Raw genomic sequence first — 42354 nt, forward strand, 5'->3', positions numbered from 1 at the left:
CGGGGCTGAAGCCGCCGACCTACGAATACCGCGCCCCGTAGGTCAGCTTCAGCTCCGACAATGCTGGCTCCGGCACTGGCCCATGTCGGGGCTGAAGCCGCCGACCTACGAATACCGCGCCCCGTAGGTCGGCAGCTTCAGCTCCGACAATGTTGGCTCCGGCACTGGCCCATGTCGGGGCTGAAGCCGCCGACCTACGAATACCGCGCCCCGTAGGTCGACAGCTTCAGCTACGACAATGCTGGCTCCGGCACTGGCCCATGTCGGGGCTGAAGCCGCCGAGCTACAAACAGCGCGCCCCGTAGGTCGGTACTCGCAGAGTCCGACGTTGATACTCACCAGCGCTGCTGGCTGAGTTCATCAAACAGCTGCGCGTAAATGCGGTGCCTGCGCACGCTGATGGTGCCGGGGTGCTCGGCGGTTTCGACCTGCGCCAGCACAGCGCATCCGGGCTCGTGCAAATGCGTGCAGTTGTAGAACTTGCAGCCCCCCAAATGCTGGCGCAAATCGGGCATGCAGTCAGCCAAGCGGGTGGGCTCAATGTGGTGCAAGCCAAATTCCTGAAAGCCAGGAGAATCGATCAAGGCCGTCCGAGCAGCGCCATCTTCAGCAGACCCATCCAGCGCGGGCACCCAGTACCAACGCGTGCTGGTCGTGGTGTGCTTGCCCGAGTTGAGCGCCAGCGAAATCTCACCCGTCTCGACCAGCGCATCGGGCACCAAGCGGTTGATCAGCGTGCTTTTGCCACTGCCCGACGGCCCCAGCACCAAAGTGGTCAGGCCCTGCAAATGCTTGCACAAGGCGGCCACGCCGTCGTCGGCTACTGGGCTGCGCGGGCTCAGGCTGATGGGCATGACGCTGTAGCCCATGGCGCGGTAAGGGGCCAGGCGCTCCCAAGCTTGGGCAAAGGGCTGAGCCAAATCACTCTTGTTGAGCGCGATGATGGGCGTGATGCGTTCGGCTTCGGCCGCCACCAAGGCGCGTGAGAGTTGGCTTTCTGAATATTCGGGGTCGGCGGCGATCAAGATCAGCACGCGGTCCAGATTGGCTGCAAAGGATTTGGTGCGGATTTCGTCTTGCCGGTAAAACAGGTTGCGGCGGTCTTGCAGTTTTTCGATGCTGCCTTCGTCGCCTGCGATTTGCCACAGCACCTGGTCGCCGACCACCACCTGGTTTTTCTTGCCCCGGGGGTGGCAAATCAGGCGTCGGCCTTCGGGCGTCTCCACCAAACAATGGCGGCCATAGGTGGCGACCACCAAGCCCGGCTCCAGATCGTGGGCCTGGGGCAAGGCCGGTCGTGTTTTGGGTTTGTTCATTCAGGCTTTTGCCGCTAACAAGGCGTCGGTCTGGGTGGCCGCCTCAAAATCGAGTCGGCTCAGGCCGCGCACATCGTGCGTGCTCCAGCGCACCACACAACGTTTGTAGGTCAACACCAGCTCGGGGTGGTGGTTGAGCTTTTCAGACAACCAGCCCACGCTGTTGACGAACAGCAGTGCGTGTGTGTGCTCGGCAAACTCAAAGGTCTTTTCAATGGCAATGTTGTCGCCATCGCCCGACAAGCCCCAACCCGAAATTTGGCTCAGTGCCATGATGATCTCGGTGGGCTTGAGAGCCCTCACTTCTGGGGTGCTCATGCGGTTTTCATCCTCAGCAAACGCTCGCTGGCCGGGGGGTGCGAGTAATAAAACTTCACATACCAAGGATCGGGCGTGAGGGTCGAGGCGTTGTCCTGGTACAGCTTGAGCAGGGCCGAAGACAAGTCTGCGCCCGGGGATTGCGAAACGGCATAGGCATCGGCCTCGAACTCTTGCTGGCGCGATCGCCAAGAAGACACGGGCGCAAAAAACAAAGTGAACACGGGCGTCACCAACATGAACAAAACCAGCGCCAGCGCATCGTTGCTGCCCGACAAATTGGGCATCACGCCCAAGCCTGTGTAAAACCAAACCTGCTGCGCCAACCAGCCCAGCAGCGCCAGACCGGCCAACGTCATGGCAAAACTGGTCACCATCATTTTCACGATGTGTTTGTGCTTGAAGTGGCCCAGCTCATGGGCCAGCACCGCTTCCATTTCAGCCGGGCTCAATTGCTTGAGCAAGGTGTCAAAAAACACCACTCGCTTGCTCGCCCCAAAGCCTGTGAAAAAAGCATTGGAGTGCGCCGAGCGGCGGCTGCCGTCCATCACAAAAAAACCTTTGGCGGTGAAGCCTGCGCGTTGCATCAGGCCCTGCACGCGGGCCTTGAGCGACTCGTCTTCCAAAGGCGTGAATTTGTTGAACAGCGGCATGATCACGTTGGGCGCAATGGCCATCAAAAACAACTGCCAGCCCACCAACACCCCCCAGGCCCACAGCCACCACCAGGAGCCCCCGGCTTGCATGAGCCACAGCACCACCCACAATAGCGGCAGGCCCAGCACCAAACCCAGCGCCAGGCCTTTGGCCATGTCGCCCAGCCACAAAGCGGGTGTGATCTTGTTGAAGCCAAAACGCTGCTCAACGCCAAAGGTTTGCATGAGCGACAGGGGCAATCCGATCAGACCGCCGACCAGCGTGAAGCCCAGCACCAGCGCGATTTGCTGCGCCATGCCCGGGCCCATCCAGCCCAACAGTACCTGGTTCAGCGCATCCAGGCCGCCCAGCAAGGTCCAGCCCAGCAAAACGGCGGCATCCAGCGCGATGTCGATTTGCGACAGACGCGCTTTGGCCAGGGTGTAATCGGCCGCTTTTTGGTGATCTGCCAAGTTCATGGTGTCGGCATAGGCTTGTGGCACCGCGCTTCGGTGGCGTGCCACATGCCGCACTTGGCGGGCATTGAGCCAAAATTTAAGCGCCACATGCGCCAGCAAAGCGAGCACCAGCGTCAAGGTCAAAGTCAGGGAAGGGTTCATCGGCGTATTGTAGAAGCGGCCTTGTCTGGCTGATGTTGGCAAGGGCTTGAGTCCACAGGGCCTTGGCATCATCCATGCATGCGCGCATGCCCATCGTTGGGCGATGAAGCTCGTGCGCATCAGCGACAATCCCCGCATGTCTGATGTGAACACCACCCCCCAAGAAGCGGCACAGCTGCCCAAGTCTGACCAAAACCTGGTCTGGATCGATTGTGAAATGACGGGCCTCGACCCCGAAAAAGAACGTCTGCTGGAGATCGCCGTGATCGTGACCGGGCCACACCTCACGCCCCGCATCGAAGGGCCTGTGCTGGTGATTCACCAAAGCGACGAGCTGCTCAACCAAATGGACAAGTGGAACAAGGGCACCCACGGCAAAAGCGGCTTGATCGACAAGGTCAAAGCCTCCACCACGAGCGAAGCCGATGCCGAAGAACAGATCCTGGCCTTTCTGAAAAAGTACCTGCCCAAGAGCGCCTCCCCCCTGTGCGGCAACACCATCAGTCAGGACCGTCGTTTTCTGGTCAAGTTCATGCCCAAGCTGGAAGCGTTTTTCCACTACCGCAATTTGGATGTGAGCACGCTCAAGGAACTGTCTCGCCGCTGGAAGCCCGAGGTGTATGCCAATTTCAAGAAGCAACAAAAGCACACCGCGCTGGCCGATGTGCACGAATCCATCGACGAATTGGCGCATTACCGCGAGCATTTCATCCGACTGTGATTTTTTTCAGGGAAAACCCTAGCGATTTGTACGCAGACGTGCCATAATCGCGGGCTTGCTGCATTTCAGGTGCAGCATTTCTTACATCTCCCTTCATGCCTTGACCCAAAGATAGGGTCACTCACAGCGGCCAGGCTCCACGCCCAGCGCCCCTCGCGAGCACCGTTTGATGGTTGATGTTTTTTCAACCTTGCGGTGCTAAGACCCTATGCAACAGTTTCCTGTTGGCGGTCGTTGTTCCGTGCGAGTTTTTTGATACACACATGACCGACACTTTGAACACAGTGCAGGACGACTTGTCGCCTGCCGAAATCACATCCATGGCCACCGAGTCGACTGCACAAGCTGCAGCAAGCAACTTGGCCCTTGAAATCATGGCCGCCGCAGCGGCCGAAATCACCCCCGAGCCAGCCGCTGAACTCACCCCTGAAGCAGCCGAAGAAGTGGAAGCCGTCGCCGACGTGCCCAATGGATTCATCGAACTGGGCCTGGCCCCCGAGCTGGTGCAGGCCGTGGCCGATCTGGGCTACACCCAGCCCACCGCCGTGCAATTGCGCGCCATTCCCCTGGCCCTGCCCACAGCCGGTGGCTCCAAGGACGGCAAGTCCAATGGCTACACCGACCTGATGGTCTCCAGCCAGACCGGCAGCGGCAAAACCGCCGCCTTCTTGCTGCCCGTGCTGCACACCCTGATCCAGCAAATGGCCGAACAAGAAGCGGCTGAACGCGCCGAATTCGAACAAGCCTGCGCCGACGCTGCCGCCAAGGGCGAGCCCGCCCCCAAGCGTGCCAAGCGCAAAGACCCCACCAACCCCCGCAACTTCAAGGCCCCCACGCCTGGTGCCCTGATCGTGTGCCCCACGCGTGAATTGGCCCAACAGGTGGCGCAAGACGCCATCGAATTGGTCAAGCACACACGCGGTCTGCGCGTGGCCAACGTGGTCGGCGGCATTCCTTACCAATTGCAGATTGCCAAGTTGCAAAACGCCAACCTGGTCGTGGCCACCCCCGGCCGTTTGCTCGACCTGCAGCGCTCCATGCAAATCAAGCTGGACCAAGTGCAATTTTTGGTGGTCGACGAAGCCGACCGCATGCTGGACCTGGGCTTCTCGGACGACCTGGCCGACATCAACGACCTGACCAGCCAGCGCCGCCAGACCATGATGTTCAGCGCCACCTTTGCGCCGCGCATTCAGCAACTGGCCATGCGCGTGATGCACGACGGTGGTTCTTCGGTCCAGAAAATCCAGATCGACAACCCGCAGGAAAAGCACAACAACATCAAGCAGGTGCTGTTTTGGGCCGACAACGCCCAACACAAGCGCCAGATGCTTGACCACTGGTTGCGTGACGCCACGATCGACCAGGCCATCGTGTTCTCCAGCACCCAAATCGAGTGCGACGGCTTGGCCGCTGACCTGCAACAAGACGGCTTCTCGGCTGTGGCCCTGCACGGTGCCTTGAGCCAAGGCATGCGCAACCGCCGCCTGATGGCGCTGCGCAATGGCCAGGTGCAAATCTTGGTGGCAACCGACGTGGCCGCTCGCGGCATCGACGTGCCCACTATCACCCACGTCTTCAACTTCGGCTTGCCGATGAAGGCCGAGGACTACACCCACCGCATTGGCCGCACAGGCCGCGCTGGTCGTGATGGCCTGGCCGTGACCTTTGCCGAAATCCGTGACCGCCGCAAGATCGGTGACATCGAGTCCTACACACGCCAGCCTTTCAAGGCCGAAGTGATTCCAGGCCTGGAGCCCAAAGTGCGCATGCCCGAAGCCCGCAAGCCCATGGGCCGTGGCGGTGACCGCTTTGGCGGCGAGCGCAACTACGCCAATGCAGGCGGTGGTTTCCGTGGCGGCCGTCCCGCCCCCGGTGGCCGCGACTTCGGTGGCAACCGTGATCGCGATGGCGGTGGCTTTGACAACCGCGCCCCGCGTGGCAACTTCCGCGACGAGCAGCCCCGGTTTGAGCAGCGCAGCGAACCCCGCTTCGATGCCCGCAAAGACGGTGGCCGTTTTGACGCCCCCCGTGGTGAACACCGCGGCGGTGACCGCTTTGAGCAGCGCGGCGCACCTGCCCACCCTTGGGACAAAGGCGACAGCCGCCCTGCCCCACGCCAAGACGCCCGCCAGGACGGTCCACGTCAAGGTGGCCGCTGGGAAGACCGTGGCGGTGACAACCGCAACGCCACCCGCCCAGCCCCTCGCGGCGCAGCCGGTGACAAGTTCGCCCGTGGCCCCAAGCAGTTCGGTGCCAGCAACTTCAAACCCCACGCTGCAGGCGAAGGCCCTGCGGGCAAGCGCGGTGGCACACGCGTGCTGAAAATCACACGCGGCTGAGATGGGGCGGGCTGGGCTTTAAACAGCCCCGTTCGTTGACAATCTGCTTCAGTCAAAAGGCCTTGCGCTCACGCGCAAGGCCTTTTTTTTGTGTGCATCCCCAAGGGGCGAAGAGATCAGAGGGGTCACACCTCGGGCACTGCAAGTGCCGCCCCAGACAAGACGTCTGCGCTGATGTGAAACTCGATAGTCAGAGCGCCCGTCAGATCAGTGGGTATGCACAAAAGCACTGACCAGCATCACCATGCCCATGCCCAGCGCCAGCCACATGACTTGTGCCGCCGTCTCGCGGGCCGTCAGGCGTTTTTGCAGTTGAGGAATCAAGTCAGCCAAGGCCACATAAACGAAACTGCTGCTGGCCACCACCAAAAAATAAGGCAGTCCATCGTGCAAGGCATCCACCAGCACATAACCCACTGCGCCACCCAAGGCCGTGATGGCACCGGCCATCGACACTTTGAGCACCGCGGCCTGACGGTTGCCACTGCCTTCACGCAACACCACCAGATCACCCACGTGGTGCGGCACTTCGTGGGCCAGCACGGCCAGCGCCGCCAGCCAGCCTAAATGCATGTCTGCCATGAAAGCAGAGGCAATCAAGATGCCATCGCCAAAACAATGCACGCTGTCGCCTGCCAACACCGCCCACTGACCGACGGGGCCTCGGCTTGGGGTGTGGGTGTGGTGGGCATGACTGGGGTGATCTTCTTCAGCATGAAGGTGCCCTGCTGAGTGGTGTCCATGCTGATGGTTGTGTTCATGCCCGTGGTGCCACAACTCGGCCTTGTCGAGCAAAAAGAAGAACACCAAGCCCAAGAGCAAGGTCATGAACAAGGCATGCGCTTCGATGCCACTTTCAAAAGCCTCGGGCAGCAGATGCAAAAAAGCTGTTGCCAGCAAAGCGCCTGCAGCCAGGCTGAGCATGTGCTGCGTATAGCGGCTGATAACCCCAAAGCTCAACCAAGCCGCCAGCCAGACGCTGCCAATGCCCGCAACCAAAGTACCCAACAAAATCGCCAATAAAGTCATCTTTTTCCTAAGAGTGCACCGAGCACCCATCAAACAAACCGCCCCGAAGGGCGGCTGTTGCTTTTTCAAAATCAGGCCACGCCCTGGCGTTTGAGCCAAGTCAGCAATCGCTGCCAACCGTCCTCCGCTGCCGCTTTGCGATAGCTGGGACGGTAGTCGGCATGGAATGCATGCGGTGCATCAGGATAAACCACAAATTCACTGGTTTTGGCTGCGGCACTGCCTTGGGCCAAGGCTGCTTTCATCTTATCCACCGTGTCAAGCGCAATACCGGTATCGGCAGCCCCATAAAGCCCCAGCACCGGTGCCTTGATCTTGTCCACCAGATCGAGCGGATGACTGGGCGTTTGGGCAGTTGCAGCCCCCACCAAGCGGCCATACCAAGCCACGCTGGCTTTGAGTTTGGGCTGGTGCGCAGCATACAACCACGCAATGCGCCCGCCCCAGCAAAAACCGGTAATGGCCAGTTTTTGGGTATCGCCGCCGTTTGCGCCCGCCCAGGCCATCGTCGCGTCCAAATCAGCCATCACCTGGGCATCGGGCACTTTGGAAATCACCTCCGCTTGCAGTTTGGCAATTTCGCCATATGAGCTGGGGTCGCCCTGACGCACAAACAACTCGGGGGCAATCGCCATGTAGCCTGCCTGCGCCAGGCGGCGTGTGACATCGGCAATGTATTCATGCACGCCAAAAATTTCGGAAATCACCAGCACCACCGGCAAGCCTGTTTTGCCAGCGGGGGCGCTGCGGTAAGCAGGCATCTTGAAACCATTGACATCAATGGTCACCTCGCCCGAAACCAGCCCGGCAGCCGGTGTTTTGATGGCCGTTTGCGCCATGACAGGCGCCGCAGCCGCTGCATAACCCACGCCCAAAGCCGCTTGCAAGGCCAAGCGGCGGGTGGCCCCGGAAGATTCGATGCGGCCTCCCAGCAAAGCCTGCGTGTCATTCATCAGATCATGGTTCACTGTGTGTCTCCTGTGATTTCGGTCAAAAAAGGGGCATCTTTGCACAGACCTCGCCATCTTGCTGTGCTCTGGAATTCAGCCAGTCACCACCGAATGAAAGAACAGATCTTTCCAGTGGTTCATGGGTGTTGTTGCAACAGCCACAACAATCCACTGAGGGTAAAAAAAGAACCCACAGTGGTCACCAGCAAGGCAGCAGCGCTGATCGCACCGTGTCCGTGGCGCTGACTCAAAACAGTGTAGATGCCCAGCATGGGCAAGGCCCCTGTGAGCAATGCCGCCGAGCGCAAGGCCGGATCAGCAATGGGCACCAGCCAAGCCAGTACGGCCCACATGGCCAGGGGGTGCAGGAGTAATTTGCCGACAGCGATTTGGGACACCGTGCCCTTGAGTCCATCAGCTTTAAGACCTACCAGCGCGCCGCCAATCACAAACAAGGACAAAACCGCGCTGGCCTGTGCAAACAGGTTGATCGTGCGTCCCAGCACTGCCGGCAGGGTCCAGCCCGACCAGGAAAACACAAACCCACCAACGATGCCCCAGATCATCGGGTTCTTCACCAGGTTCGTGAGCGTTTGCCGCAGCACCTGTTTCCATTGCCCACGCTGGCCGTCTACTGAATCGGCCACAGCCAACAACACCGGGATCATCAGCAGGTTTTCCACGATCATGTTCAGCGCCAGCGCCACACCGGCCACGGGACCAAAGCTCAACAAGATGATCGGATAGCCCACAAAACCACTGTTGGGGCACGACATACCCATGGCCATCATGCTGCTGTAGCTCAGGCTGTGCCCCAGCACCTTGCGGGCCCAAAACAGCCCCCCCAAAATCATCACCATCGAGCCCAGCGCATAAGCCAGCAAGTAGTCGGCATTGAGGATTTCGCCCAGACTGCGCTGCGACAAGGCATTGAACAGCAAAGCGGGCAAAGCGAGGTTGAGGGTGAACTTGCCAAACACTTGCATGTCGGCCTTGGCAAACATGCCCTGGCGGGTGAACACATAACCCAGCGCTATGACCAGGTAAATCGGGCCGGTGATGCCCAAAATTTGCAAAATGGCGTTCATGGTTCAGTCAAGTCTGTGCTGGTGCCCAGCACATGCATGGGCAATGGCTGAGGGTCTGACAACGACAAGCCAGTCCCGTATCGCTGGCGCAAGAGCAGTGGACGCAGAGGGCTTGGCGCGTAAACCGAAACAAAAAAGACGCAAAGAAGGATGAAGAAGAAGGCCATCCCCCCGGGCTTTGCGCATCACAAATCCAGCACCAAGCTTGCCGTCTGACTGCGAGAGCAGCAAATCAGCATCTGGGTGTTGGCAGCTTGCTCTTCGGGGGTGAGGTAGCTGTCCCAATGGTCGGGTGTGCCCGCCACCACGTTTGTCAGGCAAGTGCCGCAGATGCCTTCCGAGCAAGAAAACGGCACGTCATGCCCGGCGTCTTGCAGCGCTTTCAAAATGGACTGGTCTTTGCTGATCTGCAAAATTTGGCCGCTCTTTTGCAACTGCACTTCAAAACGGCCATCGGCTGCGATCGGGGTTTGGGTCAGGTCTGTGGTGTTCATGCGGTGACGACGGGGGTGTTTTCCAAGGCCAGAAAACGCTCGATGATACGGCGAGACTGCACACCACCGGAGTCGATGTTGAGCATCAAGAGTTTGCGGTCTGGCCATTGGCTGATGTTCGCTTGCTGAAGTTGCAGCATTTCCATGTCTTCGTTGAAGATGCCGCCTTGGCCCGCACGGATCTTGGCGGTCAGCTCAGCATCGTGCGGCTTGAACTGGCGTGCCATGCCCCAGTGGTACCAGTGGGAGGTCTCGGTCTCGGGGGTGATGAAGTCCACCACCACGCTGTAGGCCTTGTGTTCGGGCGCGGCGTCAAATCCGCCCTTGCCTGCCAGTGCCACGCCCACGTCGATCATGATGTGACTGGGCGGCGTGAAGCGGCAGATTTGCCAGCGGTCCACCTTGGCCTGCGGGTCCAGACCATTGGCGCTCATGGCCATTTGCCAAAACGGTGGTGCCTGAATACCCGTCATGTGGCGCTGCAAAACGACCTGGTCACCCGCCACCGTGGTGGTGCAAGGCGCCTCGTCGATCTCGGGCTGGCCGATGCTGTTGGCGTGCACATAGGTCTCGTGCGTCAGGTCCATCAGGTTGTCGATCATCAATCGGTAATCGGCCTTGACGTGGTAGAGCCCACCGCCATAGGCCCAGGTGGGGTTTTCAAAAAATTCGAACACCGGCATCTTCGATTCTTCGACCTTGGAGGGGTCACCCGGCCAGACCCAGACAAAGCCATAGCGCTCAACCACGGCAAACGCTTTGATGGCCGGAAAGCCGCGCACGCGCTGGCCGGGCATCTGCACGGTTTTGCCATCCGTGCCCATTTCCAAGCCGTGGTAGCCGCACTGCAAATGGCCTTTGCACACCTTGCCCAGCGACAAGGGCGCGCCCCGGTGCGGGCAAAAATCTTCCACCGCCGCCACACGGCCGTCCGGGCCTTTGAAGAAGGCCATTTTTTCGTTGCAAATGGTGCGGCCCAGCGGCTTGTCGCCCAGGGCTTCGAGTTCGCTCAAGGCGCAGGCCACATACCAGGTATTTTTGATGAACATCTTGTCCTCTCTTGTTCAAAACTCTTCTTCAAAGCGCTCGTTCAAAGCTTGCGGGCCACGCCCAGCAGGCTGTCCAGCAGATCTGGGTTCTCTCGCAGCGTGTCGGCATCGCTGGCGTGCACCACCCTCCCGTGGTCCAACACCACCGCGCGGTGACTGATCTTCAAAATCGCTTGCGGGTGCTGCTCCACGATGATGGCCGACAGGCCCTCTTCGCGGGTGATGCGGGCAATGGCACGCAGCAGCTCTTCCACGATGATTGGTGCCAAGCCTTCGAGGGGCTCGTCCAGCAAGAGCAAGCGCGGGTTGAGCACCAGCGCCCGGCCTACGGCCAACATCTGCTGCTCACCGCCCGACAACTGCGTGCCCAGATTGGTTTTGCGCTCGGCCAAACGCGGGAACAACTCGTACACGCGCTCGGGCGTCCAAGCGCGGCTGCCATGCCAATGGCGCCCAGGCCGTTGGACTGCGGTCAGGTTTTCCTGCACCGTGAGCGATTTGAAAATGTTGCGCTCTTGCGGCACCCAGCCAATCCCAGCGGCCGCCCGCTCGTGCGAAGGCAAGGTGTGCAGCGCTTGGCCGCCCAGAAAGATTTGCCCGCCGTGCTGACGCGTGGCCCCGGCCAAAGTGTCCATGAGCGTGGTTTTGCCAGTGCCGTTGCGGCCCAACAAGGCCAAGGTTTCGCCTTCGCCCAGCGACAGGCTGATGTCGTTCAGCACCACGGCTTCACCGTAACCGGCGCTCAATTGCTCGACTTGCAGCAATGTCGTCATAAAAAGCCCTCATCTGTAGGAGCCAGCCCTGCTGGCGATTCGGGGTTTGCGGTCCGCGGTCCATCGCTTGCAGGGCAAGCTCCTACACAAAGCAGATCAGCCATCGGCCATTGGCATTGCAGCAACGTCGTCATGCAGCAGAACCCCCTGTAGGAGCCAGCCCTGCTGGCGATTCGAGGTTTGTGGCCCGCGGTCCATCGCTTGCAGGGCAAGCTCCTACACAAAACAGATCAGCCATCGGCCCTTGGCATTTCAGCAACGTCTTCATGCAGCAGACCCCTCTGTAGGAGCCAGCCCTGCTGGCGATTCGGGGTTTGCGGTCCGCGGTCCATCGCTTGCAGGGCAAGCTCCTACACAAAACAGATCAGCCATCGGCCCTTGGCATTTCAGCAACGTCGTCATGCAGCAGCCCCCCTCTGTAGGAGCCAGCCCTGCTGGCGATTCGAGGTTTGCGGTCCGCAGCCTATCGCTTGCAGGGCAAGCTCCTACATGACAGTAGTCAGCCATGGACCACCTCCTCGCCATGCCCCAAATACACGGCCTTGACTTGCGGGTCGGCGGCGATCGCTTCGGGCGTGCCTTCGGTGAGCACCGCACCGTTGACCAACACGGTGATGCGGTCGGCAAATTCAAACACCAGGTCCATGTCGTGCTCGATCAGCAAGATCGACACTTCGGCGGGCAGCGCCGCCACGGTTTGCAAGAGCTCTTCGCGTTCGCCCGCAGGCACACCGGCCACCGGCTCGTCGAGCAGCAGCACCTTGGGCTCGCAGGCCAGCGCAATCGCCATCTCCAGCAAGCGGCGTTTGCCGTAGGCCAAATGCTCGGTGCGCTGGTGCATGACTTCAGTCAGGCGAAACAATTCAAGCAAAGCTTCGCAGCGCTCGACCACGGCGGTGTCTTGCCCCAGCTTTTGCCACCAACGCCCGCCCAAGCCGCGCTGCTGCGACACCACCATGGCCAGCGTTTGCAAAGGCGTCATGCTGGCAAACAGCTGGTTGATCTGAAAAGTGCGCACCATGCCTCGGCGCACCCGCAGGTGCGGCGCGAGCTGGCTGATGTCAACGCCGAGCAACTCAATGCGGCCCGAGGTGGGCGGCAAGACGCCGGTGAACAAATTGATGAGCGTGGTCTTGCCCGCGCCGTTGGGGCCGATCAGCGCATGGCGGGCGCCCAGACGCAGCTCCAGATTCACGTTGTCGGTGGCAGTGATGCCACCGAATTGTTTGACGAGTCCCTGGGCCTTCAAGACGACGGGTGCGTTCATCACAGCTTGATTCATAGCGCACCACCTTTCTGATCCGCAGTGCGGCCAAACCACCGCCAAGGGCGAATCAAACGCTCACGCCCGACCATGACCAGCACCACCAAAAACAGGCCGATCCAAAACGTCCAGTACTGTGGCGTGATGCCCGCGATCACGTCGTGCATGAGCTTGAACACCACCGCGCCGACCACCCCGCCATACAGCCAACCCACACCACCGATGACCAGCATCAGCATCACGTCGGCCGAACGCTCCAAAGCAAACACATCCAGCGATGCAAAGCCCGTGGTCTGCGCCATCAAGGCCCCTGCAGCGCCAGCCAATGCGGCGGCCACGGTGTAGACCACGGCCAGACGGTTGTGCACCGGAATGCCAATGGCCATGGCCCGCAGCGGGTTGTCGCGCACCGCCATGAGCGTGGCGCCCCAGGGCGAATGCACCCAGCGCCGCGCCAGCACAAACAAAATCAGCAACACCGTCAGCGAATACCAGGCCGCAGTCTGGCCATACAAATCAAATTCAAAACGGCCCAGCACCGGACCCATCATCACGCCCTGCAAACCGTCCGAGCCGCCCGTCAGCCAGTCCAGCTTGTTGGCCAGCTCCATCAAAATCAACGCCATGCCCAGCGTGACCATGAGCCGCGTCAGGTCGGTGCCGCGCAAGATGGTGAGCGAGCAGGCCGCGCCCAGCAGCGTGGCGCAAAAGGTGCCAAACAAGAGGCCGACCACGGGGTCGGGCATCACATGCTTGGCAAACAAGGCCGAGGCATAAGCTCCAAAACCCAAAAACGCCGCATGGCCCAGCGACACGATGCCGGTGTAGCCCAGCACCAGATCGAGCGACACGGCGAACAAAGCGACGATGGCGACCTCGTTGACGATCAGCGCTTGGCCCGGCACCAGCAGGGGCAAGGCAAACGCCACCAGCCAAACCAAAGGCTCCCAGCCGCGCATGCGGGCAGAGGATAAAAGTTGTTGACGAGCATCCATGGGTTTGTTCATGTCAGCGACCTCCCTTGCGCACAAACAGCCCTTGCGGACGCCAGATCAAAATCGCGATCATCAGCGAGTACACGATGAAGGAACCGAGCTTGGGCATGTAGTACTTGCCCGCCACATCGGCAATACCCAAGAGCAGCGCCGCCCACAACGGCCCGGTGATGGACGAGGTGCCGCCCACGGCCACCACGATCAAAAAGTACACCATGAACTTGAGCGGAAAGGTCGGGTCCAAGCCCAGCACTTCAGCGCCCAGCGCCCCGCCCAAGCCGGCCAGGCCCGAGCCCACGGCAAAGGTGGCGGCAAAGATCAAATTGACGCGGATGCCCAGCCCTGCGGCCACGCGGGCATCGTCCACACTGGCCCGCAAGCGGCTGCCAAAGCGGGTTTTGGCCAAGATGAATTGCAATCCCACGGTGAGCGCTGCGCACACCGCGATGATGAACAGGCGGTAGTGGCCCATGCCCAAGGCGCCGTCCCACAACTCGGTGCGGCCCCGCAGCCAATCGGGCAACTGCATGATCTGCTGCTGCGAGCCCATCAAATAGTCCACACTGGCCACCGACATGAAAGCCAGACCGATCGAAAACAAAACCTGATCGAGGTGGGGCTTCTTGTACATGTGCCGGTACAGCGTGCGCTCCAGCACCGCCCCCAGCAAAGCCGTGGCCACAAAGGCCAGCGGCAGGCACCACAAAAAAGGCAGCTCAAAGCGCTGCATCAGCACCACCGTGAGGTAGCCACCCGCCATGGCAAAAGCGCCATGCGCCAGGTTGATGAAGTTCATCAAGCCCATGGTCACGGACAGGCCCACGGCCAAGATGAAGAGCAACATGCCGTAGGCGATGCCGTCGAAAAGAATGGTCAACATGGTCGATTACCGGGGGTTCGCGGGGTCATTTCAAAAATCAGACAGGGGTGCACGAAAAACTGGATTGCCGCGCTTCGCTCGCAATGACGGGATACAGACTCCTTGTGACACGAAGAACTGGATTGCCGCGCTTCGCTCGCAATGACGGGATAGAGCCTCCTTGTGACACGAAGAACTGGATTGCCACGCTTCGCTCGCAATGACGGGTACAGACTCCTTGTGACACGAAGAACTGGATTGCCGCGCTTCGCTCGCAATGACGGGATAGAGCCGCCTTGTGACACGAAGAACTGGATTGCCGCGCTTCGCTCGCAATGACGGGATAGAGCCGCCTTGTGACATGAAGAACTGGATTGCCGCGCTTCGCTCGCAATGACGGGATAGAGCCTCCTTGTGACATGAAGAACTGGATTGACGCGCTTCGCTCGCAATGACGGGATACAGACTCCTTGTGACACGAAGAACTGGATTGACGCGCTTCGCTCGCATTGACGGGGCAAGCGATCGCAATGACGGGGAAATCGTCATTGCGAGGAGCGAAGCGACGTGGCAATCCAGTTCATGCAAACCACGAGCGCATCACTGCGCTCAACAGCCGTTTACCGACTCTTGCCCGGGTCTTTCACGTCCTTGATGGTCGCGAATTCCTGGTTGAACAACTGCCCCCCCACCTTCTCCACCTTGCGGATGTAGATGTTGTGCACCACGTCGCGGGTTTGCGCGTCGATGAACATGGGGCCACGGGGGCTCTCAAACACTTGGCCTTTCATCGCGTCGAGCAAAGCCTCGCCGCCTGCGCCTTTACTGGCCTTGGCCGCTTCGTAGATCACGCGCATGCCGTCATAACCGCCCACGGCCATGAAGTTGGGACGCAGGCCGTTGTTGGCCTTTTCAAAAGCCGCCACGAACTTCTTGTTCAGAGCCGAGTTGTGCGAGGCCGAATAGTGGTGCGAAGTCACCACGCCGTTGGCCACATCGCCCATGCTGTTCAAGATGTCGTCATCGGTGATGTCACCGGTGCCGATCAGCTTGATGCCCGCCTTGTCCATGCCGCGCTCGGCAAACTGTTTCATCAAGGCCGCGCCTGCGCCCGAGGGCACGAACACATAAACCGCGTCGGGCTTCAAGTCACGCACTTTTTGCAGGAAAGGCGCGAAGTCGGGGTTGCGCATGGGCACGCGCAGGCTGTCGAGCACCTGGCCTCCGTTGAACAACAAACGGTCTTTGAAGAACTTCTCGGCGTCGATGCCGGGGCCGTAATCGGACACCAAGGTCACCACTTTCTTGATGCCGTTGTTGGGCGCCCAGTCGGCAATGGCCACGGCCGCTTGCGGCAGCGTGAAGCTGGTGCGCACGATGAAGGGCGAGGCTTGCGTGATGGCGGAGGTGGCTGCGGCCATCACCACCATGGGGGTTTTGGACTGCGTGGCAATCGGAGCGGTCGCAAAGGCCAGCGGTGTCAAACCAAAGCCCGCCAGCACGCTGACTTTTTCATTGACCACCATCTCTTGCGCCAAGCGCTTGGTCACGTCAGCAGCGCTGGTGTCGTCTTTCACGATCAGCTCGACTTTTTTGCCCGCCACCATGTCCCCGTTTTGCGCGATGTACAGGCGGGCTGCAGCTTCGATCTGCTTACCGGTGGAGGCAAACGGACCGGTCATGGGCAAGATCAGGCCGATCTTGAATTTGTCTTGCGCCATCGCCGTGGAGGCGGTCATGGCCAGGGTCGCGCAAGCGATGGCGCTCAAAAATTGACGTTTGTGCATGCTCTGTCTCCTCGTTAAAAATCTGAATTCAGGAAGGTCTGATGAGTTGCACACCGGGCGTGCCCGATGCCGCAGGGTTCCGTAAGGCCAGCTGCATGTGTTGCCGGGCAATGCGCGAGTGTTCGCGCATGAGGGCTTCGGCCCGCCCGGCTTCACGCCGCTCAATGGCGTCCAACACCTGGCGGTGCTGGTGCTGCGCCACCACCAGGGTGTCGCGCGCTTGACTGTCATGGATGTGCACGCCCACAAAACCAGAGGCCGAGGCAAAAGGCAAGCTCGAGGCCCGTTCAATCTCACGGGCCAGCACCGCACTGTCGGCCATCTCGGACAACTGCTTGTGGAACTGACCATTGAGCTCGACGTAGGCAGAAAACGTCTCGTCGTCCAAGGCCGAGGCACGCAGCACCGCGTCAATCTGGTCCAGGCACAACCGCGCTTGCTGGATCAAGGCAGGGCGCACACCCCGCTCGGCGGCCAGGCGGGCGGCCAAGCCTTCCAGCGTGCCGCGCAGTTCAATCGCATCGGCCACTTCGCGTTCAGAAAAAGTGCGCACCGCATAGCCACCACCGGGCAGCGGCTCCAGCAAACCCTCTTGTTTGAGGTGCATCAGCGCGGCGCGAATGGGCGTGCGCGACATGCCCAGGCGATCGACCAACGCCAACTCGGCAATGCGGGCACCCGAGGGCAAATCGCCCGCCAAAATCCATTCACGCAGGCGCTGCTGGGCCTTGACGGCTTGCGAGCCGCCTGCTTCGGCCAAGTCGGTATCCACAGTGCGAACGGGTGATGTGCTCATGAGCAAGTGGGTGAGAGTTCAACGGATTAAATCACCGATACCACGATCAATGTATACAGAAAACCCTTGAAACCTTGTTTTTTGCTCAGGTTTTAAGCAATTTAAGGCGTTAATGTATCCAAAGAGACAGGCAGGCATTTGGCTTCCAAGCGATCGCCTACGCCTCAGATCGCCAGCAGGGCTGGCTCCTACAAACAACCCCTCCTGTAGGAGCTTGCCCTGCAAGCGATAGCCCACACCCCGCATCGCCAGCAGGGCTGGCTCCTACAAACATCGCCCCTGTAGGAGCTTGCCCTGCAAGCGATAGCCCACACCCCGCATCGCCAGCAGGGCTGGCTCCTACAAACATCGCCCCTGTAGGAGCTTGCCCTGCAAGCGATCACCCATGCCCCGCATCGCCAGCAGGGCTGGCTCCTACAAACATCGCCCCTGTTGGAGCTTGCCCTGCAAGCGACAATCGACGCATGGGATCCTCACACCACATGACATTGGAATTTTTAGAATTTGACTGCAGCGAAGACAGCGAAGGCGGGGTCTGCTGGGACGCGCTGGCCCAACCCGCCGCACGCCACACCCCCGCCCTGCTGCACGAGGTGACGCAGCTGCTGGCCTGGGCACACCGCTTTGGCCCGCAAGAGCCCGGCCCCATCGAAGACGGCGCGGATTGGGACTTTGACTTGCACATCCGCTGTGGCAAGGCCCCGATCACCGCCCACTGGAACAGCGCCGACCAGACGCTGGCGCTGTCGCCAAACCCATCGACAAACGACGAAATCACCCTGAGCCTGAGCATCAGCGGCACCCCCGCATTTGCCCAAGCCTTTCGCGAACACTGGAACGCGCCTTGAGCCACCCCCATCGCCCTGCCCCGGTCAGCTTTGCGCAGGCCCTCAAATTCTGGTTCTGGCTGGGCTGCGTCAGCTTTGGCGGCCCGGCAGGGCAGATCGCGCTGATGCACGAAGAGCTGGTGGTGCGCCGCCGTTGGATTTCAGAAAAGCGCTACCTGCACGCACTGCACTACTGCATGCTGCTGCCCGGCCCCGAGGCGCAACAACTGGCCACCTACACCGGCTGGCTCATGCACGGCACGCGCGGCGGCATTGCGGCCGGTGCCCTGTTTGTGCTGCCCAGTCTGGTGCTGTTGATCTTGCTCAGCTGGGCCTACACCGTGTGGGGCCAACACCCCTGGGGGCAGGCGCTTTTGTGGGGCCTCAAGCCCGCCGTGACCGCGCTGGTGTTGCAAGCCGTGCACCGCATGGCCAAACGCATACTCAAGGCCCCGTGGTTGTGGGCACTGGCAGCGGCATCGCTGCTGGGCACGCTGTGGGGCTTGTCCTTCCCTTGGGTCATCTTGGGCGCAGCGCTGTGTGGATATGGCATGGCACGCCATCGGCCTGTGGCTGCGGCGGCGCACGGTGCTGCCAGCGCGGTGCCCGATGCGCCCGCCTGGCTGGACGACGACACCCCACAACCGACTCACACCCATTACAGCCATGCCCGCCTGCTGCGCGCCCTGCTGCTGGGCGTGGGTTTGTGGGCGCTGAGCCTGGGCACCATTGCGCTGCTGCTGGGCACGGCCCACACGCTCACGCAAATGGGCGGCTTTTTCACGCAAGCGGCATTGCTGACCTTTGGCGGCGCTTATGCCGTGCTGCCCTTTGTGACGCAAGCGGCCGTCATGCAATACGGCTGGCTGAGTGCCACGCAAATGATGGACGGCCTGGCCCTGGGCGAAAGCACACCGGGGCCGCTGATCATCGTGGTGGCCTTTGTGGGCTTCATCGGCGGGCACAGCCAGGCCCTCTTGGGCAACCCTTTGCTGGGCGGCATCGCAGCGGCCTGCGTGGTGACATGGTTCACCTTCTTGCCCTCGTTCGTGTTCATCCTGGCGGGCGGCCCGCTGGTGGAAACCACACGCCACATGCCCTCATTGGCCGGGCCCCTGCAAGCCATCACGGCAGCTGTGATTGGCGTGGTGCTGCACCTGGCCGGCGTGTTTGCCTACGCCACCTGGTGGCCGCAAGGCTGGCCACAAAGCCCCGACTTCAGCGCCATCGCGCTCACGGCAGTGGCGGCGTGGCTGTTGATCGCCAAGCAGCGCCCTGTGATGCAGGTGCTGGGCCTGTGTGCGGGGGTGGGGTGGGTGCTGCAGGCTTTGACATGAAGGACTGTGATGAAAAATAACGGGTGGACATCGGCCATGGAATCCATGGCTGATCTGACAACGCTGTCCTTCGCTTCCAAGGCTTTGTTGATCTACGGCGGCTTGATGTTGCTGGCCTTGGGGCTCACCTGTTGGGTGTCACTGAGCGATGCCCGCACCCTGCGCGATGTGGGCATTTGGGTCAAGCCCATGAAGTTCATGGCCGCCACCGCCTTGTTTGTCTGGACCACCGTGTGGCTCTGCGAATGGGCCAATCCCGCTGTGGCGCAAGGCGATGCCTACAAGGGCATCTGCCTGTTGATCTTTCTCACCTCTTTGTTTGAAGTCGTCTACATCACCTTTCAGGCATCGCAGGGCGAGGCGTCGCACTACAACACCAGCGACCCGTTTCACGCCTTCATGTTTGGACTGATGGGCCTGGCGGCGGTCGGGCTGACGGCATCACAGCTCTGGCTGGCCTGGGAGATTGGGTCAGCCCGTGGCCCTCAAGGCCTGACCGTCACCGCATGGGGCGTCGTGGTGGGCTTGGTGCTCACCTTCGTGCTGTCCACCGTCAGCGGATTCATGCTGGGCGGCCACCAAGCACCCGCAGGCCAAGGCCTGCCCTGGGTCGGCTGGCACCTGCACCAAGACATTCGCCCATCGCATTTCTTGGGCGTGCACGCCCAGCAGCTCATCCCCCTGTGGGGCCTGATCGCTGAACGGTGCTTGGGCAGTTACGCCTCACAAGCCCTGGGCGCTGGGTCTGCGCTGTATGTGGTGGCGTGGGGCGTGCTGACTTGGATGAGTCTGGGGGTTTGAATGAGCCGTGGGCGCGAAAAGGTGAACGCTGCGTGGTCTTGATCGACTCTGAACTGATCGATGACGGCCAGTGCGTGGAACGCTAAGGATATTGATGAGATTCTGCTGTGCAGCGATTGCAGTCGGCTGACGCAGCAAGGCACGACAACATTAATGCCACAAAGCGGCTCTTCGTTTTGGTGGATGGGGCTACATTGAGTGGCGGCTATGAGGGGTAATGCAGTCCTAGGCAGTGAGTTACACGACAAACGCGAATTCACCGACCGTTCTTCGACTGCCTGTACTGGCGGTTTCGACCCGAAGCAGACGCTGACCTGTGCGCAAACAACCTATAAGATTCTGATCAGCGTTCAACGTTGGGCAACGAAATAATGACGAGCGCTGAACTAGGTTCCAGGGCAAGCAGCCATACTGGAGTTCGTTGTTTAGGAACATCAGCTGCCCAGGCAGAAGGATGACCGGACCAGTGGGCTGAGATACCGTTAAGCGGCCCTCGACGCAGTAGATAGTGATATAGCCGGCTACCTTGTGGGGAGGGAAGGTCACCTTCGCGCAGTTGTGTATCGTTTGTCTCAGCGTGTACTTCTTCAGGTTGTGGCCGAAGAAGGCAGAACACTGCTTTTCGGTCTTGCCCCGGTTTTAATTCAGATTCTGGCTCAAGGAACGATGGCGGTGAAGAGATACACCGCAAAGATCACCAGGTGAACGGTTCCCTGCATCACGGTCGTGCGTCCCGTACCCAAAGACAGGGATGCCACAAACAGCGAAAGCACAAGCAATACCGTCGACTTTGCATCAATGCCAAGCGAGAGCGTCCAGCCGGTCATCAAGGAAACAAGAGCAACGGCCGGGATCGTAAGTCCGATGCTGGCCAGTGCAGAGCCGAGGGCCAGATTGAGACTGGTCTGCAGGCGGTTCGCCCGCGCCGCATGATAAGCGGCAATGCTCTCGGGCAGCAGGACCACCAAAGCGATGATGATGCCCACCACGGTCTTAGGGGCCCCCATGCTCGCGACAGCCATCTCCAAAGCGGGTGACAGTGCCTTGGCCAGCAGCACGACCGCACCCAAGCAAACCAATAAGAGCGCCGCGCTTAGGCTCGCCATCTGGTTAGAGGGCGGTGGCGCGTGCACTTCCTCGTCTGCCTCAGCAACCACGGGCAAAAAGTAATCCCGATGACGAACGGTCTGGACCAATATGAAAGTGCCGTACAGCACAAGCGAGACCACGGCAATGAAGATCAGTTGGCTGCTGCTGTAGAACGGACCCAAGATGGTCGTGGTGTAGTTGGGTAACACCAGGGCGAGCACCGAGATGGCCGCTAGGGTGGCCAAGGCCGTTGACACCCCGAACAAACCAAAGGTTTGCTCGCCATGACGGCGTCCGCCGGTGAGCAGGCAAAGTCCAACCATACCGTTGAGGATAATCATCACCGAGGCAAACACCGTATCTCGAGCCAACCCGCTGGCGGCCTCGCCTCCCGCGATCATGAGCGACACGATGAGCGCGACCTCAATGCCTGTGACCGCAAGTGCCAGCACCAGCGTGCCATAGGGCTCACCCACTCGGTGAGCAACAACTTCCGTGTGAAAGACGGCCGCGAGGACGCCCGCAACAAGGCCAGAGACAAGAAGGACCTCAAACAGTCCACCCAGCCCGACTCCGTGCCCTGTGAAATTCAGGACGAGCAAAACCCAAGCAGCTATCGGGCAGGTGATCGACCAGACGGGTAATCGAGAGGGTAGCTTCATGATCGGAGTTTATACCGACCCATTTGCTTGGACCGGGGCGTGAAAAGCTTGGATTCGCCCACACCGATGTGATTCTCAGACTCCAAAGAACTCAGCTTTTTGAGACTGCTTCTGGCCGAATGCGCTGGTTGACGGCCCCACTCGTTTGCAGTCATCAGTTCAACTGGAGTGATCTCTTCTGACTTGATATAGCGCAAGGCGGTTATACCCCAAAAGCGCATGCTTTGCTCCCCTCAACTCGATGGGAGACCATCATGGAAACCTCAACCAATGTGGTTCATCACGAACCGTGGAACAAGGGCAAGATCGTCGGGCAGAAAGCGCCCTTCAAGGTGAAAGACATCTGGGCCCTACGCGTACGGCTTCAGATGGAAGGACGGGTTCGCGAGCTCGCCCTCTTCAACCTTGGTATCGACAGTAAGCTTCGCGGATGTGACCTCGTATCACTCAAAGTCCGCGACGTGACCCATGGCGATCAGGTGGCCAACCGAGCAATCGTCATGCAACACAAGACCAAGCGCCCAGTGCAATTCGAGATCACGGCTGTCACCAGAGAGGCCTTGCAAGCGTGGATCAAGCAGGCGGCATTGAAATCCGACGACTTTCTTTTTCCGAGCAGGCTCCACGACTCCCCCCACCTCGGAACCCGGCAGTACGCTCGGATTCTCGGGCACTGGGTGGATGAGCTTGGTCTGGATCGTTCCGAGTATGGGACCCATTCGATGCGAAGGACCAAAGCCACGCTGATCTATCGACGCACTAAGAACCTCCGAGCCGTGCAACTGCTGCTCGGTCACTCCAAGCTGGAATCGACCGTGAGGTACCTGGGTATCGAGGTCGACGACGCTCTTGAAATCTCCGAGCAGACTGAAATCTGAGACGGTCATTGAAGGCGGCCTTTGTTCCGACACCGGGTCGACCGCCTTCAATGGCAGCTATGTGGGTGCATTCAAAAGTGTTGCTTTCGGCCAATTGCTGTCGGTCATGAGTGACTGCTTTTGTGTGTGCAGGCGTGACATCAAATTGGCACAAAACTAGACGAGCCATTTGAATCTGCACATTTTGGCGTATTTTGATTGCTGATTGGCGCGCTTGGACAGTGTCAGTTCCTTGCCTCCCGTCTACATTTATTGCAGGAGGTTCAAGACCATGAACAAGACTGTATTGATCACCGGGGCATCCAGCGGGATCGGCAAAGCCACCGCAAAACGTTTCCAATCAGCCGGCTGGAACGTTGTCGCAACCATGCGCTCTCCCGAAGACGAACGGGAGTTGAATAACCTGGATCGCGTCCTCGTCACAAGGCTGGACGTACTGGACTTGCCCTCCATCCAGTTAGCCGTGCAAGAGGGATTAGCTCGGTTCGGCAAACTTGATGTACTGCTGAACAATGCCGGATACGGTGCGTATGGGCCGCTGGAGGTCACACCCATGGAGAAGATTCGTCGGCAGTTTGACGTCAATGTAACGGGTCTGTTGGCCACAACTCAGGCTGTATTACCGTACTTTCGTGCCCAGCGAAGCGGCACGATCATCAACATCTCGTCGATTGGAGGGAGAATAACTTTCCCCCTCGGTACGTTGTACCACGGCACCAAGTTCGCGGTGGAGGGCCTTTCCGAATCACTGCACTTTGAGTTGCTGCCTCTGGGGATTCGGGTGAAGCTCGTGGAGCCTGGCATGGTGAAAACAGACTTTTCTGGACGTTCGTTCGATTTCAACAACGAACCTGCACTGCCCGATTACCAGCCGTTAGTGCAGGCCTTCATGTCGGCACTCGGGCCCATGGCAGAAAATGCCTCTCCAGCGGAATTGATTGCCGACACCATCTTCGGCGCTGCAAGCGACAGTGCCGATCGACTTCGCTATGAAGCGGGTGCTGACGCTGTTCACCTATTGAACGCTCGTCGCCAATCAGACGATGCCACTTTTATTGGTGGTATGCGATCACAGTTTGGATTGAGTGCATGATTGGCTAAATGCACTCCACTACCTACGCTCTGGACTCCACCTGGCGCCCCCTACTCAAAGATTTGGGGGTGTCTGGTGCGAATATATTGCGGCGAGCGGGATTGCCTGAAGATTTGCTACTCCGTCCATCGGTCCGCCTAGAGGCCGAGGATTTCCACAGGTTTTGGCAAGGCATCGAGGCGGAGATTGCTGATCCGTTGCTTCCCCTAAGACTCTGCCGCGATGTGCGCAGCGAATCGTTCTCCCCGCCTCTTTTTGCTGCATTGTGCAGCCCCAACTTGCTCGTGGCTGCACAGCGCATAGCGCGTTACAAGGCCCTGGTTGCCCCTGTGCGGCTGGAGGTGCGCGAAGACGAGCAAGAGGTAGCGTTCGAGTTTGTGTGGCTGAGCGCGGGTAACAAGCCTCCTACCTCGCTGGTGGTGACGGAACTGCTCTTCGTTGTGACATTGGCGCGCATGGGTACGCGTGAGGTGGTCAATCCGCTGATGGTCACCACCACCGCATTGCCGCTGGAAACTACTCCGTATGCAGACTTTTTGGGCGTGAATTTGAAAAAAGGCAGTGCTCACTGCATCACGTTCTCCAAGGCTGATGCTTTGCGTCCTTTTCTTACCTCGAACGAAGAAATTTGGGCAGCATTCGAACCGGAATTACGAACACGATTGGCACAGCTCGATGCTTCCGTACAAGTAGGTCAACGGGTCCGATCGGTCTTGCTAGAAGCATTGCCGGGGGGAGGGGTGGGTATGGAGGCGGTGGCACGGAGGCTCGGGATGAGCCAGCGATCGCTTCAAAGACATCTTGAGCAGGAGGGCCTGACCTATACGGGATTGCTGCAAGCCACTCGGCAATCGCTGGCACAGCATTACCTCCTGAAGACTGATTTGCCAACAGCTGAGATCTCATTTCTTCTCGGGTTTGATGAGCCAAACTCATTCTTTCGAGCGTTCAGGGGTTGGACTGGACAGACCCCCGACGGTCTGCGCCAACTGCTACGCGCCGCACCTTGATGAATCATCTTTCACGCTTATTCCGATTAGGCGCTCAGACAGTAATTGAAAGGAATTTTTATGACCGGCACACCATCTGATTCAGGGCTACTTGAAGCCATGCAAATTTACTTCCAAGGCGAGAAATTGGAAGCGTTGGTCTTCATCCTCCCGGCCGGTCTGATCAGCCTTGTGGTCGGAGCCTGGTTGATGACTGACAGCCCCACCAGTTTTGCACGAGGTGTTGCAATACCTTTCCTTCTGATGGGATTGCTTATGACTACGGTGGGCGCTGTAGTGGGCTACCGCTCGCCAGCACAAGTGCAAGCTCTTGAGCAGTCACTGAAAACTAATCCCCATGCGGCTGTCACAGAAGAATTGACACGGATGAGCAAGGTCAATAAAGCATGGCCCGTCTACTTGGCCATTTGGGGCCTGTTGGGCGTTGCCGGTTTAGCACTCCGCTTTTTAACCTCTGCCGATTTATTGCAAGGGATCGGCATTGCTCTGGTCTTATTTGCCGGAGTAGGTTTGCTGGTTGACGGATTTGCTGAGCGAAGAACCCATCCCTACACCTCAGCACTCCATGCTTTGGGTTGAGTGCGGCCAGTTACGTGAGCGAATGGGTGCTCTATTTGAAAATATTGCAGTGAGGTATGACTGCTTGAGTGACCACTCAACCTGTTCCCACTTCCGCTTTGGGTCGGGAGTGTCTTTACAGCTAGCGCTAGACCGGTCGTTCATGTTCGCTAAAGCGCTAATCACCTGCACAGCATGTCAAGTGCCCGGTATTGTTAGTACAGCAGTCTTTGGAGGCACTACCTGTTGTATGACGGGTAGTGATAGAGGCGGCCATAACGACCGCTCACCACGAGTGGCTCAGTTCAGCCTAAAGCCGCCCAACGCCTACACCAATCACCAATCACCAATCACCAATCGTGGCTTATCCATGGCCATCCCAACAAGCCATAGCGACAACCACTTTCGCCCCCTCACTCCTCCGTAATCCTCTCATCCTTCACGATCTTGGCCATAGCCGGAATTTCCGCCTTGAGCCAGTTGCCAAACTCGGCTGGGCTCATGGCTGATGGCTCGGCGCCCAGCGTGGTCAGGCGTTCGCGCACTTCGGGCATGGCGGCGATGCGTTGCACTTCGGCGTGCAGTTTGTCGATCACCGCTTGGGGCGTGTCCGCCGGGGCCAGCAGGCGCTGAAAACTGCCGGATAAAAAAGCCGGGAAGGCTTTCGGCCACGGTGGGGGTGTCGGGCATTTGCGCGTTGCGTTTGGTGCTCGATATCGCAATCAGTTTGATCTTGCCCGCCTTCACATGCGGGTAGGTGGCGACCATGCCGTTGAACATGGCATCCACCTCCCCCTCATTCGAGTTTGATGTTCGCAGCCTTGATGACCTGCGCCCATTTGTCGATTTCGGCTTTCTGAAAAGCCTGCACCTGCTCCGGTGTCAACGTTGAAGGCTGCATGCCCAGCCCTTTGATGCGATCTTGCATCTCGGGCGTTTGCATGATTTTCAAAATCTCGGCATGCAGTTTGTCCACGATGGGCTTGGGTGTGCCAGCAGGCGCAAACAGCGCTTGCCAAGACACGACTTCAAACCCGGCAGTGCCCGGCCAGCCCGATTCGGCCACGGTGGGCACGTCGGTCAGCGCATCGGTCAAGCGCTTGGCCGAGGTCACGGCCAGTGCGCGCAGCTTGCCGCTTTGGATGTGGGCACCGGCCACCACGGTGGTGTCGAACATGAAATCCACCTGGCCGCTCATCACGTCTTGAATGGCGGGGGCACTGCCTTTGTAGGGCACATGGGTGAATTTGACGTCCCCTTTGAAGGCCAGCAACTCTTGCGCCAGGTGTTGAGATGTGCCGTTGCCCGCCGATGCACCCGACAATTTGCCGGGGCTCGCTTTGGCGGCGGTCAACAGGTCTTTGAGTGTTTTGTAGGGGCTGTTGGCCGCCACCACCAGCACCACCGGGTTGGTGCCGTACAGGTACACGGGCGTGAAGGACTTGATCGGGTCGTAACCCAGCTTGGGGTACAGGCTCACGTTGATGGCGTGTGAGCTGATGGTGCCGCCCAGCAGGTTGTAGCCGTCGGCCGGGGCGCGGGCAGCAATCTCGGAGCCCACACTGCCACCAGCGCCGCCTTTGTTTTCGATGACCAGGGTGGTGCCCAGCGCGGTGCCCAGTTTTTGCGAGACCACGCGGGCCAGGATGTCGGTGGTGCCCCCGGCCGGAAAGGCGACCAGGTAGTTGATCGGCTTGGAAGGCCAAGGCGCTGCCTGACTGAAGGCAGCCGGAGCCATGGCGGCAACGGCGCACGCGGCGGCGGTCTGGATGAATTGACGGCGTTGTGTCATGAGATGTCTCCTCGTTGTATTCAGGTTTTTCAGGTGATGGGTGCAGGGTTGAACAGCACCAAGGCGTTGTGCAGCTTCCAGTGCTCGGCCCAGGTTTTGCGGCCACTGGCCACGTCCAGCATCATGCGAAACAGTTCCCACCCGGCTTCTTCGATGCTGATCTCGCCATCGGCAATGCGCCCGGCGTTCATGTCCATCAGGTCGTGCCAGCGGCGGGCCAGGTCGGTGCGTGTGGCCACCTTGACCACAGGGCAGGCCTGCAAGCCATAAGGCGTACCCCGCCCCGTGGTGAACACATGCACATTCATACCCGCAGCCAGCTGCAAGGTGCCGCAGATGAAATCGCTGGCGGGCGTGGCGGCAAAGATCAGGCCTTTTTGGTCGGCTCGGAGTTTGTTGCCCGGTGCCAGCACGCTCGATATGACCGAGCTGCCGCTCTTGATGATGGAGCCCATGGCTTTTTCGGCGATGTTGGACAAGCCGCCCGCCTTGTTGCCCGGCGTGGTGTTGGCGGTGCGGTCCACTTTGCCTCGGTCCAAATACTGGTCGTACCAACCCAACTCGCGCACGATGTCTTGGGCCACTTGGGGCGTGGCCGCGCGGCTGGTGAGCTGCTCCACCGCATCGCGCACTTCGGTGTTTTCTGAAAACATCACGGTGCCACCGGCCCGCACAATCAGGTCGGCCATGTAACCCACCGCCGGGTTGGCGGTCACACCCGAAAACGCATCGCTGCCGCCGCACTGCACGCCCACCACCAGCGCGCTGGCGGGCACGGTTTGACGGCGGCGTGCGTTCAGGCGCTCCAGGTGCGGACGGGCGCTTTGCACGATGTGATCGATCATGGACATGAAGCCCACATGCGCATCGTCTTGCAAGCACACCAGATCAAGTGCCTGCGCGCCCATGGACTGCCACGCTTCGCTCGCAGTGACGGAGACTGGCTGGATCGGGAAGGTGCCCAGTGGCAGCAAGCGATCAGGCTGCAGTTTTTCGCAGCCCAGGCTCACCACCATCACCTCGCCGCCAAAGTTGGGGTTCAGGCTGATGTGGCGCAAAGTGCGGATCGGTATCTCGGCACCCGGTGCGTCAATCGCCACACCACAGCCATAGCTGTGCTCCAGGCCCACCACACCATCCACATGCGGAAAGAGCGGCAACAATTCGCGCTCAATGCGCTCCACTGCAATCTTGACCACGCCAGCCACACATTGCACCGTGGTGGTGATGGCCAGCAAATTGCGTGTGCCCACCGAGCCATCGGCGTTGACATAACCGTCAAAGGTGAAACCTTCCAGCGGGGCTTGCGGCGCAGGCTGCACGGTGGCCATGGGCAGGCCTTGCAGTTCACGCGCAGGCGGAATGTCGAGCAAACGCTCGTGCACCCAACTGCCTGCCGGGATGGCTTGCCGGGCATAGCCCACGGGCACGTTGTAGCGCAGCACCGCCTGGCCTTGGGCCAGATCGGTCAGCGCCACTTTGTGACCTTGCGGCACCTTGTCGCGCAATACCAGCCCTTCGGCCACACCGGCAGGCAGGACGGTACCTGCAGGCAGCCCGCCATCGTTGGCGATGATGGCCACGTTGTCTGCCGCATGCATGCGGATCGCCAAAGGCGGGCGTGAAGTGCTCATGTTCTCAGCCGATCACTTCAACAAGTTGGGCAGCCACAAGGTGAACACGGGCACATAGGTCACCAAAAGCACGGCCACGGTCAGCGCCCCGTAAAAAGGCGCGATGGTGCGCATGACCTGCCCCACCGAAATTCCGCCGATGGCGCAACCCACAAACTGCACCGAGCCCACGGGCGGCGTGTTCAGGCCCAGGGCGCAGTTGATCAGCAGCATGATGCCGAACTGCATCGGGTCCATGCCAAAGTGCATGGCGATCGGCAAGAAGATCGGGGTGCAAATGAGGATGGTGGCCGCCATGTCCAAAAAGGTGCCCAAGATGAACAGCAAGATGTTGATCATCAAAAAGATGACCCAAGGCTCGGTGCTGATTTTTTGCATCAGCGCACCGGTCATCTGCGGCACCTCATACAGCGCCATGAAATAGCCGAAGGCGTTGGAAATGCCTATCAAGAGCAGAACCACGCCGGTGGTTTTGCAGGCCTTGGCGCAAGCCTTCAAGAAGTTTTGAAACGTCAAACTGCGGTAAACCACCGTGGTGACAAACAAGGCCCAAGCCACCGCAATCGAGGCGGACTCGGTCGCGGTAAACGCCCCCGACAAGATACCGCCCAAGATGATGACAACGACAAACAGACCCGGCATCGCTGCGCCAAAGGCCTTGGTCACCTCCAGCCAACCCGGAAAATTGCCGTGGACCGGGTAGCCCCGGCGCACCGCCACCCAGTAAGCCGCGCCCAAATTGCACAGCGTCAAAATGATCGCAGGCACCAAGCCCGCCAAGATCAAACCCAGCACACTGACCGAGGCCAGGCCTGATGCGGCCAGCGTGAAGATGATCATGTTGTGTGAGGTGGGCATGATGGCCCCCACCAAGGAGGCGTGCGTGGTCACGTTCACCGCGTAGTCGGCGTCGTAGCCTTCCTTCTTCATGAGCGGAATCATGACCGAGCCTATGGCCGACACATCGGCCAAAGGCGAGCCCGCCACGCCGCCAAAAATGGTGCAGCCCACCACGTTGCTCATGCCCAGGCCGCCGCGCACATGGCCGACCAGGCTGTTGGCAAAACGCACGATGCGGTCGGCAATGCCGCCGTAGAGCATCAGCTCACCGGCAAACACAAAAAACGGAATGGCCAGGAAGGAGAACACCTGCATGCCCCCGACCATTTTTTGAAACACCATGGCCACCGGCAAACCGGCTGCGATGATGGTGGCCACCGAGGACAGGCCAATGGCAAAGGCCACAGGCACGCCCAAGATCAAGAGCAGCGTGAAGCTGAGGGCAAGGACGGTGAGTTCCATGTCAATTGACCTCCGCAGGGCCGCCCCAAGGAGGGCAAGCGCCCCCTCGGGGGGCAATGACGTACACGAAGTGACGAATGTGGGGGCTCATATTCATTCCCAAACGGGCTTCACGACTTGACCACGCAGCAGCGCCACCATGTGCTCAACAGAGAACAAGACAATCAAAGCGCCGGCAATGATCACCGGCACATAGTCGATGCCGTCGGGCACGGGCAGCATGGGTTTTTTTTCGCCCCACTTGGCGCTGGCCCACAGCCAGCCGCCTTGCACCATCAAAAAGCCAAACAAAGCGACCAAGGCGTGGATCAACACTTCGATGCGGTGCTGCCATTTTTCGGGCAACAAAACCACCAATGACTCCAAACCAATGTGCCCGGCATCGCGCACGCCCACAGCCAAGCCAAAAGCCGTGACGAACAACACGATCAGCATGGCCAAAGCTTCGGCCCAAGTGGGCGTGTCATTGAGCACATAGCGACCGATGACCTGCCACTGCACACACAGGATCACGGCGATCAAGCCAAGCACGGCCAAGACCAGGCAGATCTTGGACACGGTTGCACAAAATTTGGTGAACATGAAAAGCTCCAGCCCCCGGCTCTTGCCTGGGGCATATGGAAAAGCCCGTTACTGGGTGTCTTGAATGGTTTTGATGGCCCGCTTCATTTCGGGCGTGGTCATGAACTTGTCATACACCGGGCCCATCACGGCCTGGAAGGAACGCTTGTCCACTTCGACGATTTCGGCACCGGCAGCTTTCACGTTGGCCAGCGATTTGCCCTCGGCTTCATCCCAAGCCTTACGCTGCACTGCCACCGACTCTTTGGCCGCTTGGCGGACCATGGCTTGCTCGTTGGCGGGCAGCTTGTCCCACACCACTTTGGACATCACCAAAATCTCGGGGGCCATGGAGTGTTCGGTTTTGGAGTAGACCTTCACGGCTTCGACGTGTTTGGCGGTGTCAAACGAAGGGATGTTGTTTTCTGCTGCGTCGATCAGGCCGGTTTTCAGGCCGGTGTAGACCTCGCCATAAGGCATGGGGGTGGCGTTGGCACCCATGGCACCGACCAGGGCCACCCACAGGTCAGACTGCTGCACCCGGATCTTCAAGCCCTTGGCATCGGCCACGTTCTTGATCGCTTTTTTGGCATAGATGGAACGGGCGCCGCTGTCGTAAAAGGCCAGACCCACAAAGCCCACCGATTCACAACTCTTGAGGATTTCTGCGCCCACGGGACCATCGAGCGATTTGCGCATGTGGTCCACCGAGCGGAACAAAAACGGCATGGTGGGCACCATGGTCATGGGGCAAACACCGTTCATGGGAGCCACGTTGACGCGCACCAAATCCAGCGCACCGATCTTGACCTGGTCGATGGTTTCTTTTTCAGAACCCAAAGCGCCTTTGTTGAAGACCTTGATCTTGTGTTTGCCACCCGAGAGTTTGTCGAGCACCGTGCTCATGTGCTTGACCGCCACCACCGTGGGGTAATCGTCGGCGTTGTGAATGTCGGCCGAGCGGAACTCGACCGCTTGCGCCGACAAGGCCAGACCCGCGGCAATGGCGATCAGTGATTGTTTGAGTTTCATCATGGGAGTCTCCTGTTTAAAAATTGAAAAAGAACCGTCACACACTTGCGAAAAAACACTTCAAGCCGGAGCAGGAAAGCGAGAGAACAACGGCTCTGGCAGACCCCGCACACCGGGCTGCAGGGCAATCACAGCCCCACTGCTGCCGCGCATGGCATCGGTGGTCTGCGCGGGGATGATCGAAGTCACAAACAACTGGTCCAGATCGGCCCCACCAAAGGCGCACATGGAGGGCTTGGGCATGGGCACGGTCAGCGACTGTGTCCACTGGCCTTGTGCATCGAAGGCGTGAATTTGCCCCGCGTCGTTGCCGCAAATCCAATAACGGCCATCCGCATCGACCGCCGCGCCATCGGGGCGACCGGGCCAATCGTTCATGTCCACAAACACCCGTTGGTGGCTCAAAGCCCCTGTGGGCAAATCGAGGTCAAAGGCCCAAATTTTTTGCACTTGCGGGTGAGAGTCGGACAGATACAGGGTGCGCCCGTCCGGGCTGAGCCCCAAGCCATTGGGCGTGAGCAAGCCCTTGACGTGCGGGCCGGTGAGGCCCCTTTCGTCCAGGCAATACAAACCGCCACGCGCCGAGGCCAGCGACATGTCCATCGCCATGGTGCCCACCCAAAAGCGACCGCTGGCATCGCAACGGCCATCGTTGAAGCGCATGCCGGGTGCCGGGTGTGTGATGCGGGCAAGCCACTGCCAATCCACCTGACCACCATCGCGCAGAGTGACGAAGGCGATGCCGGTTTCCATCGCGGCGATCAATTGGCCTGATTTCTCAGTCAAGGCGATGCAGCCCACACGCTCAGGCATGTGCCAAGACTCAAGGGGTGCGACCACCCCAGGCTGGCAGCGGCGAATGAATGCCCCTTCGATGTCCACCCACCACAAACACTTGGCACGGACATCCCACACGGGGGATTCGCCCACAAGGTCCGGCACATCAGCAATGGTTTGATAGGGGTTCATGAAGAAAAGGCCATCGGCTGCAGTGTTCTGATACATTGCCACTGTGAGCACGATGTGATCTGTTGTCGTACAAGTTCATTATGCAAACTCAAGCCCGAACCGGAATGCGTACTTACCCGATGAACAGCCCAGCAGCCCCCGCCGAAAAGCGCAAGACGCGCAGCCTGACCGCTGAACTGGTCGATCAACTCAGCGCCGATATTCAAAAAGGCGAGCTGATCAGCGGCCAAAAATTAGCCACCGAAGCCGCGATCATGGCGCGTTTTGGCGTGAGCCGCACCGTGGTCAGGGAAGCGATTTCAAAGTTGCAGGCAGGTGGCCTGGTGGAGACACGGCACGGCATCGGCACCTTCGTGCTGGCCCAAACAGACACCCCCTCCTTCCGGATCACCCCGAACCAACTGAGCACCTTGCACGATGTGATCGCCTTGCTGGAGTTGCGCATCAGCATCGAAACCGAGGCCGCCGCCCTGGCCGCTGTTCGGCGCACCGAGGGCAATCTGCGCATCATGCAAGAAGCCATGCAGGCGTTTTCAACGGCGATCGAAGCAGGCCGTGATGCGATTGCCGCCGACTTCCAGTTCCACCAAGAAATTGCCCGCGCCACCCAAAACAAGCACTTTGCAGACATGATGAATTCGCTGGGTGCGCAGTCCATTCCGCGAGCCCGCCTGGAGACCACATCCACGCTTGACGCCACCCGACTGGCTTACCTCAGGCGCGTGCACCAGGAGCACGAAAACATCCTGAACGCCATCGCGCAGCAAGATGCAGAATCGGCGCGTGCCGCCATGCGGACCCATTTGTCCAACAGCCGCGATCGGCATAAAAAAGGCGCATCCAGCCACCACTGAACGCAGCGTTGAGGGTTAACACGCATCACCCAAATCGGTCTTAGTTGTACGATGTCTGTTCAATAAACAGCCATCTTCCCATGTCCAAGCCTTCCCTCACCCCCGTGATCACCCGCATGCAGGTGATTCCTGTGGCCGGTCACGACGGCATGTTGCTCAACCTCAGCGGCGCCCACAGCCCTTTTTTCACGCGCAACATCGTCATCCTGACCGACTCGTCCGGGCACACCGGTCTGGGCGAAGTGCCCGGCGGCGAAAAAATCCGCCAAACCCTGGAAGACGCCCGACCACTCGTTGAAGGCCAGCCGATTGGTCACTACAACGCCGTGCTCAACACCATGCGCCAGCAGTTTGCCGACCGCGACAGCGGCGGTCGGGGCCAGCAGACTTTTGACCTGCGCACAACCATCCACGCTGTCACGGCGGTCGAGTCTGCGTTGCTGGATTTGCTGGGCCAGCACCTGAACGTGCCGGTCTGCGCCCTTTTGGGCGATGGACAGCAGCGCCAGCGGGTGCAGATGCTGGGTTATCTGTTTTATGTGGGCGACCGCCAGCAAACCGATCTGGCCTACATCAGCGAACCAGATCAGGCCGACGACTGGCTTCGCCTGCGCCACGAAAAAGCCATGACGGCCGAAGCCGTGGTGCGCTTGGCCGAAGCGGCCCAAGCGCGCTATGGCTTTCAAGACTTCAAACTCAAGGGCGGCGTGCTGCGCGGCGAGGAAGAAGTTGAAGCCGTGGTGGCGCTGCACGAGCGTTTTCCCAAGGCGCGCATCACGCTCGACCCCAATGGCGGCTGGCTGCTCAAAGACGCGGTCCGCCTCTTGCGCGACCACCGCAGCACCATGGCCTATGCCGAAGACCCCTGCGGCGCAGAAGGCGTGTTCTCGGGCCGCGAGGTCATGGCCGAGTTCCGCCGCGCCACGGGCTTGCTGACGGCCACCAACATGGTGGCCACAGATTGGCGAGAGATGGCGCACAGCATTCAGCTGCAGTCGGTCGACATTCCGCTGGCAGACCCGCATTTCTGGACACTGCAAGGCTCGGTGCGCGTGGCCCAGCTGTGCCAGATGTACGACCTGACCTGGGGTTCGCACTCCAACAACCACTTTGACATTTCACTGGCCATGTTCACCCAATGCGCTGCTGCTGCGCCGGGCAAAGTCACGGCGATTGACACGCATTGGATCTGGCAAGACGGCCAGTTCCTCACCCATGAGCCGCTGCAAATCAAGGACGGCTATGTGGAGGTGCCCGCAAAACCCGGCTTGGGCATCGAGCTGGACATGGGCGCGGTGATGAAAGCCCACCAGCTTTACCAGCAACACGGCCTGGGCGCACGCAACGATGCCATTGCCATGCAGTACCTGATCCCCGGCTGGAATTTCAACAACAAAATGCCTTGCATGGTGCGCTGAAATCATCGCCACCACATACACCACCCCCTTTGAGGAATCACACCATGGACATGCCCATCAACCATTTCAAACACGCGATCCAATCCGGTCAAAAGCAGATCGGTCTGTGGTCACACCTGTGCAGCAACATCAGCACCGAAATCCTGGCGCACTGCGGCTTTGACTGGCTGCTGCTGGACATGGAGCACTCGCCCAACGACTTGCCCGAAATCGTGGCGCAATTGCAAGCCATGAAGGGCAGCCCGACCACGCCAATAGTGCGCCCACCGTGGAACGACATGGTGACCTTCAAGCGCTTGCTCGATGTCGGGGTGCAAACCCTGTTGGTGCCCTATATCCAGACCGAAGCAGAAGCCCAACAAGCGGTGTCCTACACCCGCTACCCACCCCACGGTGTGCGCGGTTATGCGGGGGCTCCACGCGCCAGCCACTATGGCCGCGTCAAGGGCTACGCCCAGCACAGCAGCGACGAAATTTGCGTCTTGCTGCAGGTGGAAACCGTGGAGGGCCTCAAGAACATTGAAGCGATTGCCAACGTGGACGGCGTGGACGGTGTGTTCATCGGGCCTGGCGATTTGTCGGCGGCACTGGGCCACTTGGGCAACCCCAAGCACCCCGAAGTGCTCAAGGCCATTGACGAGGCAATTGCCCGCATCCGCGCCTGCGGCAAAGCGGCTGGCATCTTGACGGGCGACGAAGCCCTGGCCAAACACTATGTGGACCAAGGCTGCCTGTTTGTGGCCGTGGGGGCTGACCAGAACGTGCTGCGCGACAGTGCCACGGCACTGGCTGGCCGATTCAAATCCTGAACAGGGGACAAGACATGCTGAACACCCCCGCCTCCGCTATCCGATTTCCCCGCTTGCTGCTCACGGGCGCGGGCGGCAACCTGGGGCAAGTGTTGCGCCCCCGGCTGAAAGCCTATTGCGATGTGCTGCGCGTGAGCCACCGCCGCGATTTGGGCCTCGCAGCAAAGGGCGAAGAGGTGCACACCGCCTCGCTCGAAGACGCCGATCAAATGCTGGCTTTGCTGGATGACGTGAACGCCGTGGTGCACATGGGCGGCGTCTCGACCGAGCAGCCCTGGGCGCCGATTTTGGCGGGCAACATCGTGGGCATGGTCAACCTGTACGAAGCCGCACGCCTGAAGGGCGTTCAGCGCATCGTGTTTGCCAGCTCCAACCATGTGACCGGTTTTTACCGCCAAGATGAAGTCGTCAACACCCGCATGCCACCCAAGCCCGATGGCTTTTATGGCCTGTCCAAAGCCTTTGGCGAAGACTTGGCCCAGATGTATTGGGACCGCTGGGGCATCGAAACGGTGAGCCTGCGCATTGGCTCTTCTTTCGCCGAGCCCAAGGACCGCCGCATGCTGGCCACTTACCTGAGCTACGACGATCTGGAGCGTCTGGTGGTGGCCGCGCTCACCGCCCCCATCGTGGGCCACAGCATCATCTACGGCATGTCGGACAACCAAACCACTTGGTGGGACAACACCCATGCCCAGCACATTGGCTACCGGCCCCAGGATTCATCGGACGTGTTCCGCCCGGCGGTCGAGGCCCGCCAGCAACACATCGACCGGCAAGACCCGGCCGCCATTTACCAAGGCGGTGCGTTCGTCAAGGCCACGCCGCACGGCTGAAGTTTGTGCCGCATGGGGTATCCTCCGGCATGATAAGGAACTCCATGAGCACCCTGCCCCCCCTGCCCTCAATGCCACGATGGATACACCTGCGAAGATGGCTTTGGCCCCATGCAACTGAAATCCGAATTTGTCAAAAAAGCCTGATGCAGGCATGAGCGACGACAACCAGATCTACTTGCCCGAGAGCTTCACGGCGCTGTATGTGCCGCCCGGCAAGATCAAGCCCAGCATCGGTCACCGCGAAATGGCCGAACGCTACGAGCTGTGCGAAGACCTGGCCAACTTGCTGACCGAGCAAGCGGCCAATATGCAGTTCACGCTGGGCATCACCGAAGAAGTGGTGCTGGAGCAGTGCGAACAGGGCCTGCTGGCCGAGCCCTCGGTGGTCTCGCCCGTGGAGGCCCGTTGGGTGGTGTGCCGCCTGGCCGAACTGCTGAATTGGCCGATGGCCTCACTGCTGCAAAGCACGCGGCCCGAAGACCCTGCTGCTTGAGCTTGAGCTTGCGTTTGTCGACGCTGAAGCTCCGACGGACAAGGCAAGCAGCAGACCTGTCGCACAAGTCAACCGCCCGGGCGGTGCCAACTGCCAAGATCTGCGCATGAGCACACCCCAGCACGATTTGCAGCGCATGCTGCACGGCCCGATCCTGTCCACCCTCTTGCGCCTGGCAGCCCCCAACGTGCTGGCCATGGTCATGACGGTGCTGGTGGGCATTGCCGAGACCTATTACGTGGGCCGTCTGGGCACGGCACCTTTGGCAGCCATGGCGCTGGTGTTTCCCTTTGCCATGCTCACGCAGATGATGTCGGCAGGCGCCATGGGCGGCGGGGTGTCGGCCGCCATCAGCAGGGCGCTGGGGGCTTCAGATGTGCCGCGTGCCCAAACCCTGCTGCAACACGCCTTGGTGATTGGCCTGGGCGCTGGCATCCTCTACAGCGCCATCTTCCTGATCTGGGGACCGGGCTTTTACCGCTTGCTGGGCGGCAAGGATGCTGTTTTGAGTGAAGCAGTGCGCTACGCCAGCGTGTTGTTTTCGGGCGCCCTGCTGGTCTGGCTGCTGAACACGCTGGCATCCATCATTCGCGGCACGGGCAATATGCGTGTGCCCTCGGTGGGTCTGGTGGCGACGGCGCTGCTGCAAATCGTTCTGGGTGGCGTGTTGTCTTTGGGGGCGGGACCGGTGCCTGCCATGGGCATGGTGGGCGTGGCACTGGGGCACATCATCGCCACAGCGGCAGGGGTGGGGTATTTTTTCTGGTATTTGGTCAGCGGCCAGGGACGCCTGACGCTGCGCTGGCAAGGCTTTGAGATGCAGGCCAGTTTGTTTGCCGACATCCTCAAAGTGGGCGCCACCGCCTGCCTGTCGCCCGTGCAGTCGGTGCTGGCAATTTTGATCTTCACAGGCATGCTGGCGCAACTGGGCACCGAAGCGCTGGCGGGCTACGGCATTGGCCAGCGGCTTGAATTTTTGCTGATCCCGATTGCCTTTGGCATTGGCGTGGCCTCGGTGCCCATGGTCGGCATGGCCATGGGGGCTGGCGATGTGGCCCGGGCCCGGCGTGTGACCTGGGTCGCAGGGGGAGTGTCGGCCTTCAACCTGGCCCTGATCGGGGCCGTGGTCACCCTCGCGCCGGACCTCTGGGCGCGCCTGTTCACCAGCAACGAAGCCGTGCTCGGCTACGCCCGGCAATATCTGGTGACCGCCGGCCCGGCCTTTCCCTTCTTTGGCCTGGGCCTGACCTTGTATTTCGCTTCTCAAGGCGCTGGGCAGGTCATCGGCCCCGTGCTGGCGGGCACGGTGCGTTTGGTGCTGGTGGCGGGGGCGGGCTATTGGCTGTCACAACACCAAGGCACTGCAGATCGTTTTTATGAATTGATCGCCATCGCGATGGTGCTTTATGGCCTGGTCACTGCCGCAGCGGTCAAATGGACACCTTGGGGCGCGAAAGCCTGAGGCCTGGGGGTGGCACCTTTCCACGCATAAAATGTGCGGTTGCACAGCAAGGAAGCTCCATGGCACGCACGCTTTACGACAAGATCTGGGACGAACATGTCGTCCACACCGAAGAAGACGGCACCTCCGTTTTGTACATCGACCGCCATCTGGTGCACGAAGTCACCAGCCCGCAAGCCTTTGAAGGCCTGCGCCAAGCAGGCCGCAAAGTCTGGCGCATCAGCTCCATCGTGGCCACGGCCGACCACAACACCCCCACCACCGGCTGGGAGCTGGGTTACGACGGCATCACCGATCCGATCAGCAAAGAGCAAATCACCACGCTGGATGCCAACATCAAGGAATACGGCTCTGCAGCCTTCTTCCCCTTCCTGTCCAAGCGCCAGGGCATCGTGCACGTCATCGGCCCTGAAAACGGCGCCACCCTGCCCGGCATGACCGTGGTCTGCGGCGACTCGCACACCTCCACCCACGGTGCGTTTGGCGCGCTGGCCCATGGCATCGGCACCTCCGAGGTCGAGCACGTCATGGCCACGCAAACCCTGTTGGCCAAAAAGGCCAAGAACATGCTGATCAAGGTCGAAGGCACGCTGGCCAAAGGCCTCACCGGCAAAGACATTGTTCTGGCCATCATCGGCAAGATCGGCACCGCAGGCGGCACCGGCTACACCATCGAGTTCGCAGGTTCGGCCATCCGGGCTTTGAGCATGGAAGGCCGCATGACGGTTTGCAACATGGCCATCGAAGGCGGCGCACGCGCCGGCTTGGTGGCGGTGGACGAGAAAACCATCGACTACGTCAAAGGCCGTTTGCTCTCGCCCACGGGCGTCGAGTGGGACCACGCGGTGGCCTACTGGAAGACCTTGCAATCCGACCCCGGTGCGCACTTTGACGCCGTGGTGGAACTGGACGCCAGCGCCATCGTGCCACAAGTCACCTGGGGCACCTCCCCCGAAATGGTGCTGGGCATCGACGGCCACACGCCCGACCCCGACAAGGAAAAAGACGACGTCAAGCGCGACGCCATTGAGCGCGCACTGACCTACATGGGCTTGCAGCCCGGCAAGGCCTTGGCCGACATCACCATCGACAAAGTGTTCATTGGCTCTTGCACCAACAGCCGCATCGAAGACATGCGCGAAGCCGCCGCCATCGTCAAAAAGCTCGGCCAAAAAGTGGCCAAGAACGTCAAGCTGGCCATGGTCGTGCCGGGTTCGGGCTTGGTCAAAGAACAAGCCGAGCGTGAAGGCCTGCACGAAATCTTCAAGGCCGCAGGCTTTGAGTGGCGCGAACCCGGTTGCTCCATGTGTCTGGCCATGAACGCCGACCGCTTGGAGCCCGGCGAGCGCTGTGCCTCCACCAGCAACCGCAACTTCGAAGGCCGTCAGGGCGCGGGTGGCCGCACCCACCTGGTCAGCCCCGCCATGGCCGCCGCTGCGGCGGTGCACGGCCACTTTGTTGACGTTCGCAAATTCGCTTGAGTCACCCGCAGACATCAACCCAACTTATTTCGACAGGGACAAGCACATGGCATTCGACGACCAAGCGCGAAAAGAGTTTTACAACGTGCTCAAGGTGGATCACAGCATCAATTTTGCGGACGAAGCCGAACGAGCCAGGTATGTTGAGCATCTGCATGGCAACGAAGACGCCATGAACTTGCTGAAAACAGAAATTGAACTGTGTGATGGCCAAGGGGTTTTCTTATTCTCGGGCCAAAGCGGCACAGGAAAAACTACCGAACTACTGCGTCTACAACACGCTTTGCGCACAAGCAGTTCGTTCAAAGGGAAGGTGTTTTACACCGATATGACCGAATGGCTCAACCCCACCCAAAAGGTGGAACTGGCCAGTTTCATGCTTGCACTCACAGCGTCGTGGGTGGATTCGCTGGGCAATGAGCAAGGCCAGCGCTCGGCCTGGGAAAAGCTTTGGTCATTCTTGAAAAATACCGATGTCACGCTCGAGTCTTTCAGCTTCAGTGCTGGAGCGGCTCAAGTTGAGGCCGATGCAACCGCCATCCAGGTCGGTGCCAACTTTGGCCCCTTGTCCACCAACATCAAATTGGCTCTTCAGAACGATCAGCAATTTCGCAGCACTCTAGAGGATGCTCTGAAAAAGAACAAGACCGGATTTGTCAAACAACTGCATGACTTCGTACGTGAGCTCAAAATTGAGTTGTGCCCTCACCAAGAAAAGTGCGTGCTGCTCATCGACTCTTTAGAAAAGATTGTGGGTGGCGGAGAAAACACCAAAGAGGTTCTCTCCAGCGTGCTGCAGTTGTTTGAACAACAAAGCAGCGTGTTGCAACTGCCTTTGATGCATGTGGTGTACTCCATTCCGCCGTTCATCTTGCGGCAAAACAGACAATTGCCTGCGCGCCTGGGCAATGCTGCGGATGTGAGCCTGCCGTCCGTTCATGTTTTCAAGCGCAAGCCATACACCGTTGATCGGTCTGAACAAGGGGGCCAAAGCAAGCTGCGCCGCTTGCTGAGCATGCGTTACCCGCCATGGAGTAACTTCTTCACCGAAGATCAAATCAACGCCATCATTGAAAACACCGGAGGCGACATTCGCGACTATCTGCGAACCCTTCAACTGTGTCTGCTCAAAGTCAGCCCGGAACAAGCGCGGGTCACCGAGACCCACATTCAAACGGCTTTCGACCGCATTCGCCCCAACATGGACCTGCCCGAACAGGAAAAACACTGGCTGGCGCGAGTCAATGACACGCACGAATCGTGCTTGGGTGAGCACATCGATGTGTACACCCTTGAGTCGTACATCAAGACCAAGCATGTGCTGGCCTACATGAATGGCGAAACTTGGTATGGCGTACACCCGCTAATCCTTGATCGATTGCCCCGTTTAACAAACGCCGCACAGGGTGTTACGGGCTGAATCCCATGACCACGCAAACGCCCCAAGCGCCCTATTTGGTCTTTGGTGAACTGCAACAATGGTGGCAGATTCACGAGGGTTTTGGCCTGAGTTATGTCTTCAGTGACGATGCACTTGGCATGGCTTGGCTCCGGGAGCGTGTTAATGAAGGCTTGCAATCCCCCGCCACTGAGTTCAAGCTGATCACAGTTGACCATCTCCAAGACTTGGAATCATTCTTTTTGGGTTTACAGCACCCCTCGCATGCGCTGCCAGACTTGGGTCAGCGCCAAATGGTGTGGATAGCTCCCGCCATGGATCAGGCTCACGGTGTTTTGCAACGACTCAACGAAATGCGGCAACTGCTCTTGCGCAGCCCGCACCTGTACCTGATCGCCCTGCCCTCAAGTTCGGCACTGGGTGCGGCACGCTTGGCCTCAGACCTGTGGTCTGTGCGCAGCTTGGTGTTGTCGGCGCAAGGACAGAATTGGCGCGCACAACGCTCACCGAGCTGGGACCAAGAGATCACCGGTACAACCACGCCCTCTGCTGATGCCTCAACACCCACCATCAAGGCTTGGTGCCACCACCATGCCCAATGGTCCACACTGGCCGATTCATCCAACCGCAGCCGGTTGTCTTTGCAAATGGGTTTACAAGCCATGGCAGATGCCATCGCTTTGCGCCGTTTTGAACAAGCTCAGACCATAGGCAAACAAGTCATTCAAGTCAGTCAATTCCAACAAGACGATCTGGGCCGCGCCAACGCGCTCCAGGCTTTAGGCGATCTGGACCGCCGCCTGGGCCAAATCGCTTCGGCGCGGGCCCTTTACACCCAAGCCATCGCCCTGTACGAAAAAGAACAAAACGATCTGGGCCGCGCCAACGCGCTCAGGGCTTTGGGCGATCTGGACAGCCGCTTGGGCCAAGTCGATTCGGCGCGGGGCCTTTACACCCAAGCCATCGCCTTGTACGAAAAAGAACAAGACGATCTGGGCCGCGCCAACGCGCTCAGGG

General features: G+C 59.8%; 40 protein-coding genes and 1 pseudogene. 18 read left to right on the plus strand and 23 right to left on the minus strand.

The genetic code is table 11. The features are described 5' to 3' along the window. Nucleotides 1–335 precede the first annotated feature (335 nt). The 3 genes from rsgA to H663_RS38275 are packed head-to-tail and all read right to left on the minus strand — an operon-like array spanning nucleotide 336 to nucleotide 2890. Nucleotides 336–1316: a ribosome small subunit-dependent GTPase A gene (gene rsgA, locus H663_RS38265; RefSeq protein WP_053170155.1), complete on the minus strand. Its 981-nt coding sequence runs from the start codon at nucleotides 1314–1316 to the stop codon at nucleotides 336–338. Further along, the gene (locus H663_RS38270) at nucleotides 1317–1634 is read right to left on the minus strand and encodes a 4a-hydroxytetrahydrobiopterin dehydratase (RefSeq protein WP_053170158.1); all 318 of its coding nucleotides are present in this window, start codon (nucleotides 1632–1634) and stop codon (nucleotides 1317–1319) included. Further along, the gene (locus tag H663_RS38275; protein WP_053170160.1) at nucleotides 1631–2890 is read right to left on the minus strand and encodes a M48 family metallopeptidase; all 1260 of its coding nucleotides are present in this window, start codon (nucleotides 2888–2890) and stop codon (nucleotides 1631–1633) included. The genes H663_RS38270 and H663_RS38275 overlap by 4 nt, the downstream gene beginning before the upstream one ends. Nucleotides 2891–3026: 136 nt before the next feature. Between H663_RS38275 and orn the strand changes: the two genes are divergently transcribed. Both orn and H663_RS38285 read left to right on the plus strand, forming a co-directional pair. After that, nucleotides 3027–3611 carry an oligoribonuclease gene (gene orn, locus H663_RS38280; RefSeq protein WP_053171501.1) on the plus strand — a complete coding sequence of 195 codons (585 nt, stop codon included), beginning with the start codon at nucleotides 3027–3029 and terminating at the stop codon, nucleotides 3609–3611. Between the two features lie 263 nt (nucleotides 3612–3874). Beyond that, complete coding sequence (locus tag H663_RS38285) at nucleotides 3875–5953, plus strand: DEAD/DEAH box helicase (protein WP_053170162.1); 2079 nt, start codon at nucleotides 3875–3877, stop codon at nucleotides 5951–5953. A gap of 207 nt (nucleotides 5954–6160) precedes the next feature. Here the strand turns inward: H663_RS38285 and H663_RS38290 are convergent, their stop codons facing one another. The 11 genes from H663_RS38290 to H663_RS38340 form a co-directional block, all read right to left on the minus strand. Further along, a complete protein-coding gene (locus H663_RS38290; RefSeq protein WP_053170164.1) occupies nucleotides 6161–6982 on the minus strand; it encodes a ZIP family metal transporter in 822 nt (273 codons plus the stop codon). A 71-nt stretch (nucleotides 6983–7053) separates the two neighbouring features. Then, the gene (locus H663_RS38295) at nucleotides 7054–7935 is read right to left on the minus strand and encodes a dienelactone hydrolase family protein (protein WP_240620576.1); all 882 of its coding nucleotides are present in this window, start codon (nucleotides 7933–7935) and stop codon (nucleotides 7054–7056) included. Between the two features lie 134 nt (nucleotides 7936–8069). Continuing rightward, nucleotides 8070–9020, minus strand: a complete 951-nt coding sequence (locus H663_RS38300) for an AEC family transporter (protein ID WP_053170168.1) — start codon at nucleotides 9018–9020, stop codon at nucleotides 8070–8072. A gap of 185 nt (nucleotides 9021–9205) precedes the next feature. Continuing rightward, complete coding sequence (locus tag H663_RS38305) at nucleotides 9206–9514, minus strand: 2Fe-2S iron-sulfur cluster-binding protein (protein ID WP_053170170.1); 309 nt, start codon at nucleotides 9512–9514, stop codon at nucleotides 9206–9208. Continuing rightward, nucleotides 9511–10563, minus strand: a complete 1053-nt coding sequence (locus H663_RS38310; RefSeq protein ID WP_053170171.1) for an aromatic ring-hydroxylating oxygenase subunit alpha — start codon at nucleotides 10561–10563, stop codon at nucleotides 9511–9513. The genes H663_RS38305 and H663_RS38310 overlap by 4 nt, the downstream gene beginning before the upstream one ends. Nucleotides 10564–10604: 41 nt before the next feature. Then, nucleotides 10605–11336: an ABC transporter ATP-binding protein gene (locus H663_RS38315; protein ID WP_053170173.1), complete on the minus strand. Its 732-nt coding sequence runs from the start codon at nucleotides 11334–11336 to the stop codon at nucleotides 10605–10607. A 499-nt stretch (nucleotides 11337–11835) separates the two neighbouring features. Beyond that, nucleotides 11836–12603: an ABC transporter ATP-binding protein gene (locus H663_RS38320; RefSeq protein ID WP_240620574.1), complete on the minus strand. Its 768-nt coding sequence runs from the start codon at nucleotides 12601–12603 to the stop codon at nucleotides 11836–11838. Between the two features lie 11 nt (nucleotides 12604–12614). Then, nucleotides 12615–13595, minus strand: a complete 981-nt coding sequence (locus tag H663_RS38325; RefSeq protein ID WP_053171503.1) for a branched-chain amino acid ABC transporter permease — start codon at nucleotides 13593–13595, stop codon at nucleotides 12615–12617. A 13-nt stretch (nucleotides 13596–13608) separates the two neighbouring features. Continuing rightward, nucleotides 13609–14475, minus strand: a complete 867-nt coding sequence (locus tag H663_RS38330; protein WP_053170177.1) for a branched-chain amino acid ABC transporter permease — start codon at nucleotides 14473–14475, stop codon at nucleotides 13609–13611. A gap of 599 nt (nucleotides 14476–15074) precedes the next feature. Then, the gene (locus H663_RS38335; protein WP_053170179.1) at nucleotides 15075–16241 is read right to left on the minus strand and encodes an ABC transporter substrate-binding protein; all 1167 of its coding nucleotides are present in this window, start codon (nucleotides 16239–16241) and stop codon (nucleotides 15075–15077) included. A gap of 28 nt (nucleotides 16242–16269) precedes the next feature. Continuing rightward, nucleotides 16270–17037, minus strand: coding sequence for a GntR family transcriptional regulator (locus H663_RS38340; RefSeq protein ID WP_053170181.1), 768 nt, complete (start codon nucleotides 17035–17037; stop codon nucleotides 16270–16272). Nucleotides 17038–17519: 482 nt separating this feature from the next. Here H663_RS38340 and H663_RS38345 point away from each other — a divergent pair, with 482 nt between their 5' ends. The 3 genes from H663_RS38345 to H663_RS38355 are packed head-to-tail and all read left to right on the plus strand — an operon-like array spanning nucleotide 17520 to nucleotide 20002. After that, nucleotides 17520–17885, plus strand: coding sequence for a hypothetical protein (locus H663_RS38345; RefSeq protein ID WP_053170183.1), 366 nt, complete (start codon nucleotides 17520–17522; stop codon nucleotides 17883–17885). Beyond that, a complete protein-coding gene (chrA, locus tag H663_RS38350) occupies nucleotides 17882–19201 on the plus strand; it encodes a chromate efflux transporter (RefSeq protein ID WP_165803948.1) in 1320 nt (439 codons plus the stop codon). Before H663_RS38345 ends, chrA begins: the two co-directional genes overlap by 4 nt. A gap of 9 nt (nucleotides 19202–19210) precedes the next feature. Next, entirely contained in the window at nucleotides 19211–20002 is a 792-nt protein-coding gene (locus H663_RS38355) for a hypothetical protein (RefSeq protein WP_053170186.1), read from the plus strand. A 656-nt stretch (nucleotides 20003–20658) separates the two neighbouring features. On the opposite strand, the gene H663_RS38360 is transcribed toward H663_RS38355, so the two are convergent. Further along, complete coding sequence (locus H663_RS38360) at nucleotides 20659–21753, minus strand: calcium:cation antiporter (RefSeq protein WP_053170189.1); 1095 nt, start codon at nucleotides 21751–21753, stop codon at nucleotides 20659–20661. A 254-nt stretch (nucleotides 21754–22007) separates the two neighbouring features. Here H663_RS38360 and H663_RS38370 point away from each other — a divergent pair, with 254 nt between their 5' ends. From H663_RS38370 to H663_RS38385, 4 genes are all read left to right on the plus strand, one after another. Continuing rightward, a complete protein-coding gene (locus H663_RS38370) occupies nucleotides 22008–22631 on the plus strand; it encodes a tyrosine-type recombinase/integrase (protein ID WP_019425179.1) in 624 nt (207 codons plus the stop codon). A gap of 271 nt (nucleotides 22632–22902) precedes the next feature. Further along, on the plus strand, nucleotides 22903–23724 hold the full coding sequence (locus H663_RS38375) for an SDR family oxidoreductase (RefSeq protein WP_053171506.1): 822 nt from the start codon (nucleotides 22903–22905) through the stop codon (nucleotides 23722–23724). Nucleotides 23725–23732: 8 nt separating this feature from the next. Beyond that, complete coding sequence (locus H663_RS38380; RefSeq protein ID WP_053170193.1) at nucleotides 23733–24734, plus strand: AraC family transcriptional regulator; 1002 nt, start codon at nucleotides 23733–23735, stop codon at nucleotides 24732–24734. 60 nt (nucleotides 24735–24794) lie between these two features. After that, on the plus strand, nucleotides 24795–25313 hold the full coding sequence (locus tag H663_RS38385; protein WP_133240064.1) for a hypothetical protein: 519 nt from the start codon (nucleotides 24795–24797) through the stop codon (nucleotides 25311–25313). A gap of 392 nt (nucleotides 25314–25705) precedes the next feature. Here H663_RS38385 and H663_RS42260 read toward each other — a convergent pair whose 3' ends face one another. The 8 genes and pseudogenes from H663_RS42260 to H663_RS38420 form a co-directional block, all read right to left on the minus strand. Next, nucleotides 25706–25888 carry a tripartite tricarboxylate transporter substrate-binding protein gene (locus H663_RS42260; RefSeq protein WP_240620575.1) on the minus strand — a complete coding sequence of 61 codons (183 nt, stop codon included), beginning with the start codon at nucleotides 25886–25888 and terminating at the stop codon, nucleotides 25706–25708. A 112-nt stretch (nucleotides 25889–26000) separates the two neighbouring features. After that, a pseudogene (locus H663_RS42265) lies at nucleotides 26001–26072 on the minus strand (hypothetical protein); the annotation flags it as partial. Between the two features lie 16 nt (nucleotides 26073–26088). Beyond that, nucleotides 26089–27084, minus strand: coding sequence for a Bug family tripartite tricarboxylate transporter substrate binding protein (locus H663_RS38395; RefSeq protein WP_083451066.1), 996 nt, complete (start codon nucleotides 27082–27084; stop codon nucleotides 26089–26091). 29 nt (nucleotides 27085–27113) lie between these two features. Further along, a complete protein-coding gene (gene garD / locus H663_RS38400; protein ID WP_053170197.1) occupies nucleotides 27114–28718 on the minus strand; it encodes a galactarate dehydratase in 1605 nt (534 codons plus the stop codon). 12 nt (nucleotides 28719–28730) lie between these two features. Then, nucleotides 28731–30020 carry a TRAP transporter large permease gene (locus tag H663_RS38405; protein WP_053170200.1) on the minus strand — a complete coding sequence of 430 codons (1290 nt, stop codon included), beginning with the start codon at nucleotides 30018–30020 and terminating at the stop codon, nucleotides 28731–28733. A 93-nt stretch (nucleotides 30021–30113) separates the two neighbouring features. Further along, entirely contained in the window at nucleotides 30114–30602 is a 489-nt protein-coding gene (locus tag H663_RS38410) for a TRAP transporter small permease (protein WP_053170202.1), read from the minus strand. Between the two features lie 48 nt (nucleotides 30603–30650). Next, on the minus strand, nucleotides 30651–31613 hold the full coding sequence (locus H663_RS38415) for a TRAP transporter substrate-binding protein (protein ID WP_053171511.1): 963 nt from the start codon (nucleotides 31611–31613) through the stop codon (nucleotides 30651–30653). Between the two features lie 60 nt (nucleotides 31614–31673). Further along, a complete protein-coding gene (locus H663_RS38420; RefSeq protein WP_053171514.1) occupies nucleotides 31674–32582 on the minus strand; it encodes an SMP-30/gluconolactonase/LRE family protein in 909 nt (302 codons plus the stop codon). Nucleotides 32583–32701: 119 nt separating this feature from the next. Between H663_RS38420 and H663_RS38425 the strand changes: the two genes are divergently transcribed. The 9 genes from H663_RS38425 to H663_RS38465 all read left to right on the plus strand — a co-directional run. Beyond that, complete coding sequence (locus H663_RS38425) at nucleotides 32702–33436, plus strand: FadR/GntR family transcriptional regulator (RefSeq protein WP_053170204.1); 735 nt, start codon at nucleotides 32702–32704, stop codon at nucleotides 33434–33436. 80 nt (nucleotides 33437–33516) lie between these two features. Continuing rightward, a complete protein-coding gene (gudD, locus tag H663_RS38430; RefSeq protein WP_053170206.1) occupies nucleotides 33517–34854 on the plus strand; it encodes a glucarate dehydratase in 1338 nt (445 codons plus the stop codon). A 44-nt stretch (nucleotides 34855–34898) separates the two neighbouring features. After that, nucleotides 34899–35663, plus strand: a complete 765-nt coding sequence (locus H663_RS38435; protein WP_053170207.1) for an HpcH/HpaI aldolase family protein — start codon at nucleotides 34899–34901, stop codon at nucleotides 35661–35663. A gap of 14 nt (nucleotides 35664–35677) precedes the next feature. Next, the gene (locus H663_RS38440) at nucleotides 35678–36499 is read left to right on the plus strand and encodes an NAD-dependent epimerase/dehydratase family protein (protein ID WP_053170210.1); all 822 of its coding nucleotides are present in this window, start codon (nucleotides 35678–35680) and stop codon (nucleotides 36497–36499) included. 154 nt (nucleotides 36500–36653) lie between these two features. Then, nucleotides 36654–36995 carry a hypothetical protein gene (locus H663_RS38445; protein ID WP_053170212.1) on the plus strand — a complete coding sequence of 114 codons (342 nt, stop codon included), beginning with the start codon at nucleotides 36654–36656 and terminating at the stop codon, nucleotides 36993–36995. A gap of 106 nt (nucleotides 36996–37101) precedes the next feature. Further along, nucleotides 37102–38457 carry an MATE family efflux transporter gene (locus H663_RS38450; protein WP_053170214.1) on the plus strand — a complete coding sequence of 452 codons (1356 nt, stop codon included), beginning with the start codon at nucleotides 37102–37104 and terminating at the stop codon, nucleotides 38455–38457. 59 nt (nucleotides 38458–38516) lie between these two features. Further along, the gene (gene leuC, locus H663_RS38455; protein WP_053170215.1) at nucleotides 38517–39938 is read left to right on the plus strand and encodes a 3-isopropylmalate dehydratase large subunit; all 1422 of its coding nucleotides are present in this window, start codon (nucleotides 38517–38519) and stop codon (nucleotides 39936–39938) included. A gap of 46 nt (nucleotides 39939–39984) precedes the next feature. Beyond that, complete coding sequence (locus tag H663_RS38460; protein WP_053170217.1) at nucleotides 39985–41358, plus strand: hypothetical protein; 1374 nt, start codon at nucleotides 39985–39987, stop codon at nucleotides 41356–41358. A 5-nt stretch (nucleotides 41359–41363) separates the two neighbouring features. Next, on the plus strand, nucleotides 41364–42354 hold a 991-nt coding region (locus tag H663_RS38465; RefSeq protein ID WP_133240065.1), incomplete at its 3' end, for a tetratricopeptide repeat protein.

The organism is Limnohabitans planktonicus II-D5 (genome assembly GCF_001270065.2).
In the GTDB taxonomy this organism is placed as follows: domain Bacteria; phylum Pseudomonadota; class Gammaproteobacteria; order Burkholderiales; family Burkholderiaceae_C; genus Limnohabitans_A; species Limnohabitans_A planktonicus.

Bases quoted from the DNA above. Each gene is read 5' to 3' on its own strand.
- H663_RS38340 (WP_053170181.1), bottom strand. From the start codon at position 17,037: ATGAGCACATCACCCGTTCGCACTGTGGATACCGACTTGGCCGAAGCA.
- H663_RS38295 (WP_240620576.1), bottom strand. From the start codon at position 7,935: ATGAATGACACGCAGGCTTTGCTGGGAGGCCGCATCGAATCTTCCGGG.
- H663_RS38360 (WP_053170189.1), bottom strand. From the start codon at position 21,753: ATGAAGCTACCCTCTCGATTACCCGTCTGGTCGATCACCTGCCCGATA.
- H663_RS38380 (WP_053170193.1), top strand. From the start codon at position 23,733: ATGCACTCCACTACCTACGCTCTGGACTCCACCTGGCGCCCCCTACTC.
- H663_RS38285 (WP_053170162.1), top strand. From the start codon at position 3,875: ATGACCGACACTTTGAACACAGTGCAGGACGACTTGTCGCCTGCCGAA.
- H663_RS38325 (WP_053171503.1), bottom strand. From the start codon at position 13,595: ATGGATGCTCGTCAACAACTTTTATCCTCTGCCCGCATGCGCGGCTGG.
- H663_RS38300 (WP_053170168.1), bottom strand. From the start codon at position 9,020: ATGAACGCCATTTTGCAAATTTTGGGCATCACCGGCCCGATTTACCTG.
- rsgA (WP_053170155.1), bottom strand. From the start codon at position 1,316: ATGAACAAACCCAAAACACGACCGGCCTTGCCCCAGGCCCACGATCTG.
- H663_RS38450 (WP_053170214.1), top strand. From the start codon at position 37,102: ATGAGCACACCCCAGCACGATTTGCAGCGCATGCTGCACGGCCCGATC.
- H663_RS38310 (WP_053170171.1), bottom strand. From the start codon at position 10,563: ATGTTCATCAAAAATACCTGGTATGTGGCCTGCGCCTTGAGCGAACTC.
- garD (WP_053170197.1), bottom strand. From the start codon at position 28,718: ATGAGCACTTCACGCCCGCCTTTGGCGATCCGCATGCATGCGGCAGAC.
- leuC (WP_053170215.1), top strand. From the start codon at position 38,517: ATGGCACGCACGCTTTACGACAAGATCTGGGACGAACATGTCGTCCAC.
- H663_RS38305 (WP_053170170.1), bottom strand. From the start codon at position 9,514: ATGAACACCACAGACCTGACCCAAACCCCGATCGCAGCCGATGGCCGT.
- orn (WP_053171501.1), top strand. From the start codon at position 3,027: ATGTCTGATGTGAACACCACCCCCCAAGAAGCGGCACAGCTGCCCAAG.
- H663_RS38315 (WP_053170173.1), bottom strand. From the start codon at position 11,336: ATGACGACATTGCTGCAAGTCGAGCAATTGAGCGCCGGTTACGGTGAA.
- H663_RS38415 (WP_053171511.1), bottom strand. From the start codon at position 31,613: ATGAAACTCAAACAATCACTGATCGCCATTGCCGCGGGTCTGGCCTTG.
- H663_RS38375 (WP_053171506.1), top strand. From the start codon at position 22,903: ATGAACAAGACTGTATTGATCACCGGGGCATCCAGCGGGATCGGCAAA.
- H663_RS38405 (WP_053170200.1), bottom strand. From the start codon at position 30,020: ATGGAACTCACCGTCCTTGCCCTCAGCTTCACGCTGCTCTTGATCTTG.
- H663_RS38270 (WP_053170158.1), bottom strand. From the start codon at position 1,634: ATGAGCACCCCAGAAGTGAGGGCTCTCAAGCCCACCGAGATCATCATG.
- H663_RS38395 (WP_083451066.1), bottom strand. From the start codon at position 27,084: ATGACACAACGCCGTCAATTCATCCAGACCGCCGCCGCGTGCGCCGTT.
- H663_RS38320 (WP_240620574.1), bottom strand. From the start codon at position 12,603: ATGAACGCACCCGTCGTCTTGAAGGCCCAGGGACTCGTCAAACAATTC.
- H663_RS38355 (WP_053170186.1), top strand. From the start codon at position 19,211: ATGAAAAATAACGGGTGGACATCGGCCATGGAATCCATGGCTGATCTG.
- H663_RS38425 (WP_053170204.1), top strand. From the start codon at position 32,702: ATGAACAGCCCAGCAGCCCCCGCCGAAAAGCGCAAGACGCGCAGCCTG.
- H663_RS38370 (WP_019425179.1), top strand. From the start codon at position 22,008: ATGGAAACCTCAACCAATGTGGTTCATCACGAACCGTGGAACAAGGGC.
- H663_RS38385 (WP_133240064.1), top strand. From the start codon at position 24,795: ATGACCGGCACACCATCTGATTCAGGGCTACTTGAAGCCATGCAAATT.
- H663_RS38445 (WP_053170212.1), top strand. From the start codon at position 36,654: ATGAGCGACGACAACCAGATCTACTTGCCCGAGAGCTTCACGGCGCTG.
- H663_RS38460 (WP_053170217.1), top strand. From the start codon at position 39,985: ATGGCATTCGACGACCAAGCGCGAAAAGAGTTTTACAACGTGCTCAAG.
- H663_RS38420 (WP_053171514.1), bottom strand. From the start codon at position 32,582: ATGAACCCCTATCAAACCATTGCTGATGTGCCGGACCTTGTGGGCGAA.
- H663_RS38275 (WP_053170160.1), bottom strand. From the start codon at position 2,890: ATGAACCCTTCCCTGACTTTGACCTTGACGCTGGTGCTCGCTTTGCTG.
- H663_RS38410 (WP_053170202.1), bottom strand. From the start codon at position 30,602: ATGTTCACCAAATTTTGTGCAACCGTGTCCAAGATCTGCCTGGTCTTG.
- gudD (WP_053170206.1), top strand. From the start codon at position 33,517: ATGTCCAAGCCTTCCCTCACCCCCGTGATCACCCGCATGCAGGTGATT.
- H663_RS38345 (WP_053170183.1), top strand. From the start codon at position 17,520: ATGACATTGGAATTTTTAGAATTTGACTGCAGCGAAGACAGCGAAGGC.
- H663_RS38330 (WP_053170177.1), bottom strand. From the start codon at position 14,475: ATGTTGACCATTCTTTTCGACGGCATCGCCTACGGCATGTTGCTCTTC.
- H663_RS38335 (WP_053170179.1), bottom strand. From the start codon at position 16,241: ATGCACAAACGTCAATTTTTGAGCGCCATCGCTTGCGCGACCCTGGCC.
- H663_RS38440 (WP_053170210.1), top strand. From the start codon at position 35,678: ATGCTGAACACCCCCGCCTCCGCTATCCGATTTCCCCGCTTGCTGCTC.
- H663_RS38435 (WP_053170207.1), top strand. From the start codon at position 34,899: ATGGACATGCCCATCAACCATTTCAAACACGCGATCCAATCCGGTCAA.
- H663_RS38290 (WP_053170164.1), bottom strand. From the start codon at position 6,982: ATGACTTTATTGGCGATTTTGTTGGGTACTTTGGTTGCGGGCATTGGC.